The following is a 42,670-nucleotide window of genomic DNA, read 5'->3' on the forward strand; positions in this document are numbered from 1 at the left end:
CTAGCGTTCATCCTGAGCCAGGATCAAACTCTCCATTGTAAAATATCATTTTTACTTCTTGCCTCATTACTGAAGCAATCGGTGTTTGTTGTCTGTACTTAGGACGAATATCCTTTTCGTTTATTGAAGCTTAGTAAACCTGACTTGTCAATTGCTTGACGGTTCGTTTCTTTTACCCAGTCAACTTTCTTATTTCTAAGAAGTTAACCGCTTCTTGTACTACTTGTCTGTTTATGTAAAATCTTTCAAAGAACTCTTTCTTTATTGCTAAGAGAAAGTGCATTTCTCAAAAGCGAGTGCAAAAGTACTAACTATTTTCGAAACAGCCAAATATTTCTCGAAAAAAGTTGCTTTTTTAGCTGATTTTTAACATCTATAAAGACTTTAAGATACTTCAAGCATATAAACTCATTATTATATACATGCCCACCCAAGCCTGCGTGTGCGGGCGCACACCTACAAGCGCATTAATAATATTGTACTCATATCCCAAGAGCGAAAAAGCCAGGATTCAACCAATAAGTATTATGCGGAGAGTATATCTATCAAAGAAGAATATTACCATACGAAGAAGAATATTATCGAAGAAAAGGGAGAAACTCTAAAAAACATTTTGCCAATTAAAAAAAATATAGTACCTTTGCACAGGTTTTAACGGATAACAAGATTAATTACATATATTTTAAAACTTTCAAATGAAGGCATTAGCAATTAAGTCGAGTTTGTTTTCCTGTTTGAAGACATACAACAAGAAAACATTCATGTCTGACCTCATGGCAGGTATCATCGTTGGTATCGTAGCCCTGCCTCTGGCCATCGCATTCGGTATCGCTTCTGGCGTGACCCCTGAAAAGGGTATCATCACCGCCATTGTAGCAGGTCTCATCATCTCCATCTTCGGTGGAAGCAAAGTGCAGATTGGTGGTCCTACGGGAGCATTCATCGTTATCATCTATGGCATTATCCAGAAATATGGCATGGAAGGTTTGACGATAGCGACACTGATGGCTGGTCTGTTCCTGGTTCTCTTCGGACTTCTCCGTCTCGGAACCATCATCAAGTACATCCCTTACCCTATCGTTGTGGGATTTACCAGTGGTATCGCCGTAACCATCTTCACCACTCAAATCAAGGATCTCTTTGGATTGACATTGACTTCGAACCCATCTGATTTTCTGGAGAAATGGGGCGTCTACTTCCAAAGCTTTGACACCATAGACCCTTGGTGTGCTCTTATCGGAGTAGTAAGCGTAGTGGTTATCGCCATCACCCCAAAGTTCAGCAAGAAGATTCCGGGCTCTCTTATTGCCATCATCCTGATGACCGTTGTAGCCTTACTGCTCAAGCAGTTTGCCGGTGTAGAGAGTATCGAGACCATCGGCGACCGCTTTTCTATCAGCAATGAACTGCCTGCTGCTCAGGTACCAGTCATGAATTGGGAGACCATCAAGAGTCTTGTATCACCAGCTATTACCATCGCCATACTGGGAGCCATTGAGAGTTTGCTTTCAGCAACTGTTGCCGATGGTGTAATCAGCGACCATCACGACAGTAACACCGAGTTGGTAGCTCAGGGCTTGGCCAATATCGCCTCTCCCCTCTTTGGCGGTATTCCTGCAACAGGTGCCATTGCCCGCACAATGACCAATATCAATAATGGCGGTAAGACTCCTATTGCAGGTATCATCCACGCCATAGTTCTGCTGCTCATCTTCCTCTTCCTGATGCCTCTTGCCCAGTACATTCCTATGGCATGTCTTGCCGGTGTATTGGTAGTAGTATCTTACGGAATGAGCGGATGGAGAAGTTTCCTGGCATTGATGAAGAATCCGAAGAGCGATGTAACCGTACTTCTGATTACCTTCTTCCTCACCATCATCTTCGATTTGACTGTAGCCATCGAGGTGGGTCTGATTATCGCCTGTCTGCTCTTCATGAAGCGAATGAGCGAAACCACCGACGTGACAGCTATTACCGATGATGAGATTGACTTGAATAAGGAGTTTGACTTCCTCTCTACCAACCTGGAGCACTATACGATTCCGAAGGGCGTAGAGGTATACGAGATCAATGGTCCTTTCTTCTTCGGAGCCGGTAACAAGTTTGAGGAAGTGATGGCAGCTTTCGGTGATCGCCCTTTAGTACGCGTCATCCGTATGCGCAAGGTTCCATTTGTTGATTCAACCGGTATCCACAACCTCACCAACCTCTGCGAGATGAGCCAGAAGGAGGACATTCAGGTTGTACTCTCCGGTGTTTGCGAGAAGGTAAACGCTCAGTTGGAAAAGGCTGGTTTCTACAATATTCTTGGCAAGGATAATATCACAGATCACATCAGCAAGGCTCTAAAACGTGCTGAAGAGATTATTGAGAAGAAAACTGTTAATAGTTAATAGTTTACAGACTGTAGACCATCAAATAAAAAAGATGCATTGCTGAATATACCAGCAATGCATCTTTTTTTATTGTCATCAAGTAACCGTTAACTATAAACTGTTAACTATCAACTATTATAAAACTGTTAACTATAAACTGTTAACTATCAACTATTACAGAACCTTTCCCAGAAACTCCTGTAATCTTGGCGATTTTGGATGGTTGAATATTTGCTCAGGAGTTCCGTCTTCCGTGATATAGCCGTCACTGAAGAAAAGTACACGGTTTGCCACTTCTCTGGCAAATCCCATCTCGTGGGTCACCACCACCATGGTCATTCCTTCGGCAGCAACATCCTTCATCAGCTGCAGCACCTCGCCCACCATCTCCGGGTCGAGAGCCGAAGTCGGCTCATCGAAGAGGAGTACCTCTGGATTCATCGCCAAGGCACGGGCGATAGCTACGCGCTGCTTCTGTCCGCCCGAAAGACTGTCGGGATAACTGTCTGCCTTGTCCAGCAATCCGATGCGGGTCAGGAGTTCCGTTGCCTTCTCATCAGCCTCTTCCCTTGTCATCTTACCCAGTTCTACCGGAGCCAGCATGATGTTGCGGCGTATGGTCATATTAGGGAAGAGATTGAACTGCTGGAATACCATACCCACCCTCTGGCGCATCTTGTTGATGTCAACATCCCAGGAAGTAATATCCATACCGTCGATATAGATTTTTCCCTCGGTAGGTTCTTCCAGAAGGTTGATGGAACGCAGAAAAGTACTCTTTCCACAACCCGACGGACCGATGATGGCGACCACCTCACCCTGTCTGACTGAGGTGGTAATGCCTTTCAGCACCTCGTTGTCGCCGAAGCGTTTACGAAGTCCTTCTATCTTGATTATTTCGTTCATTTTATCCATTGTTTTAAAGCTTTTGCCCTTTCAGAATTCCTCATTTCCTTTCGCTCTTTCTCAGCCTCTTCTCCAGCCTTCTCACGCCTGCGTTCAGTCCGAGGACAAGAACGAGATAGAGGCAGGCAACTACGCCCAGCGGCATCATCGCTTCGTAGGTAATGCTTCGGATGATGTCGGAACCCTTGGTCAAATCTACCAGTCCGATATAACCGCTGATAGAGGTTTCCTTGAGCAGGGTGATAAGCTCGTTACCCATAGCCGGAAGCACATTCTTGAAGGCTTGCGGAAGGATGATGAGGCGCATCGTCTTGCCATACGAAAGGCCGAGACTTCTGCCCGCCTCCATCTGACCATTATCCACCGACATGATGCCCGACCGGATTACCTCGGCAATATAGGCAGCCGAGTTCAAGCCGAAGGCGATGACAGCCACCAATATCTTATTGACATCCGCAGATGCAAACACCACGTAATAGATGATGAGCAACTGCACCATGGTTGGCGTGCCTCGCATGATGGTAAGGTACAGCTGGCAGAGCATGTTCGGAATCTTCCAGTCGCCCTTACGTTCATGACGTGCTCTGACAATGGCTATCAGCGTTCCGAGTATCACGGAAAGGATGATGGCGAAGAAGGTGATGATGAGCGTATTGCCCAAACCCTGCAACAGATACTGGTAGCGGTTGTCATCTATGAAGCAGGATTTAAACTTATCTATCACTCCCGGCTGATTAGCAGTTGCTTTCACATCGCCGGAATTCACCATGATTACCTGTCGCACATCGGCATAGAAATCCGTAAATCCGATATTCTTCTCCCGTTCAGGAGTAACCGTGATGCCGGCAATACCAGCATCCGCCTTACCAGCCTGTACAGAGGTGATGATGGCATCAAACTCCATATCGAGAATCTCTACATCCACGCCCAGTACATCGCCAATGGCATTTGCCACATCCACGTCGATGCCCACAATCTTGCCATTCTGGTAATATTCGAAAGGCTCGAAGGTAGCGTTGGTGGCAAAGCGGAGACTCGTCTTCAAGCCGAGTTTCTGCAGCGCTTCCGGTCCCACCTTCTTCACGTCAGAAGTCTTTGGCGTATAAGCCACGGCTATGCCCCGTTCCAGATGGCGGTTGACGATGGAATCGATAACGCCATTCTCTTTCAGGATACGGATGGCATGATTGATGGACTGCTGCAACTCTGCATGATCCTTAGCCACGCAGATGGCGAAAGAAGACGCATCGAAGGTTTCGGGCAGGATACGGAGCGATGGGTTCACCCGTTGGAATGCCTTGGCTGGCGCCTCATCGGTCACCATGCAGTCTATCTTACCCTGAAGGAGTGCCTGGATGGCATCGGCTCCCTTGTTGTACCGTTCTACCTTGGTACCACCACCTTCCTTTTCCAGCTCCGTAGCAAGTCCGTCGCTAGTAGTACCGAGCTGCACACCAATCACAGCTCCCTTCAGATCAGCCTTGCTCTTGATGAGCCTGTCAGCATCTGACGCCCCCGAGCCACACGCCACGAAGAGCACACTCAGAAGTAAAGCCAAGAAACCAAGCTTAAACTTTCCCGTTTTCCTGTATTTCATCATTCCTGGCATCCGTTTATTGTTGTTTTAAATACTCAGCACACATCTCTGCACATCTTTCTCCGTCCACACCAGCCGATACGATTCCACCTGCATAGCCAGCACCTTCACCGCATGGGAAGAGTCCCTGGATGCGGACATGCTGCAGGGTTTCGCGGTCACGGACGATGCGGACAGGCGACGAAGTTCTCGTCTCCATCGCTATCAGCGTAGCCTCGTTGGTCAAGAACCCATGGGCATTCTTGCCGAAGGTCTTGAAGCCTTCCTGCAGACGTTTGCTCACGAAAGACGGCATCCAGAAATGCAACGGACTCGAAATCAAGCCTGGAGCATAGCTGCTCTTTGGCAGATCATAACTCAAGCGATTGTTCACGAAGTCTGCCATGCGCTGTGCCGGTGCAGTCTGCTTCATGTTGCCCTGCTGCCAGCATTGCTTTTCCACAATTTCCTGGAAGTACATCATTTGGAGTGAAGAGTGAGGAGTTAAGAGTGAAGAATTCTCCTGTGCCTTCATTTCCTGCTGTTCGATGACAGCCTGATGCTCCTTCACAAACTGCGCCACATCCTCGGGATGGGTTTCCACCACCATGCCCGAATTGCTCCAGGCAGTACCGCGGTTGCTCGGACTCATACCGTTCACCACTAACTGTTCCGGTCCGGTGGCTGCCGGAATCACAAAACCGCCCGGACACATACAGAAGCTATAGACACCTCTGCCATCTACCTGAGTAACGAAGCTATATTCGGCAGCAGGCAGATATTTTCCTCTACCACTCTTATTGTGATACTGAATCTGGTCGATGAGTTGGGAAGGATGTTCCAGACGCACACCTACGGCGATGCCTTTTGCCTCGATATCTATCTTTGCCGAAGCGAGATAGCGGTATACATCGCGGGCACTATGACCTGTTGCCAGGATAACCGGTCCGCGATAAGTTTCCTCAGCACCCGTAGCCAGATTCACGGCTTCTACGCCTATCACCCTATCGCCAGCTGCAGCATCAGGAGCCGTCAGCTTACCTTCACTCTCAAGGATCAGACGAATCATCTTGGTCTGGAAATGCACTTCGCCGCCACACTTGATGATGGTGTTGCGCATGTTTTCAATGACGCGTGGCAACTTGTCGGTACCGATATGCGGATGGGCATCTGCCAGGATATTGGTATTGGCACCATGCTGGCAGAATACGTTCAGAATCTTGTCTACACTTCCCCTTTTCTTGCTTCGGGTATAGAGTTTGCCGTCACTATAAGCACCGGCTCCACCTTCACCGAAACAGTAGTTGCTCTCCCCATCTACCTTCTGAGTCTTGGTAATGTTAGAGAGGTCCTTCTTGCGTTCGCGCACATCCTTGCCTCGCTCCAGCACGATAGGACGGTAACCCAGTTCTATCAGGCGCAGGGAAGCAAAGAGACCGCCAGGTCCCTCACCCACAACGATAACACGAGGTCTGCTGCTCACATCCGGATATTCGGTATGGACATACTGGTCGTCCTGCGGAAATTCGTTGATATAAGCACGCACCTTCAGATTGACGAAGATGGTGCGCTGACGGGCATCGATGCTTCTCTTCAAAACCCTCACCTGGTTGAGCGTTCTTACATCCAATCCCTTTTCTTTGGCGAGATAACGCTTGATGCCTTCCTCGCTTGCTGCCTGTTCGGGCAGAATTCTTATCTGATACTCTTGAATCATTATACTTTATACTTTGAGCTTTGAACTTTGAGCTTTGAACTTTATGATTAGTTTTATAAAAGTGACGAGTGACAAGTGACCGATTCCATATTACGGATTTCGCATTACATTCACAATTCACTTTTCACTTTCACTTTTTCATGCTTCCATTGTAGCCAGCACTTCGAACGTATCCAGCTGATACATGGTGAACTTACCATCTTCCAATGTTGCAAAGGTTGGCGGATTGCCACCCTTCGGGAAGGTGATGCTGCCGGTATTTACGATGGCCTGCCCCTTCTCGTTATGAGAGAGTTCCCAGAGATGGGAGTGCCCATAGATCATAGCCTCGTAAGGACCCTTCGGCATGTTTTCCTTATTGTATACATGTCCATGGGTCAGAAGATAGCGCTTTCCTCCGTCTACCAGCAAGGCATAGGTCTCCATGATAGGGAAATCGAGGAGCATCTGGTCTACTTCCGCATCGCAGTTGCCACGCACGGCGATAATCTTATCTGCCAGCGCATTCAGTCTTTCTACGATACCCTTAGGATCGATTCCTTCCGGAATGCGGTTGCGGGGACCATAATTGATGATATCCCCCATGATGCACATCATGTCACAATGTTCAGCCTCGAAAAAATCGAGGACCTTTTCCAGGGCTGGCAAACAGCCGTGGATATCTGAGAATAAAAGATATTTCATTCGTTCCTTCTTATGTTTGTTATGCTTATGTCTTTTATGCATTGAATTGCAAGCGCAAAATTAAGCAAATAATCCGAAACACCCAAACATTTCAACGTTTTTTATATATATAATAAGGTATAAGGAAGAGGAAGAGCCTGTAATTATCTACAGAAATAGCTTTTTTATCTACAATATGCTACTTTTTTGTTAAAATCCTTGGCAGTTTGACATATTATTCGTACTTTTGCCCTCAAGTTCTGCTTCGGCCCCGGTCGTTTCGGGGGAGGCATTACATTACCAACGTAAAATTCAAGAACATATGAAAGTATTAAAATTCGGCGGAACATCGGTTGGTTCCGTAAAAAGCATCCTCAGCTTGAAACGTATCGTTGAAAACGAGGCAAAGAAACAGAGTGTAGTGGTTGTCGTGAGCGCGCTTGGCGGTATCACGGACAAACTCTTGCAAACCTCTCAACTTGCCCTCAAGGGTGATGAACTGTGGAAAGAAGAATTCGAAGCCATGGTTGATCGCCACCACAAGATGATAGATACCATCATCACCGACCCAACAGACAGAGAAAACTTATTCAAATCGGTTGATGCCCTCTTCGAGCAGTTGAAGAGCATCTATTTTGGTGTGTACCTCATCCACGACCTCAGTGAGAAGACGCAGGATGCCATCGTGAGTTATGGTGAAAGACTCAGTTCCAAGATTGTTGCCACTTTGATTCGTGGAGCCAAATGGTTCGACTCCCGCAACTTCATCAAGACTGAGCGCAAGAACGGCAAAGGCAAGCATGTACTCGACAGCGAGCTGACCAACAAACTGGTAAAAGAAGCCTTTGCAGAAATTCCACGCATATCTCTCGTTCCGGGTTTTATCAGCCGTGACAAGAACACAGACCGCACCACCAACCTTGGCCGTGGCGGTAGCGACTACACAGCAGCCATCATAGCAGCTGCCCTCGATGCAGAAGTGCTCGAAATCTGGACTGATGTAGACGGTTTCATGACCGCCGACCCACGTGTCATCAAATCAGCTTATACCATCAACGAACTGAGTTACGTTGAGGCGATGGAGCTTTGCAACTTTGGTGCAAAGGTCATCTACCCTCCAACCATCTACCCGGTTTGTGTCAAGAATATTCCTATCAAGGTTAAGAACACCTTCAACCCAGATGCTCCGGGCACCATCATCAAGAACAAGATAGATGGCGACCAGAAGCCTATCAAGGGTATCTCTTCTATCAACGGTACAGCGCTCATCACCGTAACCGGTCTTTCCATGGTCGGCGTGATTGGTGTAAACCGCCGTATCTTCACCGCTCTTGCCAACGAGGGCATCTCTGTGTTCATGGTGTCACAGGCATCATCAGAGAACTCTACCTCTATCGGTGTGCGCGAGCAGGATGTAGAAGAGGCTGTAAGGGTATTGAACAATGAGTTCCACAATGAGATTGCCGATGGTGCCATGTTCCCAATGCACGCAGAGAAGGGCTTGGCTACTATCGCCATCGTGGGTGAAAACATGAAGCATGCAGCCGGTATCGCCGGTAAGCTCTTCGGAACCCTCGGTCGTAGCGGTATTTCCGTCATCGCCTGTGCACAGGGTGCTTCAGAGACCAACATCTCGTTCGTAGTGAAGAGCGATTATCTGAGAAAGTCACTCAACGTGCTCCACGACAATTTCTTCCTTTCAGAATACAAGGTTCTGAACCTCTTCATCTGCGGTGTGGGTACCGTGGGCGGAAAGCTCATCGAGCAGATCAAGAACCAGTATGCCGACCTCATGGAGCGCAGCAAACTGAAGCTCAACGTGGTGGGTATCGCTTCTTCCAAGAACGCCATCTTCAACCGCGATGGTATTGATCTCGAGAACTACAGCGAGGAACTGAAGTCTTCAGACCCAAGCACTCCAGAGGTTCTGCGCGATACCATCCTGGCGATGAACATCTTCAACAGCGTGTTTGTAGACTGTACAGCCAGCAAAGATGTAGCCGCTCTCTACCAGAGTCTGCTGGAGCACAACGTAAGCATTATCGCAGCCAACAAGATTGCTGCATCAAGCGAATATGAGAACTACGAGAAACTGAAGAAAACAGCCATCCAGCGTGGCGTAGTATTCCGTTTCGAGACCAACGTAGGTGCCGGCCTTCCTATCATCGGAACCATCAACGACCTCCGCAACTCAGGCGACAAAATCCTTAAGATTGAAGCAGTTCTCTCGGGTACGCTCAACTTTATCTTTAACGCCATCTCCAGTGTCGTTCCATTCTCTGAGACCGTGAGACTGGCTAAGGAGAAGGGCTACAGCGAGCCTGATCCACGTATCGACCTGAGCGGTATGGACGTGATTCGCAAGCTGGTGATTCTCTCCCGCGAGGCAGGTTACCGCGTAGAGCAGGAAGATGTAGAGAAGAACCTCTTCGTGCCAGACAAATACTTCAAGGGTTCGCTCGACAACTTCTGGAAGAAACTTCCTGAACTCGATGCCGATTTCGAGGCTAAGCGCAAGGCGCTCGATATAGAGCACAAACGCTGGCGCTTTGTTGCTACCCTGGATGGCGGCAAGACTAGCGTAGGTTTGCAGGCTGTGGGTCCTGAGCATCCTTTCTACAATCTGGAAGGTTCCAACAACATCGTGCTGCTCACCACCGAGCGTTATAAAGAATACCCTATGATGATTCAGGGCTATGGTGCCGGAGCCAGCGTAACTGCTGCCGGTGTATTCGCCAACATCATGAGTATCGCTAACATTTAACACTTAACAAGAGATGAAACATATTATCATTCTTGGCGACGGAATGGCAGACCACCCGGTAGAAAGACTGGGTGGAAAGACACTCCTGCAATACGCCAACAAACCCTATATGGATATGCTTGCCAAGAAGGGCAAGACAGGAAGACTCGTTACCGTGCCAGATGGATTCCATCCGGGTTCTGAGGTAGCTAACAGCTCTATCATGGGCTACGACCAGAACGAGGTTTACGAGGGACGCGGACCGCTGGAGGCTGCCAGCATAGGCTATGAGATGAGTCCTAACGACTTTGCCCTGCGCTGCAACATCATCAACGTGAACGATGGCATCATCGTGACACATAATGGCGGTAACTTGGAGACAGAAGACGCCGACGTGCTCATCAAGTACCTCAACGAGAAACTTGCCAGCCAGTATCCAGGCATCGTGAAGTTTATCACCGGCATCCAGTATCGCCACCTTCTGATTATCAAGGGCGGGAACAAGTATGTTGATTGCGCTCCTCCTCACGATCATCCTAACGAAGAGTGGAAACCGCTGCTGGTGAAGCCGATGGAAGGTGTTGACGAGGCTCTTCTTGCCGGCAACAGCGACAAGACTCCTGCCGAGGATGTGGCTGAAAACGGCGGTATCCTGAGCGATGAGTATCGCATGAGTGCCCAGCAGACAGCCGACCTTCTGAACGAACTGATTCTGAAGAGTCAGGAGATTCTGGAGAACCATCCTTTCAATGTAGCGCGCAAGGAGCGTGGAGAGCGCATGGCAAACATCATCTGGCCTTGGGGCGGCGGTTACCGTCCGCACATGCTCACCCTCTCCCAGATGTATCCGCAGATCAAGAAGGGTTCCGTGATTTCTGCCGTAGACCTGATTCGAGGCATCGGCCATTACGCCGGTCTGCGCAACATCATCGTTGAGGGCGCTACAGGTCTTGCCAATACCAACTACGAGGGCAAGGCTGCAGCAGCTATCCAGGCATTGAAGGATGGCGACGACTTCGTATATGTTCACGTAGAGGCAAGCGATGAGGCAGGTCATGATGGCGATCTGGAACTGAAGCTGAAGACCATCGAGAACCTCGACCAGCGACTCATCAAGCCTATCTTCGATGAGGTAAGCACCTGGGACGAGCCGGTATGCATCGCAGTTCTCCCAGACCATCCTACTCCGGTAGAGATCCGTACCCACGTAAAGGAGCCTGTACCTTTCATCATCTATTACCCTGGCATTGAGCCGGATAGCGTAGAGAAGTATGATGAGGTAAGCTGCGTGAGTGGCGGTTACGGCATGCTGCAGCTGCAAGAATTCATGAATGCCTTCATGGCGATCAATTAAAACCAACGGCTTCATGATAGCCCCCAAAGCTAATCATAAAGTTCAATGTTCAAATCTCAAAGTTCAAAGTAAAAAATGAAATATTATTCAACAAATAAGAAAGCACCCATCGCCGACCTTCACAAGGCGGTAGTTAAAGGTCTGGCAGAAGACCGTGGCCTCTATATGCCAGAAATCATCAAGAAGTTGCCACAGGATTTCTTCGACAACATCGAGAAACTGAGTTTCCAGGAGATTGCCTACAAGGTAGCAGATGCCTTCTTTGGCGAGGACGTTGATGCCGAGTCATTGAAGAAGATTGTATACGATACCCTGGCATTCGACTGCCCTGTAGTCGAGGTAGAGCCAAACATTTACTCTCTCGAACTGTTCCATGGTCCTACCCTCGCCTTCAAGGATGTGGGTGCGCGCTTCATGGCCCGTCTCCTGCAGTACTTCGTACGTCAGGAAGGCAAGGAAGAGGTAAATGTGCTCGTTGCTACATCGGGCGATACCGGTTCGGCTGTTGCCAACGGTTTCCTCGGCGTTGACGGAATCCATGTCTACGTGCTCTATCCTAAGGGCAAGGTGAGCAAGATTCAGGAGAGCCAGTTCACTACCCTCGGCCAGAACATCACAGCCCTCGAGGTAGACGGCGTGTTCGATGACTGCCAGGCGCTGGTAAAGTCAGCGTTCATGGATGAGGAGCTCAACAAGCACATGAAGCTTACCTCAGCCAACTCTATCAACGTGGCCCGCTTCCTGCCTCAGGCATTCTATTATTTCAATGCCTATGCCCGCATGAAGGAGAAGGGTCTCGCCGACAAGCTGGTTATCTGCGTGCCTAGCGGCAACTTCGGCAACATCACAGCCGGTCTCTTCGGTCATGAGATGGGATTGCCTATCCACCGCTTCATCGCAGCCAACAACGCCAACGACATCTTCTACGAATATCTGCAGACAGGCAAGTACAATCCACAGCCTAGCAAGCAGACCATCGCCAATGCCATGGACGTAGGCGACCCATCAAACTTTGCCCGCATCTACGACCTCTACAAGGGCGATCATGATGCCATCGCTGCCTACATCGGCGGTGCTACATACAAGGACGAGCAGATTGCTGAAACCATGAAGCAATGCTACAGCGAAACCAAGTATGTACTTGACCCTCACGGAGCTTGCGGCTACCGCGCCCTGAAGGAGCAGTTGAAACCAGGCGAGGTTGGTGTATTCCTCGAGACTGCTCATCCAGCCAAGTTCAAGGAGAAGGTAGACAGCATCCTTGACAGCGACATTGAGATTCCTGCACGCCTCGCAGAATTCATGAAGGGTGAGAAGAAGAGCATCCAGATGACCAAGGACTTCGCATCATTCAAGAACTACTTGATGAACGAATAAACCATACATACGGAAAAGCCTTTCTCTTTTTCAGGGGGGAAGGCTTTTCTTGTTAAGATAACTCAGGCTCAGATTTGCCAGGGACAAACTGGTCTTGATTTTTACAACAACAGAAAACGGGAAAAATTTATGAAGATTGTTATTTTAGACGGCTATGCCGCAAACCCGGGAGATTTGGATTATCATCTTCTGGAGAAACTGGGCGAGGTGGTAGTTTATCCTCGCACATCAGATGCAGAGAAAGTGGAACGTGCCAAGGATGCCGACATCATCCTTCTGAACAAGGTGCAGATGGATGCAGAGACGTTGGCGCAGCTTCCTAAACTGAAATACATCGGTATACAGGCTACAGGTTTCAACGTGGTAGACATCGAGGCTGCCAGGAAACAGGGCATCACCGTAACCAATATTCCTGCCTACAGCACGGATAGCGTGGCGCAGATGACCTTCGCCCTCATCCTTGCCGTAACCAACCGTGTAGAGCATTACACCCAGGAGAACCGCAACGAACGCTGGGCTTACAACAAGGATTTCTGTTATTGGGATACCCCACTGATGGAGCTTGCCGGCAAGACCTTCGGTATCATGGGACTGGGCAATATCGGCATGAAGGTTGCCAACATCGCCCGCCAGTTTGGCATGAACATCTGTGCCTGCACCAGCAAGAATTCGAGCAATCTGCCTGAATGGATCCAGAAGGTGAGCAAGGAGGGTTTGCTTGCCACGAGCGATATTCTCTCGCTCCATTGTCCGCTCTCTGATGACACCTATCATTTCATCAACAAGGAGAGTCTGGAGAAGATGAAGGATACCGCCATCCTGGTAAATACGGGTCGCGGTCCGCTGGTAGATGAGGAAGCCGTAGCCGCCGCGCTTCACGAAGGCAGTCTGGGTGCCTACTGTGCCGATGTGATGGCTCAGGAGCCACCATCAAAGGAGAATCCGCTCTTTGGAGAGCCTAATGCTTACCTCACCCCTCATATTGCCTGGGCCACCTACGAGGCTCGCGAGCGCCTGAACAAGCAGGTAGCCGCCAACGTAAAGGCATTTCTCGAGGGCAATCCGATTAATGTCGTGAATAAGTAACAGAACTTCCGCAAGTAAGCTCCACACGCCCTGAAAGGGCAGAAGCTCCTAGCCCAGGGCAACGCCCTGGGTAATCATGGACGCAAACAAGTCGCCCTGTAAGGGCAAAAGCTTTACAAATCATCTGGTATTTTAAAGCTTTTGCCCTTACAGGGCGTTTTTTATAACTAACACATACCCAGGGCGTTGCCCTGGGCTAGGAGCTTCTGCCCTTTCAGGGCGTGCGGGGCAAAACTTGCAAAAGTTCAGTAAGGTAGCCCCCTATCTTCTCTTCACCAAAACATAGATGATGACGGGGGCACCGAACAGCGGGGTGACGGCATTCAGGGGGATGATGCCTCCATCCGACGGAAGGGTGCAGAAGAGATTGCAGAGAAGGGCAATGGATGCACCCATCAGCATCGCAACGGGCAACAGTCGGCGATGATTCTCCGTGCCGATGATGAGGCGGGCGATATGCGGCGTTGCCAGACCGATGAAGGCGATGGGACCGCAGAAGGCGGTAACCACTGCCGTAAGAAGACCGGTGATGATGAGCAGAACGATGCGCAGGCGCCTGATGTTGAAACCCAGATTCTCGGCATACTGTTCGCCTAACAGCATGGCGTTCAGCGGTTTTACAAGGAGCAGAGACGCAGCCAGGGCAATGAGGGCCAACGGGATGAAGAACATCATCTGCTGGCTCGAAACATTGCCAAAGCTGCCCATGCCCCAAACCATATACGATTTCACGCCCTCTGCCGTACTGAAGAAATTGAGCAATGAGATGGCGCTGCTTGCCAGATAACCCACCATCAGTCCGATGATGAGCAGTACCGTATGGCTGCGCACAATGGCAGAAAAGAAGGTGATGATACCCATCACCACCATAGCCCCTATAAAGGCTGCGATGAGGACAGCCAGGAAACCGCCGATGGCATAGTTGCCGGCATCGCCCAGAAAACCTACCCCTAAATCATCCAGGGCAATATTGCCGCCAAAGGCAAGCATCACGATGGCTACCGCCAGTCCGGCTCCGCTGCTTATTCCGAATACGTCAGGACCCGCCAGAGGATTGCGGAAGGCTGTCTGCAGGAGCAAGCCGCTCGTGGCGAGGGCTGCGCCCGAAAGCAAGGCGGTAATGGCCGCCGGCAGTCGCGATTCCAACAGAATATAGCGGTAGGTTTCGTCTGTCTGAGAACCCGAAATAATCGCCCCCACGTCCTGCCACGGGATGTTTACACTCCCCCATGCCAGGTTGGCGAAAAACAGTATGATAATGGCGATTGCCCCTAAAACGATGGTTTTCATTCACTAAAACTATTTCTTGTAAAATCTCTGATTAAATCCCTATTTCTTATAGAATCTCAATTTGCCGAACCGCTCGCCATGAGCCAGGATGATGAACTCTCTGAGCAGCAGTTCGGGATGGAAACTCGTAAGTTCGAAATAAGGTACCGTAGAGGTATCCACCTGATAGATATTACCCCGGTTGAAGGCAGCAAGAGCCTTGTAGCCGTCATATTCCTGAAGCAGTTGAGCCTGCGACAGAGGAGCACCACCGAAATACTTGAATGCCCATACATCCACCTGCTTTCCCTTCGCCAAGATTTGCTCCGGACTCATCGCCAGACTTCCGCTGTGCTGATCGTCCTCGAAGATATAACGGGCGTTGGCATCCTTCAGCAGAATACCGATAGTACTCTGACCACCAGGCACATACCATACATTGCCCGTTTTTCTTTCGGTCAGGATGGAGAGACCCTTCCGATACCCGGCTGCCTGCGCCTTAAGCGAAAGATATTCCTTTTCTATCTTCGCAAAGAGCGAATCTGCCTTTGGTTCGCAAGAGCCCGATATTCCGTTACTTTTTCCCTCTTCATTTCCAAAGAGCATGCCGTAGAATTTCATCCATTCCGCCCTGCCCAGTGGCGAAGACTCCATATAGTCGGCAGCTTCGATGATGGGGATATGCAGCTTGTCGAGCTTGCCATATCCACCGCTGTTTTCGAAAGGCGAAAGAAGGATAGCTTCGGGGTTCAGGGCGATGATGCGCTCGATGTCGGGTGCCATGCTCGAACCGCAATCCACAATAGGATTCTGAGCAGAAGTATTCCCGGAAAGAGCAGCCCTCTTCTTAACATCCGGAATATTGATGTAATTAAGGTCGCAGACGCCACGGATGGCCTGCGGACAACCCAGTTCGTACATCAGCTGACAATGGGGAGCGATGAAAACGGCACTCCTCTCCACCGGCGTGCGCACGGTATCAGTAGTGCATCTCGCCCCCGTGCTGCGCCTTTTGGCAAGCATCGCCACCGTCTTATCCCCCTCCTCTCCCTTCGGAATAAGAATATAACGATGCAGCATCGTTCCCGCCTTCCAGGGGTTGGCAACGAGAGCCTCAGCATACTGATAATCAATGCCTTCTGCAGCATTGGAAGACTCTTCCCCATCGCCATGTTTCACGATGGTGAGCAACTTGGCGTACTTCATCTCCAGGGTATCGCCAGCCTCCGCATCAGCAGCAGCCGTCTTTCCTCCCTGGCATGCCGCCATCAGCAGGGCCACCGTTGCCCCACACAAAAGAATATACTGTTTCTTCATAATCTTACAAAATATGTGTGCAAAGATACGAAGAAATCTTCATTTTCCGTTTGTTTTCTCGAATATTCTTTGTACTTTTGCCCTCAAATTTAACTAACGCTACAATTTAATAAGTCAAAATGAAGAAAATTATCTGGGGCATAGCCCTTTTATTCTGTACATCGCTGACTGCAAATGCGCAGAACGGCTGTAAGAATTCTGCACAGAAAAGCTGCTGTAAGAGAGGTTATTACACACAGTATTACGGCGATAAGCCCGAACTCATAAAAGAGGCAAAGGCTTGGGCAGAGAGCGGCATCTGGCGCAATGGTTTCGACAAGGCGAAGCCACATTCCAGCGTAAACCTCGTAGATTTCTATCTGCAGTATCAGAAGAATCCGCAGCAATGGCAGGCGCTCTTCGATTATCTTGCCAAGACCGATCTGCTGAGCATTCCGAAGGGAAAGCACAAGATTCCGGGTTCCGACCTCGTGGTAAGTGTAGAGGACAGCAGGAACGAGCCGCTGGAAAAGCGCCGCAGCGAGAGTCATAACAAGCACATCGATTTTCAGTTTGTAGTGAAGGGCACAGAGCGTTTTGGCGTCATCGACCATTACACCAGCACCCCCAACTGCAAGTATCGTCCCGACGTGATACATTATGATTACGCCCCTCAGAAGGCCCGTTTCTATGACAGCAATCCTGGCGAATTCTTCATCTTCTTCCCGAGGGATTGGCACATCGCCAAGGTGGCAACAGATGGTGAAGACCAGACCATCCGCGTTATCGTGATCAAGGTAGATTATAAGGACTAAGAATAATTGAAAACAATATGATAGTTTAACTTCCCCAAGTTTGCCCCACACGCCCTGAAAGGGCAGAAGCTCCTAGCCCAGGGCATCGCCCTGGGTAAATACGGACGCAAACCTGTCGCCCTGTAAGGGCAAAAGCTTTCAAATACTGGAAATATACAAAGCTTTTGCCCTTATAGGGCGCCTTGCTGTTTGCCATTATACCCAGGGCGATGCCCTGGGCTAGGAGCTTTTGGGCCTTCAGCCCGTTCTTGAACCACATGCAAAAGTTCAGCACCTTGATATTGAAGTGAATTATATCGAAGGAGATGATGTTACTCAAGATGTTACTCAAGATGAGTCTCAAGGTGAATCTCAAGATGTTACCCAAGACAGCACCTGCATATCATCCGCTCCTTGCTATTTTACCCGATGAAGGTTTTCAAAGCCACTCTCAGCATAGACATGTCCATCACTACCTTTATAATAAGTACGTTGTGCCAAAACAGAAAGGGCGAAGATACCGGCTATGACCATCAGCACCTGAAGGATAATCTTCAGAAGCACGATGATAACACCCCAGGCTGCTATCAAAAGTCCGACGAGATAAATAACGGTAAAGATGGTGACTATCAAGCCCTTGCCTGCGCCCGAAGTACGCTGCTGAGCGAGTCACGTCACCGCTTAGCGATCATCTGCTACAAAAGTATAAAGAATCCCAGAGATGGCAAAGTGGCAAATCCCCAAAAGATGATGGGGAAAAATCAAATACATTCATGAGAACCCATGCAACATTTTGCGGATTTCGGCAAAATAAGGTTAAAACATTTTGCGGATTTCGGCAAAAGTTGTATCTTTGCACGCATAATCAACTAATAATTAGACAAATATACATACCTCTTTGGACAAATTCTCAGAAAAATATTCATCGAGAATCGCCCACAAATATCTAGTTTATACCAAAGATTTGAAGAAGGATGGCGATACGCTTTGCGTACCTATTTATATGGTACCACTACTGCCCTAAACCTATCCTTTCCTCTATTTCGTTCCACAAGTCACACTAACTTCCCCGAGATGACATACGCCTCAACACATATAGAATACCAAATCAAGCAAAGAGCATAATGTGATCCACTTGATTTGGCATTCTTACATAAAGAGAGGCAAGTTGTTGATAAGTGCCACTCTTCTCCCCAACCTACTCTATCTTGATGACCACTTCGCCCCCACGGGCAATGACCTTCTTGATGCGGTCGAAGAGCTGGAGGAAGCGTTCCTGACTCTTGAGTACGAACCCGGGCGCATGGGCCTCGCCGATGAGGATGCCACCCTGGCGCAGACGGAACGGACCATTGCCCGGCTGCATCATGGGACAAGGAAGGGCATAAAGCTCTTCCAGACACCCGAACTCATGACTCTTGCGCTCCATGCGGCAAAGCTTGCAGGTTTCGGGAAGAGGAAGAGAGGAAGATGAAGAAGAATCATCCCTTACCGGTTCGAGGAAAAGCATCTGGCGGGCGAAGCATTTGCATTTAGCCACCATGATGTGATATTCAGCCGGCTCCAGACAGCCACCCTCGCGCTCCATCGTATCACAAATGTACTGATGGCCTGCAACGATACCCTGGCGATTAACTACTTCCTGACTAAGGCGACCAACAATGGCGCCATGATCTCTACGAAAACGATTTAAAAACAACTTCATCATAACACGCAAAAACTTAAAAACAACAATAGAAAAACATTTGAAATTCACATTCACTTTCACATTTTCTGAACGTAAAACGACTGGTAATAATCAGACAAATCCTTGCAACCTTCCGGCAACTGATGGTACACCAGCTGAGGGAACATTTCCTTCAGTTTCATATAAAGACCGATACCCGGTTTGTCCTGATCAGGCCACATGTGAAGATTCCTTCCCGCTAAAAGATTGCGACATTCTTCATTACAAAGCGTAGCACTCGGGATGGCTATTGCCCTGTAACCCATAGACATAGCACTCCAGCAGTCGGTACATCCCTCGGTAATAACCAATGGCTCTTTTTCTGCCACCTGCGGCAAGATCTGCATCCCATATACCATCGGCTTGCTACCTGGTGCAAACTTAAACCGCGGTTTTTCTTCAGTCTTATCTCCCAAATATCTGCTCTGAACCGTCAGCAGATTGCCATGAACGTCATAATAGGGAATCAACAGGGAAGGACCATCAAAAAACTTTCCACCAAAGCGATAGCCAGCAATGGAGAAATCTGTGCTCACCACTCTACACCAATAGATATATTCCGGGCGCAATTTTCTCTGATAGAACAGGAAATCCCTGGCTTTATCTGTCAGTTTCTTACCCATGAGCATACGCATCAGATAATCTACGTCAGGCTTATGCTGAAACTCGCCTCTGAGATTGAGTCTGTCCGTATCACATTCAGATTTTCTATGCTCAGCAACAGCTTTATCCCGATGAAGCACATCCTTACGGTTTCCCGCAGAATGATTACCGGCGCTGATATTGAATCTTCTGCACAGCCATTGGCAAGCCTCCGAAAAAGAGAGATTCTCCCGTTTCATCACCAGGTCGATATTATCTCCACCCCACCCGCATGCAAAGCAATGACAAGTGTTGGTGGATGTCCAGAAATGCAAACTCGGATTGGTATCATTATGACTGATACAAAGGGCATTATGATACCGCAAACCCATTCCCAATTCATCAGCAACCTCCAGGATGCTGATAGCTCTAAGTTTAGAGAGCGTATTTGAATCAATATATTCTGCCATCTTCTAATTGTCTTTTTTAATATTACCATCACCAATAGTGCCTTTCTGCTGCGTCTTTCTAAGCACCTTTCTATCCTCGCCCTTTGCTGGTTTTTCGAGCCATCCCCATCTGCGCCAGTTGCACACCATGTTGCGGGCAGGCGTCTTGAGCTCCTTCTGCTTCAGAAATTCCTCCAGGAACTGATAAGAGAATTCCTGCGGCAACTCGCTGAAATAGTCTACAGTATGATAAGGCTCTCCTTCGCCCTCGGCAGAAATCTGCTCGAAAGCCTTGCCCCACCGCTGCAACATATTCTGCAAGATGCGGTCGGCACAAGCCAGATAGGTCTGCCTAACCAGTTTCCGGATTTCCTTCTCGCTCTTCTTCCCTTCCACTTTGTAAAGCACTTGCATGAGGGCAGCGATGCGGAAGGCTGAAACCGAACTGCGCTTGTAGAAGACATCCATCGACTTGGACATGGTTTTCACCACCTGCTGGCGGCAGTCGTTACACCATTTTACCACCGTCTTGTAGAGCCAGCTCATATCTTCCTCTATCTCCTGATGGAATTTTCCATCTTCCTCATAGCACAACCCGAAGAGCTTGTCCAATGTATTCTCCAGCTCATTACGCTGCGTATCGGTCAACGCCTGAAACTGTGGCGGATTGTCGCCCAGATGACTGATGAGCGGGCATAAGATGGTTCGGGTTACAGCACCGCCCTCAATGGCAGCCTTGTTCATATATCTGCTCACCGCACTCTGGGTGCCGCAGAAAACGAACGACAGCAAGGCATCTACCATGGCACTATAGCTGGATTCGCTCATGAAATCCTGACCATATACGCTGCCCAGATCGTATGCCGTCTTGATAACCTGCGAGAGGTCGGCAAACTGGCGCTTGGCAGAATGCACGATGGCAGAAATCTCATCGGCAAATTCGAAGAGCGTCTTCGGAGCACCATAGAGCTTGACGGCTGCATCGCATCGCTTGATAAACATGGTGAGCGATACGGTTTCGGGCAGGATGGTGATGTCGGTTTTCGGTTCGGGTGGCAGCTTGCCATCCTTCTTGCCCTGGCGTCGCTTCAGGGCAGCATACTCCTGCTCCTTGGCTCTCATTTCGCTGTCGCGCTCGATGAAAGGTTTCATCAGGGTACGCATGATGTATCTGGCAAACGATTTTCCGCTCGACTGCTCGCCCTCTACGATGACCTGCAACACGATGGCCGATTTTTCTCCCTGATTATCATACACATACTGTATTCTGACACGTGTAAGATAAACGCTGAGCATGGCAGCAGCCACCACCAGCGTAGGATACTTGAGGTCAGAAGGCGAAGTGATCATCCATTCTCTGATGCCCGACGGATAATCCTTATCGGCAATCAGGTGATGCATGGGCATCTCTTCATTCTCTTCAGCCTGTTCAGCCAGCTTTTTTCCTATCAACCCAGATGATACCTTGTTATTGATTCCGCCCTTGGTATCCTCAGGCTTTGCCACTGGATTAGTCCGAGACGCTTCCTGTGGAGTTATTTTCTTTCCTTTTTCCATAATCCCAATCATTGATTATTTCTGAATGCAAAAGTAAGGAAAAAAAGCCTCCCCGGCAATAGGCGTCCTGCCGGTTCGCCTCCTACTAAGCCTCATCGCCGGCAACTAAGCCTTCCGCTAAGCCTCCAGCTCATCTGAAGGCATAAATTCCCCTAAACCTCCAGCTCATCTGAAGGCACAAAAAAAGCACTTTCTGCTTGCAAACGAAGCAAAAAGTGCTGATACTATATTATTTCTAACTGAACTTTCGCAAGTTTTGCCCACACGCCCTGAAAGGGCAGAAGCTCCTAGCCCAGGGCATCGCCCTGGGTATAATAGCAATCAACAAGACGCCCTGTAAGGGCAAAAGCTTTATGTTTTGTCTGGAGTTTTAAAGCTTTTGCCCTTACAGGGCGACGGGGTTGCGTTTATAATTACCCAGGGCGATGCCCTGGGCTAGGAGCTTCTGCCCTTTCAGGGCGTATTGCGTAATTTCAACCATACAGGTCGAAAATCTTCTGTTCAGATATGTTCCTATTCTTTTATATTATCACCCCCACTGACATAAGAAAGAACCAAACGGCGAACCACGGCATGAATATCTTCATTAGGGAACTTCTGGCGATATTTCTCCGTAAGGTCTTCGCAGAAACACATCTTGCTATGAACCATAGAAGAAGGAATATGTTGCTGTATAAACACATCGTATGTTGCAACAGGCTTGCCATCCTTTGTGTCGACAGGCACAATATTCTCCTTATACCAACCTTGTCCAGATGCGGTAGGGAACAATCTATAATTGTCCTTATACTCCACTTTACCAGCGATGTCCAGTATATATCCGTCAGCAGACTTATCGTCCTCAGGATTCACCGCATATAGCATATATAAAGGAGAAAGCGTCGGGTGACTTTTTATGATAAACTGATATTTCTTGCTTCCTCCAAAAGGAGGGTTTGCCTTCAAATCCTGCTCTATATCCTCACGAATTTGTGGCGCATCCACCACAAACTCTACTTCGCCAGTATAATTGACGACAGTTTTCCATGACTGTGGATTTGGCTGAATAACTTCACCATTGTCATTGCTGTTGTCACACGCACAAAAAGCCAAGACTACCAACAGTAGTAAGACTGATTTTTTTACTAAATACTTCATATCCTAATTTATCTATTAAACCTATTCTATTGTTAAACGTAAAATATGCCTAAAACTTGCTCTATTTTACGTTTTTAACATTCTATCTAAAACTTGCCAACACTCACAAGAAGCAATCATTTCCCCGCTTCCTACTGCCCCTTACGGTAGATGGAAACAAAACGTTTGGCGATATTGATGAGTTTCTGCCGGGCATTAGGATCACTTACATCATCAAAACTCCAGTTGGGAAATTCGCCACGCATTTTGGAGAAACGCTTGGAGATGACACTGGCATTGGTCAGGTCGGAAGGCATGTCCAGCTGCTCTGTAAGATACTTACAGAAAGATGCGCCATTATCAAATTTGCCTTCAAAATCGTTGATATCAGAGAGCGCCACCATAATCAGGGCATAGTCTTTCTTCAAAGGAATAGCCTTCTCGTCTATCATCTTCTGCAAGGCCCGCTTTACTCTTTCTTCCTGGCTCAAGTCGCCCCATTCCTTCTCATTATCTTCTTCCGTTTTTTCCTGCCCGCCGTTTTCCTGATGCTCATCGTCTGTCACTTCCAATTCCAATGTCCTCTTCTGTTCAGGCTCGAATCCGTGCAGATAATCTTCATCATTGTTCTGGCGCATCAGTTCATTAATCTGAGATGAAACGAAGAAACCATCCTCGCCATAATAACCGATATTGGCTGCCAGCCGCTCAACCACATCCCGGTTCTTCACGACTGCTCCGAGGCACCGCTGAGAAAACTCCTGAGTTACGTAGCCTCTCCATTGCCCCATAATCATTGAGCAAAATTGAAACACTTTCGTCTCCAAAGGCATCATCTGAAGTATCACAGCTGCCATATACAGGATGACAAATACGATTCTCTGCCGCTCTTCCTGAGCTGTAGCATACTCATCCTCGTCAACATAGTTTTTTTCATATTGCCCTATTCCTTCCACAAAGGCAAGGCGGCTCTCCGTATCGGTATGCGAAAACATCATTTTGTCTACGATGCAGAATACCTCATAAAAAACATCCTCGCATGAACATCTGGACGTAGGAAACCACGTCTTATCATTGAAGATATCATGGGTGATGGCTCTGAAAAACTGATAAATCATGTGTTGCGAGAAAGATTTATCTACCATCTGTCTGGTCTTCATCTTAAATAACCTCATCGTCGTAACCATTTAAATCATCAAGAATCACATCAAGAGAATTGATCAAAGCAAACCGAGAATCTCCATGACAATCGCAACAGACAGCATCTCCATTAACCAGAGCAACAATCTCAACATCGGAGATTTTCACCTTGGTTCGTTTCAGCGAACGGGAAGAGGTGCACGGACCTTTCCAATAATATACCTTGATGCCGTAATCTTCCTTGCTGCACAGGTTCACCATCAAGGCAATGTCTCGGTTTGCCTTGTCTAAGTGCAACTGCTTACCTTTATCTGTACCAAATTTTACCTCATACATACTGGCATTGAGACACTCCATTAATGACTGCTGCATCTGTAATTGCATGACAAAGGAATATGGCGCATCGCTGAGAGACTGATGGCGAGGAAAAGAAAACACCACAGCCCTTGGCCTGCAGCCAGCCTTGATTCTTTCAGCCACGGCATCAAAGAAATCACCAGGTGGCAACTTGGCAGAAATCACCATATTCCAGCCATATTGATTCGCCACCCTGTTGATATTATCACGCAGAAGAGCCACCACCTTGTCCTGTCCCCTTTTGCCGCCGAAGATTCTAGATTCTTCCACAAAAAGGAAACCTCTGTTGGGGCGATTATCAATGATTACCTTACAGAAAGGCTGGTTATGAATTTCATTCTCCTTAAAGTTACTCCAATAAAATTCTTTTTTGTCTGCGCATACATCCAGCACAGCCACACCTTTGCGAAATCCCAATATTCGGTTGTCGTGAATAACGTCTTCCTCATTCTTCCGTGATTCCACCAAAGTCATTTTCTTGCTTTTCAGCAAACTGTCCATTACCTTCTCGAAACCAGTCTGACATTCCTGATATTTTTCAGGCGATGACATTTCGAGAAAATCCAAGGGTAGAGTACCCTCGATACTTGAAAGATTCCGGCTTTTGCAGAAATCATACTTGAAGACAACAAAAGAAGTCTTTTCTGTGCTGTTTTTAGTTCGTCCAGTCATTAGCTTCTGGTTTAAATTATACCATGAAAGTTATTTTCCATAGCAACTACAAAAGTAACACTTTTTCCCCGAATAAACAAATAAATTCTAAATTATTTTTACCAAATTGTCTTTTTTCATAAAACCATCGAAACAAAATGTGAATGTGAATGTGAATTTGAAATGTAAATCAATGTATCGGGTTGTTCCATCCATTCCTTTTATTGGATATTGTGAATGAAATTCAGTCCTCGCGCGCGTACCTTATTATATATATAATATGAACCTATTATAATGGCTACTATTACTTAAACACGATTATACGCTTCTCCTTCAGGTAACATTGAAAAACATTTCAAATTCACATTCACATTCACATTTTTGCCTTTCCTCCTATCCACCAGCTAACCCACATAGCAAGTTACTGTGCGCCCGATGCCCCCAAAACTGCGTGGCGACGCACCACCAGCCACGTCCCGACGCAGATGGCGCTACGTCGGGACGTAGCGCCGACTGCATCGGGACGCAGTGGGAAAGGCAAAACATGCTATATAATGTTAACGGATTTAACATTTAATTTAATGGCCATTAAATTAATGGCGGTTAAATTAGGCGGAAGAGAATGGGATATGAGGGAGGAATGCACGTGATTCGGGACAAGGATGCACGACATTCGGGACAACTATTGTTTTTCAGAGAAAAATGTTGTATCTTTGCACTGTCATTCATAAAGAACGGCAAATGGGAAATTAACCACTAGAAAACGGAGGGGAAAACGACAGGGGTGCACACCTGCCCAATCTCTTTCTAAATGTTGAACCATTAAAAAAAAGAAAGGAAAAAAGAAAATGAAAAAGGAAGTTTGGAAAACTATCTTGCAGGTGATTATCGCTGTACTTACTGCCGTAGGCACCACGCTCGGCGTTACCAGCTGCATGTAAACTGATTTGTTTAACCATTAAAAAAACGATTTGAATTATGGGTATTAAAGTAAAAGCAATTGAGCGCAACGTAGCGTTCGAAAAAGGTAAGCAAAAGTGGGCATTCGTGATGCAGGCTGAACTCTACAGCCAGCTCAACGCCACGAAGGTGATAGAAGAAGCTGCCGTTCGCAGCGGATTGCCTAAGGCGGTAATCAACGCCGGATGGTCGGCCATCGGCGAAGTGATTGCTGCATGGGCCACCGAGGGCCACAGCGTGGCTGTGCCAGGATTGGGCAGCCTCCGATTCGGTCTTAACTCTACCGCCGTAGAGGATGTGAACAAGGTGAGCGCCAACCTCATCACCCGCCGATACATCATCTTCGTGCCTAACACCGACATCAAGAAGGAACTCGAAGAGACTTCCGTCAACATCACCTGCTACGACCGAAACGGCAAGGTGGTGAAGCAGGTAACCTCTACCGATACGCCTCCTACTACCCCATCCGGAGGCGATAATCCATCCGGAGGCGATAATCCGTCAGGCGGCGATTCGGCTGGCGGAACCGGAAGCGAAAGCGGCGGCGATGGACTTGAATAAAAGGTGCTGAGCCTGAAAAAGTAAAACCCTCCCCAGGTCTTAAAAAGTCCTAGGGAGGGTAAACTTTGTCTGGCAATTTAGATAGAAGTCAATTTGCCAGACGTCCCGAACACAACATGCTAACCCACACATAACCCCTTCGAAATCAGCATGTCGCTAACAATCCTTTGTGCCTCAAATAAATAATACTTTTTTTCAAACCAAATCAACAGCCTAGCCTCACGGCTAAAACGTATATAATGTTCTTACCTTATTTCAAAACATGATGGTAACATATTCTGCAGCTATATCAACCAGCTTCTTGCGGCGGGCTACACCTATTATATAATGAGCCTCCTTCGCCGAACAGTGGAAGTATTTCTTCACAGCTGTTACCAGTTCTTCCTTGCTTATCGAGCCTATACCCTTAGGATAAGCCTTGCGGATAGCCTTCTCGATGTCTGCCATCTTATATTCATGGTGGCGCTTGTGGAAGTACTGCGATACAATGATAGAGAGAACTATCACGAGCAGGATGATAATAAATACTACAGACTTGTTCATTTCCTTATCTCCTTTTAATTGATTAGACATATCAGGTTCGCTGAATCACCCTTCCGGGTGCTCCAAGTTTTCGGCATCACCGATAGCCGTTATCGGTAAATCCTCTGCAAATATAGCATTTTTTCTTGAAACAACAACATTTTTCGGCATTTTTTTCACTATTTCTGCAAAAAAACTTGCTAAATACAAAAAAAACACGTATTTTTGCAAGAAAATAATCCTTAAGACAGAAAGATAATGCAAGAAACTGTAAAGAAAGTATTGAATGGCGATTTTAATCGCAAGAAAGCATTGCTGTTTCTTATAACGGCTCTGCTTACCGTTATCGTCTGGAACCTGCCCATCGACAGCTTCGGCATCGAAGGGCTCACCATCGTACAGCAGCGCGTCATCGCCATCTTCGTCATGGCCGTGATGCTCTGGCTCACCGAGGCCATACCGGCATGGGCTACCAGCGTAGTAATCATCTTCGTGCTGCTGTTCTTCGTCAGCGACTCCGCCTTTAAGATCATGCAAGGCTCGGAGGCAGAGATGGGCAAGCTGCTCGACTATCAGGGTGTGATGGCGTGCTTCGCCGACCCTACCATCATCCTCTTCCTGGGCGGTTTCGTACTCGCCATAGCCGCTACCAAGAGCGGACTCGACGTGATGATGGCAAAGGCCCTGATTGCGCCATTCGGCAAGCGTTCTGAGAACGTGCTGCTGGGTTTCATGCTCATCACCGGCATCTTCTCGATGTTCATCTCAAATACAGCCACCGCCGCCATGATGCTCACCTTCCTCACACCGGTGTTCAAATCATTGCCGCCTTCGGGCAAGGGCCGCGTGGCGCTCACCATGGCCATACCTATCGGAGCCAATCTGGGCGGTATGGGAACCCCTATCGGAACCCCGCCTAACGCCTTCGCCTTCAAGGTTTTGAACGACCCTGCAGGACTCAACCTGGGTCTCAGCTTCGGCGACTGGATGCTCATCATGGCCCCTATGGTGCTCATCATGCTCGTGATGGCATGGATCATCATCCGCAAGATGTTCCCGTTCTCTGCCCCGACCATCGAGCTCAACATCGAGGGCAACATGCAGCACAACTGGCGCACCATGGTAGTGGCGGTCACCTTCCTGGCAACCATCGTGCTCTGGGTATTCGGCAAGCAGCTGGGCATCAACGCCAACACCGTGGCCATGCTCCCTATCGCCATATTCGCCCTTACGGGAGTGGTTACAGCCAAGGACCTGAAGGAGATTGACTGGGCTGTCATCTGGATGGTGGCAGGCGGATTCGCCCTCGGATTGGCGATGAACGGCACCGGTCTGGCCGAGGCAGCCGTAAAGAGCATTCCGTTTGCAGAATTCAATCCGCTAGTCATCATGATTGTATCCGGACTGGTATGCTTCATCCTGAGTAACTTCATCTCCAACACCGCCACCGCCGCCCTGCTCATCCCTATCCTCACGGTGGTATGCGCCGGCATGGGCGACAAGCTCAACACCATCGGCGGCACCTCTACCATCCTCATCGGAGTAGCGGTTTCGGCCAGCTGCGCCATGTCGCTGCCTATCTCAACCCCTCCTAACGCCATCGCCTACTCTACCGGCCTCATCCAGCAGACCGACATGGTGAAGGCAGGACTCACGGTGGGCATCCTGAGCATGATAGTGGGCTACGCCGTGCTCATCACCTTCTGCAAGATGGGCGTGCTCTAAAGGGGCATCATCTGCGAGAATACACATTATTATATATATAAAGGAATGAAAAAGATTGTTATAGGAATCGACGTAGGCATCTCTACGACCAAGATTGTGGGTATCGATGAAAGCGGCGTGGTGGTTAGCCCCATCCGCATCAAGGCCACCGACCCTATCACCTCGCTCTACGGAGCCTTCGGCAAGTATCTTCACGACAACAAGATTGCGCTGAGCGATGTAGAACAGGTGATGCTAACAGGAGTAGGATCAGCCTATATCGACGAGCCCATCTACGGACTGCCTACCTCGAAGAGCGAGGAGTTCGTGGCCGACGGACTGGGCGCCCGATACGAGAGCAAGCTCGACCGCATGATCGTGGTGAGCATGGGAACCGGTACATCGCTCGTAAAATGCGATGACAACGAGATAAGGCACATCGGAGGCATCGGCATAGGCGGCGGAACCCTGGCAGGACTGAGCCGCATCATGCTCAAGACCGACGACATCAAGCAGATTATCAACCTCGCCAAGGACGGCGACGTGAGCAAGATAAACCTGCTGATAGGCGACATCAGCGCCAAGCCTCTGCCCGGACTCCCGATGAACGCCACCGCATCACTCTTCAGCAACGCCAAGGCCAACGCTTCGCGCGAAGACATCGCCATGGGACTCATCTGGATGGTGCTGCAGTCGATAGGTTCGGCTACCATCCTCTCATCGCTCGAATCGGGCATCAAGGATTTCGTGCTCATCGGCAACCTCACCCTGCTGCCACAATGCCGCGAGGTGTTCCCAGCCATGGAGAAACTCTACGGAGTAAGGTTCAGAATACCGAAATACTCGGAATTCTGCACCGCCATCGGAGCTGCGCTCGACTATAAGCGACAAGCAAAATAATCACCCCCGAATCGCCGCAATGCCCTATACACGGGCGTTGCGGCGATTTTCTTTTCCACCCCCTGCCACGGCACACAGACAACAAGGGAAAAACGCACACAAGCGCACAAAATGCGCAACACGCTGATAGATAACAACTTAAACGTTTCGGGAAACGGAAATTTGTCAAAGTTTTCCAAAACTCTTTCGTTTCCTCCTGATTATCAGCGACTTAATATTTTTTAACGATAAAAAAGTTGTCCAAAAGTAATTACTTTCAGAAATATTTTATATCTTTGCAATGTCAAAAGGAGGTACATATCTACCTCTTCAAGTCATAATGACTTAATACTAAGTAATTTAAACATCAATCGTAAAAGTAATACTAAAATGATCCAGACAGTAGTAAAGCGTGACGGACGCATCGTTGGATTCAACGAACAGAAAATCATGGCAGCCATTCGCAAGGCCATGTTGCATACCGACAAGGGTGAAGATACCACTCTTATCGAGCAGATAACCGACCACATCTCTTATCGCGGCAAGAGCCAGATGAGCGTTGAGGCCATTCAGGACGCCATCGAGATGGAGCTCATGAAGAGTGCCCGCAAAGATGTTGCCCAGAAGTATATCGCATACCGTAACCAGCGTAACATCGCCCGCAAGGCGAAGACACGCGACGTATTCATGAGCATCGTCAATGCCAAGAACAACGACATCACCCGTGAAAACGCCAACATGAATGCCGACACACCAGCCGGCATGATGATGAAGTTCGCTTCAGAAACCACTAAACCATTCGTCGACGACTACCTCCTCTCAGAGGATGTACGCGACGCCGTCATGCACAACTATATACATATTCACGATAAGGACTATTACCCAACCAAGAGTCTCACCTGCGTGCAGCATCCGCTCGACGTGATTCTGAACCACGGATTCACAGCCGGTCACGGTTCAAGCCGTCCTGCCAAGCGCATCGAGACCGCAGCCGTGCTGGCTTGTATCTCTCTCGAAACCTGCCAGAACGAGATGCACGGCGGCCAGGCCATCCCAGCCTTCGACTTCTATCTGGCTCCATACGTACGCATGTCGTACCAGGAAGAGGTGAAGAACCTGGAGAAGCTGACAGGCGAAGACCTGAGCAACCTCTATGATGCGCCTATCGACGACTACATAGAGAAGCCGCTCGACGGACTGCAGGGTCGCGAACGCCTGGAGCAGCACGCCATCAACAAGACCGTGAACCGCGTGCATCAGGCGATGGAGGCATTCATCCACAACATGAATACCATCCACAGCCGCGGCGGTAACCAGGTAGTATTCTCAAGCATCAACTACGGTACCGATACCAGCGCCGAGGGCCGCTGCATCATGCGCGAAATCCTGCAGAGCACCTATCAGGGCGTAGGCAATGGCGAAACTGCCATCTTCCCTATCCAGATATGGAAGAAGAAGAGAGGCGTAAACTATCTGCCTGAGGACAGAAACTACGACCTCTACAAGCTGGCGTGCAAGGTAACAGCCCGCCGTTTCTTCCCTAACTTCCTGAACCTCGACGCCACCTTCAACCAGAACGAGAAGTGGCGTGCTGATGATCCGGAGCGCTACAAGTGGGAGATTGCAACCATGGGCTGCCGCACCCGCGTGTTCGAAGACCGCTGGGGCGAGAAGACCAGCATCGCCCGCGGTAACCTGAGCTTCTCTACCATCAACATCGTGAAGCTCGCCATCGAGTGCATGGGCATCGAAAACGAAAAGCAGCGCATCGACATGTTCTTTGCCAAGCTCGACAATATCCTCGACATCACAGCCAAGCAGCTCGACGAGCGCTTCCAGTTCCAGAAGACGGCGATGGCCAAGCAGTTCCCTCTGCTCATGAAGTATCTCTGGGTAGGCGCAGAAAACCTGAAGCCGGAAGAGACCATCGAGAGCGTCATCAACCACGGAACCCTGGGTATCGGCTTCATCGGATTGGCAGAATGCCTGGTTGCCCTCATCGGCAAGCACCACGGCGAGAGCGAGAAGGCACAGGAGCTGGGACTGAAGATTGTTACCTACATGCGCGACCGTGCCAACGAGTTCAGCGAGCAGTATCATCACAACTACTCTATCCTGGCTACTCCAGCCGAGGGATTGAGCGGTAAGTTCACAAAGAAGGACAGAAAGCAGTTTGGCATCATCCCTGGCGTTACAGACCGCGACTATTATACCAACTCTAACCACGTGCCTGTATACTATAAGTGTACAGCCCTGAAGAAGGCACAGGTCGAGGCTCCATACCACGACCTGACCCGTGGCGGCCACATCTTCTATGTAGAGATTGACGGCGATGCTACCCACAACCCTTCAGTTATCGAGAGCGTGGTAGACATGATGGATAAGTACAACATGGGTTACGGCTCAGTAAACCACAACCGCAACCGCTGTCTCGACTGCGGCTACGAGAATGCTGACGCCCACCTCGAGGTTTGTCCTAAGTGCGGCAGCCACCACATCGACAAGCTGCAGCGCATCACCGGTTATCTGGTAGGTACTACAGACCGCTGGAACAGCGGCAAGCTTGCCGAGCTCCACGACCGAGTAACCCATATCGGAGGAGAAAAGTAAAAATGATTAGCGTATTAAGCATCGTACATGATACGATGGTAGACGGTCCGGGCTTCCGCACATCCATTTATTGTGCGGGATGCCCCAACCATTGTCCGGGCTGCCATAATCCGCAGTCGTGGGACATCAGCCACGGCACGATGACCTCTACCGACGAGCTGATGAAGGAAATCATGAGCGACCCCTTCGCCAACGTCACCTTCTCGGGCGGCGACCCTATGTTTCAGGCAAAGGGCTTTGCCGAGCTGGCGCGCGCCATCAGGGAGCAGAGCAGCAAGAGCATCTGGTGCTTTACGGGCTATCTCTTCGAAAACCTCGTGAAGAATCCCGAGCAGCTGGAACTCCTCCGCCAAATCGATGTATTGGTAGACGGCCCCTTCGTACAGGCATTGCGCGATGAAGACCTCTTCTTCAGGGGCAGCAGCAACCAGCGCATCATCAACGTGCAGAAGTCGCTGAAAGAAGGAAGAGTGATAGAACTCAATCTTACAACAGAAAACCCGAATCCGGTATTGTAAATCTACATACCAGATTCGGGTTTCCCGTTTATTTTTTCATGCACGGATTACACGGATTTTCTTATCTTAAATATTTCCTATCCCTCTTAGCATCCTTCTCTTCGAGGTAGCTGATAGAACTCTGAATATAATCACGCTCCCACTCGCTCTCGTGCAATTTCTCATCGCCATAGAGCAGAAGGTCGAGATCCAGCGGAACATCTACCTTACGATAAGGACCACGGATTCTGCGTCCGCATCTCTGCTCCACACTCCGCAGCGCGGCAAGCACAGACTTCTTAGAGCAGATGGTCTCCCCCAACATCACCTGATTCAGAAACTTGTCTGAATTCTCCAGTCCGATAGGCTCAGTCCACATGCGCGGACCAAAAAGGCTGTTCCTGAACATACAACTCAGATGTTCATGCGCCTTCAACACATTCTCCTCCTGATTTCTGTTAGAGCCGATAGCTATAATTACTTTTGTACGAGTTTTCATTATTAAAATCATTATTTCTACAAAACAAGTCAGTTTCTCTCAGAAGAGACAGATAGCCCCTGCATTTGTATGTCATATTTTGTGCAAAGATATTAAAAATTTTGTAATAAACCGCGATTTATCCGTTTTTTTTTATATTTTTGCAGAATGAATCATCTAAAAGCAAACATTTTAGGGCTCGCTCTGCTCTGCTGCCTCCCGATGGGCGCACAGCTGAAGTGGAACCAGGCCTATCAGACATATATCAACCAGTATAAGGATCTTGCCATCGAGCAGATGCTCCGTTACCGCATTCCAGCCAGCATCACCCTAGCACAGGGACTGTTTGAGAGTGCGGCAGGAAGGAGCGACCTCGTACGCCAGGGCAACAACCACTTCGGCATAAAATGTCACAACTGGACGGGACCAACCCAGTACCACGACGATGATGCCCGGGGCGAATGCTTCCGCGTATACCAGGACGCAAGAGACAGCTACGAAGACCACAGCAAGTTTCTGGCGCGCCAGCCACGCTACGCACGCCTCTTCGAACTCTCGCAGCACGACTACAAGGGATGGGCTCGCGGACTGAAAGCCTGCGGCTACGCCACCAACCCGCAGTATGCCAGCAAGCTGATACAGATCATAGAGCTCTACAAGCTCAACCAGTATGACAAGGCCAAGCGCTACGACCGCTTCATGGCTACCCACAGCGGTACCGACCAGCCTGTAAACGCCGAAGGATTGCTGCACCCTATCCATATCTTCAACAAGAATTACTATCTCTATGCCCGCGAAGGCGACACCTTCAAGAGCATAGGCAAGGAGGTGGGCATCAGCTGGCGCAAACTGGCTCGCTACAACGAGCGCAACAAGCACGCCGTGCTGCATAAGGGCGACATCATCTATCTGAAGAAGAAACGCTCCAAGGCACCTAAGCAGTATAAGAAGCGCCCTCACGTGATACAGCCGGGCGAAAGCATGTACACCATCTCGCAGAAGTATGGCATCCGACTGGAGAAACTCTACAAGATGAACCATCTCGACCCTAACATCCCGGTAAGCGTAGGAACAAGGCTGAGGGTGAGATAAGGGATGAGTGATTAGTGATTCGGTCACTTGGTGATTCGGTGAGAAATGTGAATAAAATGTGAATGTGAATGTGAATTTTAAATGAAAATACAATGAAGAGAATGATATTATCCCTCGCCACCATGGCGATGCTGATGGCGCCCGGCACAATAAAGGCGCAAAACTTTGACGACTATTTCACAGACAAGACGCTGCGGGTAGACTATACCTTTGCCGGCAACCAGAAGCAGCAGATGATAGCCGTAGACGAACTCAACGTAATGCCACGCTGGTACGGCAAACGGCAGCGACTGGCCGAACTCCCGGTAGAGGGCAACGGACAGATAACCGTACGCGACCACCGCTCGGGCAAAATCATCTACCGCAACTCCTTCTCCACCCTCTTCCAGGAATGGCTCTCCTATCCAGAGGCAGAGAAGAACACGCAGAGTTTCGAGAACGTATTCCTCGTTCCGATGCCGAAAGATACCGTAGACATCACCCTCGACCTGCGCAACAACCGCCGCGAGATAACCACCACGCTCACCCACCAGGTAGCGCCGAAAGACATTCTGATTCATCAGAAAGGCAACAAACCTACACCATACGTCACCCTGCAGCAGGCTGCCGACACCACCCGATGCATCCACATCGCATACGTGGCTGAAGGCTATACCGATGCAGAGATGCCTGTCTTCCTGAAAGATGCGCAGGAGGCTACAGAGGCCATCTTCGCCCACGAACCCTTCAAGAGCATGAGAGACCGCTTCAACATCGTAGCCGTAAAGTCGCCATCCAAGCAGAGCGGGCCTAGCATCCCAGCCCAGGGCATCTGGCACGAGACCGCCCTCAGCTCTCATTTCGACACCTTCTACAGCGACCGCTACCTTACCACCCTGCATCTCAAAGACCTGCACAACTGGCTGGCAGGTACCCCTTACGAGCACATCATCGTGCTGGTAAATTCGGATAAGTACGGCGGTGGCGGCATCCTCAATTCATACAATCTCACCACCTGCCACCAGAAATGGTTCAAGCCGGTAGTGGTGCATGAGTTTGGCCATTCCTTTGCCGGACTTGCCGATGAATATGCCTACGAGCAGGAGCAGATACCGATGTATCCTCACGATGTAGAGCCTTGGGAGAAGAACATCACTACCCTTGCCGATTTCCACGGAAAATGGGAGAACATGATAGACAAGAAGACCAAGATTCCTACTCCGCTCTCAAAGAAAGAGAAGGTGGCGGTGAGCAAGGTGGGTGTCTTCGAAGGTGCCGGATACAGCGTGAAGGGCGTTTACCGCGGTGTGCAGGACTGCCGTATGCGCATCAACGAAACGCCGGAATTCTGCGCAGTATGCAAGAAGGCGCTGCAGGACATCATCGACTTCTACACGAAATAAAGAAATCATAAAAACATTATATCTATGAAAGAGCAAACCCTAAACATCAGATACATGGTGGCTCAGCTCTCAGAGTTGAGCCAGCAGGAGCAGGAACTCGTAAACAGGGCGAAGGCTGCCACCAGCAATGCGTATGCTAACTACAGCCACTTCTATGTGGGAGCAGCCCTGCTCTTGGGCGACGGCAGAATAGTGATTGGAGCCAACCAGGAGAACGCCGCCTTCCCATCGGGACTCTGTGCCGAGCGCAGCGCCATCTTCGGTGCCCAGAGCAACTATCCCGACCAGCCTATCCTGACGCTCGCCATAGCAGCGAGAAACGGGAATGGTTTCCTCAAGTCGCCTATCTCGCCATGCGGAGCCTGCCGCCAGGTGATACTGGAGATGGAAGACCGCTACCAGCGCCCCGTACGCATCCTGCTCTATGGCGAGAACGGCATCTACTGCTTCGACAGCATCAAAGACCTTCTCCCATTCTGCTTCGTAGATTCGAACATGAAGGAATAAGATTACAGAGCCCACTTAAAAAAAGGGGCTCAGGATATAAGAAAAAGCCCTACAGGAAGTTTGCATCATGCAGACTTTCCTGTAGGGCTTTCTTCTTATTCCTCCTTATACTCATTATTCCTCCCTATATTCAAAGCATCCTGCGGCAGACTGCTCTTTCTTTCTCGGCAAACCATCACGGTCGGTTGCAGGCAGGGTTTCGGCATCTGCCTTACCTATTGCTGCCGACTCCTTGCGCAGATGGAAATCATACTTCAGATTGTCGGTGTCGAAAAGGCGGAAATGCTTCTCGGCAAACACCGTCGTATCCTTGATGTCCTCATAAACCACATGGGTGAACTTCAGACTGTCGTCCGTCTCCAACTTCTCCGTGCGCAACACACAATGGTCGAAGAGGAAATTGAAGGCATCCTCCTCTTTCGGAGCCTCCCAAACCACCTCATCATCATGATAGCCCGTTACGAGCGAATTTCTTACCTCGAAACGAGGCAGCGGAGAGGCAAAACCGATGGCAGACTCGCGGCGCCCGTCAAACGGATAGAACTGGGCTATGGTGCAGCCGTTTACCTCAACATCGCCACCCTCAACATAGAGCGGATGGTTCAGACAATTGGTTATCTGCGAGTTATAAATCTGCACCTTGGCAGAATCAATCCTCACACCGTAGCCCTGACTGTTATGAATCGTAGCATTCTCGATGAGCAGTTTCTGCTTCGTAGCATCGCCCGCTTCTATCATCACAGCATCGTAGGCACTATGAATATCAGCAAACGAAATTCTGCAGTCATGAGCCGAAGACATCAGTCTGATTCCCTGCCACTGTCCCGGTGTGCGGTCATAAGGCAGATAATCGAACATGTGGTCCAGTCGGTCGCCTCGCATCACCACTTCCCTGTCCTTTTCGCCCTCAATCTTCAGCGACCCGAACACCTGCAAACCCGCATTCTCGTGGAAATAGAGTTGGGTGCCCGGAGCAATGGTCAGCGTAGCAGCCGAATCAACCCTGATGCCGCCATAAACCACTACCGGCAGCGTGCTCTCCAGCAGCTGGTCCTGCTTCACCTCGAGCGAATTGAGTTTCATCGCATCCCATGAAAACGCCCTCAGGTTCACCTTCTGCTCCACGCCACTTTCCAGCGCAAACACCAGGTTGTCGCTCACCAGCTGCGGCTCTTCGCTGTTCTGCATCGCCGAAGTCAGTTCTACGAACACACGTATGCTGTCACCCTTCCTGATCTCCACATTCTGCGTCTGGAATCCCGCTTCGCTGCCCAGGTAAGAGCCGTCAACATTCACCCGGTAGCCCTTCTGGTTACCGTTTTCCAGACGCACCGACTGGCAGCGCAGAGCCTTGCCCGTACGGTTGTAAACCCAGAAGCTTCGGGTAGGCGTAGGCACATTCGAGAAGGTGGTGTCCATCTTCAGCGTATCTACCGAAAACGAGAGCACATCTCCCCTCGACGTTGAGAAACTCTCATCGTCGGCACAACTGGCAAGCAGGGCGCTCATCGCCATCCCTACACCCATTATATACAAAAATCCCTTTTTCCGTTTCATATCTATAAAAACGGAAAAAGGGAAATATTATTGTATCTGCCTCTACATAAACAGAGCAAAGATGGATGAGCCAATAACCGTCATCACACCGCAAACCACGATGCTCAGACTGCTCATGGCTCCCTCTATGGTACCCATTTCCATCGCCTTTGCCGTACCCAGCGCATGGGAAGAACAGCCGATGGCGATACCTTTGGCAATAGGCTCTTTGATGGAGAGAAGCTTCAGGAACTTCTCGGCAAAGATGTTGCCCAGCACACCCGTTACGATGATGACAACCACCGAAACCGAAACATGACCGCCCAACTCCTCAGAAACGCCGATACCGATGGCGGTAGTGATGCTCTTAGGCAGGAAGGTAACGTAGGACGCATGGTCGAAATGGAAGATGAGGGCGAGAATGAGCACGGAGCAGAGACTCGCCAGCACGCCCGAAACAATGCCGATCAGCACAGCCCGATAATTCTTCTTCAGAAGCTCAACCTGCTGATAAAGTGGCACAGCCAGACAGATGGTGGCTGGTGTGAGCAGATAGCTGATGCTGTTGGCGCCTGCCGAATAGGTCTTGTAATCTACGCCAGTCAGCAGGAGCGTGATGATGACGAGGATGATGGAGATGAGCAGCGGGTTCATCAGCGACCATCCCGTCTTCAGCTTCAGCAGCATGCCTATGCCGTAGGCTGCCAGACTGATGAGAACGCCGAAGAAGACAGAATCCTGGAACAAGTGGTTCATTTCTTCGCCTCCTTTCCTTTTCTGATTACCAACTGCGTAATCCAGCCCGAAGCACCCATCACGACGAAGGTGCTGACCACCGTAACTACGATATACTGGAACCATGCATTGCCGATATCCTGATAAGAATCAATGAGTCCTACGGCAGCCGGAATAAACATCACGGGCATGATGGCAATGAGGAAACTGCTGGTTTCGCGGATATGCTTCACCTTGATCAGTTTTGTTTCCAGCGCAAGGAAGAGCAGAATGATGCCATAGATGCTTGCCGGAATAGGCAATGGCAGCAAAAAATGAAGCAATTCCCCCGCAAAGGAGAAAGCTATGATTATCAAAAATTGAATTAAAAACTTCATGTTGAATTACTTTAAACCTTAAACCTTAAACCTTGGAACTTTGAACCTTTGAATCTAAATCAAGCTAACGTACTGCTCAATGAGGCTTGCCGTCTCTTCTACGCCCAGGCGCACAGTATCCAGGCAGATGTCGTAATCATCGGCATTTCCCCAGGTAAGGCCTGTATAATACTTATGATAAGCCACTCTGCAATCCTCGGTGTGCTCTACAAACTCCTCAGCTTCCTCATACGAAAAGCCCTTCTCCTCCTGAATCTCCTTGATGCGAGCCTCCAGATTGCCGCTCAGGAAAACAGAAATCAGGTCTTTGCGCTCGCGGAAGATATAGTTTCCGCAACGGCCGATGATGATACAGTCTTCATCGCCTATCATATCGGCAAGTGTATGGAGCGGTTTTTCTGTCAGCGCCCTCTGCGTTTCGCCAAGCGACGACATCGAGAAGAGCAGTTCATCTACCGGCCGCTCATCGAAGAAAGCCTCCATCTCGTCGAGCACTCCTCTCTGTTCAGCCATTTCCATCATATTTTTACGGGTATAAAAAGGAATACCATACTTTTCGGCGAGCAGCTTGCCCACGCGAATAGCGCCACATCCACACTGGCGCGCTATCGTTATAATCATGATTCTATAAAATTAAAACGTATATAATAATTACTCAGTTCCGTTATCCCCCTCCAGCCCATCCAGGGCGGGAGTTTTATATAGCAAAAAAGCTAAGAAGATTTGACTCTTCTTAGCTTTCTTGTGTCGGGGCGACAGGATTCGAACCTGCGACCACCTGTTCCCAAAACAGGAGCGCTACCGGGCTGCGCTACACCCCGCTTGTGCTTTGCTAAAGGTTTGAGTGAGAGAAAAATAGAGTCGGGGCGACAGGATTCGAACCTGCGACCACCTGTTCCCAAAACAGGAGCGCTACCGGGCTGCGCTACACCCCGCTTGTGCTTTGCTAAAGGTTTGAGTGAGAGAAAAATAGAGTCGGGGCGACAGGATTCGAACCTGCGACCACCTGTTCCCAAAACAGGAGCGCTACCGGGCTGCGCTACACCCCGCTTACTCATCTCTACGACACCTCTTAAGCATTGCTTTAAGCATCATTTCTGAATTGCGAGTGCAAAGGTACTACATTTTTTCGATTCCACCAAATTTTTCCCTAACTTTTTTCAAAAAAATATGCATTTTAATGCAAAATGGCTGGGAAACAGGCAAAAAATAAGGGCAACCCCTATCCGGAATTGCCCTTATACCTTATTATATATAGTGGCGGAAAAGAACCGCAACCATACTTGCTGAACTTCTAAATCAGAAACCGACTGCCCGAATCTGTCAAACCGAGAAGACCGGCAAATCTGATTTCAGACCGGCAAATCTGATTTTACTTGATGATTCCCTCTTCTACGAAAATCTTCTTCAAGATCTGGACAGCCTGCTCAACCTGCTCTCTTGTATGAGTAGCCATGAGTGCGAAACGTACCAATGTATCCTGAGGAGCACAAGCTGGAGGAATAACAGGGTTGATGAACACACCTGCATCGTAAGCCATCTTGGTAACAACGAATGTCTTCTCAGCATCGCGTACGTAAAGAGGAATGATAGGACTCTCTGTCTCGCCAATCTCGAAACCTTCCTCGCGGAAACGCTTCAAGGCATAGTTGGTTACATCCCAGAGATTCTCGAAACGCTCTGGCTCATTCTGAATGATGTGGAGAGCCTCGAGAGCTGCTGCTGTGGCAGCTGGAGTGTTAGAGGCGCTGAAGATGTATGTACGGCAGTTGTGACGGAGGAAGTTGATTGTATCCTTGTCTGATGCGATGAAACCGCCGATAGAAGCCAGACTCTTAGAGAATGTACCCATGATGAGGTCTACCTCGTCGGTCAGACCGAAGTGGTCGCATACACCACGACCCTGCTTGCCGAATACGCCAAGACCATGAGCCTCGTCTACCATGATAGAGCAGTTGTACTTATGCTTGAGCTTTACAATCTCAGGCAAGTTAGCCAGGTCGCCCTCCATAGAGAACACACCGTCAACAACAATGAGCTTGATAGCCTCCTCAGGGAGCTTAGAGAGCACGCGCTCCAAATCTTCCATATCGTTGTGCTTGTAGTGAAGCTGGGTAGCGAATGAGAGGCGGCGGCCATCTACGATACTTGCGTGGTCGCGGTCATCGCAGATAATATAGTCGTTACGACCTACTACGCAAGCCAAGACACCCTGGTTTACAGAGAATCCTGTAGAGAAACACAATGTTTCATCCTTGCCCATAAACTCAGCAAGCTCCTTTTCGAGCTGCACGTGCAAATCGAGCGTACCATTGAGGAAACGGCTTCCTGCACAACCAGAACCATACTTGTCGAGCGCAGCCTTAGCTGCATCAATAACACGCTGGTCATTAGTCAAACCCTGATAAGCATTAGAACCGAACATCAGGATTTTATGACCATCGATGTCGGTTACCTCTGTCATCTGCTTACTTGTGATCTCGCGGAAATATGGATACACACCGGCAGCCATATACTTCTGAGGTTCACGATAATTCTTGTATCTTTCTTGTAATTGTCCCATTATTAATAGGTGTACTTTATAATCTTTTTTATACTTTTCTAAGTTTCAGGGTGCAAAGATACAAAAAAGAACTCAATAAACGGCTTTTTTTATAAGAAAGTTTACTTTTATAGTTTTTTTAATCGATATTTCTTGTTATTTTGGGTATTTTTATTACTTTTGCAGCCTAAATTTTACAAACTCTTGACTATATAATGAAGAAAAAGATACTTTTCATCATGAATCCGATTTCAGGAACAGCCAGCAAGGCGGCAGTTCCGAGTCTGATAGATTCTGTTTTGGACAAAGAGCTTTTTGAGTACGAGATAAAAATGACTGAAAGAGCCGGGCACGCTTCGGAAATTGCTACCGAAGCGAAGAACAACCATGTAGATGTGGTTGTGGCAGTTGGCGGTGACGGCACCGTCAACGAGGTGGCCCGCTCACTGGTTCACTCCGATACAGCCCTCGGCATTCTGCCTTGCGGTTCGGGCAACGGACTGGCGAGACATCTGCTGCTCCCGATGAACCTGAAGAAATGCATCGAGGTCATCAACCAATGCCAGATTAGAGATTTGGATTATGGTGTCATCAACGACCACCCGTTCTTCTGCACCTGCGGCATGGGCTTTGACGCTTTCGTCAGCATGAAGTTTGCAGAGAGCGGCAAGCGCGGACCTATCACTTATGCCGAAAACATCCTGCGCGAGGGATTGAAGTATAAGCCTGAGACTTACACGCTGGAGGACGAGACGGGCACCAAGCAGTATAAGGCGTTCCTCATTTCCTGCGCCAACGCATCGCAATATGGCAACAATGCTTATATTGCCCCTCAAGCATCCATGAGCGACGGTCTGATGGATGTCGTCATCATGGAACCGTTTGATGTAATCGAGGCGCCTCAGGTGAGTTTCGACATGTTCAACAAGACGCTGGACAAGAACTCGAAAATCAAGTCGTTCCGCTGCAAGAAACTTCATATCACCCGCAGTCAGCCAGGCGTAATCCATTATGATGGCGACCCTATAATGACGGGTGCAGAGATTGATGTTCACCTGGAAGAAAAGGGCATCAAGATGCTGGTGAACCCGTTTGCGAACAAGAACGACCGCAAGCCGAACATGATCCAGTCTGCCTTTGCCGATTTCTTCAACGACTTCAATGCCGTGCGCGATGATATCCATAAAGACATCCAGCGCCAGAGTAAAAGAGTAGAAGCCATCAGCAAACTGGTGCAGAAGAAGCTGAACCTTTAGATAGTGATTAGTGAGTAGTGATTAGTGAGGGTGTGTCATAAGCCACACCCCATACGCCCTGAAAGGGCAGAAGCTCCTAGCCCAGGGCAGCGCCCTGGGTATAATGGCAATCAGTAAGACGCCCTGTAAGGGCAAAAGCTTTGTACATTGCCCTGTATTTTGAAGCTTTTGCCCTTACAGGGCGACAAGTTTGTGTCCATAATTACCCAGGGCGCTGCCCAGGGAGGGCACTGAAAAAGGTACCCAATTTTAAGTTGCATAGCTTGTTTTTGAACTTTAATTCTTGTCCAAGAAGCAT

At 49.0% G+C, this 42,670-nt stretch carries 37 protein-coding genes and 3 tRNA genes; 16 read left to right on the forward strand and 24 right to left on the reverse strand.

Going from position 1 to position 42,670, the window contains the following annotated elements:
• Positions 1-695: 695 nt before the first annotated feature.
• On the forward strand, positions 696-2,393 hold the full coding sequence (locus KSW37_RS09930) for a SulP family inorganic anion transporter (RefSeq protein WP_006848728.1): 1,698 nt from the start codon (positions 696-698) through the stop codon (positions 2,391-2,393).
• A 156-nt stretch (positions 2,394-2,549) separates the two neighbouring features.
• Here KSW37_RS09930 and KSW37_RS09935 read toward each other — a convergent pair whose 3' ends face one another.
• From KSW37_RS09935 to yfcE, 4 genes are all read right to left on the reverse strand, one after another.
• Entirely contained in the window at positions 2,550-3,290 is a 741-nt protein-coding gene (locus KSW37_RS09935) for an amino acid ABC transporter ATP-binding protein (RefSeq protein WP_217314818.1), read from the reverse strand.
• Positions 3,291-3,321: 31 nt separating this feature from the next.
• The gene (locus KSW37_RS09940) at positions 3,322-4,878 is read right to left on the reverse strand and encodes an ABC transporter permease subunit (protein ID WP_254881138.1); all 1,557 of its coding nucleotides are present in this window, start codon (positions 4,876-4,878) and stop codon (positions 3,322-3,324) included.
• 16 nt (positions 4,879-4,894) lie between these two features.
• Complete coding sequence (locus tag KSW37_RS09945; protein WP_217314820.1) at positions 4,895-6,574, reverse strand: NAD(P)/FAD-dependent oxidoreductase; 1,680 nt, start codon at positions 6,572-6,574, stop codon at positions 4,895-4,897.
• 138 nt (positions 6,575-6,712) lie between these two features.
• Positions 6,713-7,258 (reverse strand): phosphodiesterase, encoded by a 546-nt coding sequence (yfcE, locus tag KSW37_RS09950; RefSeq protein ID WP_217314821.1) that lies wholly within the window; start codon positions 7,256-7,258, stop codon positions 6,713-6,715.
• A 301-nt stretch (positions 7,259-7,559) separates the two neighbouring features.
• Between yfcE and thrA the strand changes: the two genes are divergently transcribed.
• From thrA to KSW37_RS09970, 4 genes are all read left to right on the forward strand, one after another.
• Positions 7,560-10,001 carry a bifunctional aspartate kinase/homoserine dehydrogenase I gene (gene thrA / locus KSW37_RS09955; RefSeq protein WP_217314822.1) on the forward strand — a complete coding sequence of 814 codons (2,442 nt, stop codon included), beginning with the start codon at positions 7,560-7,562 and terminating at the stop codon, positions 9,999-10,001.
• A gap of 13 nt (positions 10,002-10,014) precedes the next feature.
• Entirely contained in the window at positions 10,015-11,334 is a 1,320-nt protein-coding gene (locus KSW37_RS09960; RefSeq protein ID WP_217314823.1) for a cofactor-independent phosphoglycerate mutase, read from the forward strand.
• 75 nt (positions 11,335-11,409) lie between these two features.
• Positions 11,410-12,711 carry a threonine synthase gene (thrC, locus tag KSW37_RS09965; protein ID WP_217314824.1) on the forward strand — a complete coding sequence of 434 codons (1,302 nt, stop codon included), beginning with the start codon at positions 11,410-11,412 and terminating at the stop codon, positions 12,709-12,711.
• A gap of 129 nt (positions 12,712-12,840) precedes the next feature.
• Entirely contained in the window at positions 12,841-13,797 is a 957-nt protein-coding gene (locus tag KSW37_RS09970; RefSeq protein ID WP_217314825.1) for a D-2-hydroxyacid dehydrogenase, read from the forward strand.
• 261 nt (positions 13,798-14,058) lie between these two features.
• On the opposite strand, the gene KSW37_RS09975 is transcribed toward KSW37_RS09970, so the two are convergent.
• On the reverse strand, positions 14,059-15,087 hold the full coding sequence (locus KSW37_RS09975; protein ID WP_217314826.1) for an iron ABC transporter permease: 1,029 nt from the start codon (positions 15,085-15,087) through the stop codon (positions 14,059-14,061).
• Positions 15,088-15,126: 39 nt separating this feature from the next.
• Complete coding sequence (locus KSW37_RS09980) at positions 15,127-16,383, reverse strand: ABC transporter substrate-binding protein (protein ID WP_217314827.1); 1,257 nt, start codon at positions 16,381-16,383, stop codon at positions 15,127-15,129.
• A gap of 119 nt (positions 16,384-16,502) precedes the next feature.
• Between KSW37_RS09980 and KSW37_RS09985 the strand changes: the two genes are divergently transcribed.
• Positions 16,503-17,177, forward strand: a complete 675-nt coding sequence (locus tag KSW37_RS09985) for a YhcH/YjgK/YiaL family protein (protein ID WP_217314828.1) — start codon at positions 16,503-16,505, stop codon at positions 17,175-17,177.
• Positions 17,178-17,573: 396 nt separating this feature from the next.
• Here the strand turns inward: KSW37_RS09985 and KSW37_RS09990 are convergent, their stop codons facing one another.
• The 7 genes from KSW37_RS09990 to KSW37_RS10020 all read right to left on the reverse strand — a co-directional run bounded on the left by KSW37_RS09990 (position 17,574) and on the right by KSW37_RS10020 (position 24,755).
• Positions 17,574-17,789, reverse strand: a complete 216-nt coding sequence (locus tag KSW37_RS09990; RefSeq protein ID WP_217314644.1) for a hypothetical protein — start codon at positions 17,787-17,789, stop codon at positions 17,574-17,576.
• Positions 17,790-18,354: 565 nt separating this feature from the next.
• Positions 18,355-18,864 (reverse strand): hypothetical protein, encoded by a 510-nt coding sequence (locus KSW37_RS09995; protein WP_217314645.1) that lies wholly within the window; start codon positions 18,862-18,864, stop codon positions 18,355-18,357.
• A 56-nt stretch (positions 18,865-18,920) separates the two neighbouring features.
• The gene (locus KSW37_RS10000; protein ID WP_217314646.1) at positions 18,921-19,934 is read right to left on the reverse strand and encodes a CHC2 zinc finger domain-containing protein; all 1,014 of its coding nucleotides are present in this window, start codon (positions 19,932-19,934) and stop codon (positions 18,921-18,923) included.
• A 3-nt stretch (positions 19,935-19,937) separates the two neighbouring features.
• Positions 19,938-21,470 carry a hypothetical protein gene (locus KSW37_RS10005; protein ID WP_217314647.1) on the reverse strand — a complete coding sequence of 511 codons (1,533 nt, stop codon included), beginning with the start codon at positions 21,468-21,470 and terminating at the stop codon, positions 19,938-19,940.
• A gap of 513 nt (positions 21,471-21,983) precedes the next feature.
• Positions 21,984-22,607 (reverse strand): hypothetical protein, encoded by a 624-nt coding sequence (locus KSW37_RS10010; protein ID WP_217314648.1) that lies wholly within the window; start codon positions 22,605-22,607, stop codon positions 21,984-21,986.
• Between the two features lie 131 nt (positions 22,608-22,738).
• The gene (locus KSW37_RS10015) at positions 22,739-23,761 is read right to left on the reverse strand and encodes a hypothetical protein (RefSeq protein ID WP_217314649.1); all 1,023 of its coding nucleotides are present in this window, start codon (positions 23,759-23,761) and stop codon (positions 22,739-22,741) included.
• The gene (locus tag KSW37_RS10020) at positions 23,748-24,755 is read right to left on the reverse strand and encodes a hypothetical protein (protein ID WP_217314650.1); all 1,008 of its coding nucleotides are present in this window, start codon (positions 24,753-24,755) and stop codon (positions 23,748-23,750) included. Before KSW37_RS10020 ends, KSW37_RS10015 begins: the two co-directional genes overlap by 14 nt.
• Positions 24,756-25,582: 827 nt before the next feature.
• Here KSW37_RS10020 and KSW37_RS10025 point away from each other — a divergent pair.
• Positions 25,583-25,675, forward strand: a complete 93-nt coding sequence (locus tag KSW37_RS10025; protein ID WP_022121332.1) for a smalltalk protein — start codon at positions 25,583-25,585, stop codon at positions 25,673-25,675.
• A gap of 37 nt (positions 25,676-25,712) precedes the next feature.
• Entirely contained in the window at positions 25,713-26,255 is a 543-nt protein-coding gene (locus KSW37_RS10030; RefSeq protein ID WP_217314651.1) for a DNA-binding protein, read from the forward strand.
• A 255-nt stretch (positions 26,256-26,510) separates the two neighbouring features.
• Here KSW37_RS10030 and KSW37_RS10035 read toward each other — a convergent pair whose 3' ends face one another.
• Together KSW37_RS10035 and KSW37_RS10040 are read right to left on the reverse strand one after the other, a co-directional pair.
• Complete coding sequence (locus KSW37_RS10035; RefSeq protein ID WP_118254120.1) at positions 26,511-26,798, reverse strand: hypothetical protein; 288 nt, start codon at positions 26,796-26,798, stop codon at positions 26,511-26,513.
• A 45-nt stretch (positions 26,799-26,843) separates the two neighbouring features.
• Complete coding sequence (locus KSW37_RS10040) at positions 26,844-26,987, reverse strand: hypothetical protein (RefSeq protein ID WP_153098535.1); 144 nt, start codon at positions 26,985-26,987, stop codon at positions 26,844-26,846.
• A 48-nt stretch (positions 26,988-27,035) separates the two neighbouring features.
• On the opposite strand from KSW37_RS10040, the gene KSW37_RS10045 reads away from it, so the two are divergent.
• From KSW37_RS10045 to nrdG, 4 genes are all read left to right on the forward strand, one after another.
• Complete coding sequence (locus tag KSW37_RS10045; protein ID WP_217314652.1) at positions 27,036-28,502, forward strand: SLC13 family permease; 1,467 nt, start codon at positions 27,036-27,038, stop codon at positions 28,500-28,502.
• A gap of 45 nt (positions 28,503-28,547) precedes the next feature.
• Positions 28,548-29,381 (forward strand): type II pantothenate kinase, encoded by an 834-nt coding sequence (gene coaW / locus KSW37_RS10050; protein ID WP_022121336.1) that lies wholly within the window; start codon positions 28,548-28,550, stop codon positions 29,379-29,381.
• A 369-nt stretch (positions 29,382-29,750) separates the two neighbouring features.
• Positions 29,751-31,970 (forward strand): anaerobic ribonucleoside triphosphate reductase, encoded by a 2,220-nt coding sequence (locus tag KSW37_RS10055; RefSeq protein ID WP_217314653.1) that lies wholly within the window; start codon positions 29,751-29,753, stop codon positions 31,968-31,970.
• A 2-nt stretch (positions 31,971-31,972) separates the two neighbouring features.
• Positions 31,973-32,488: an anaerobic ribonucleoside-triphosphate reductase activating protein gene (gene nrdG / locus KSW37_RS10060; protein WP_022121338.1), complete on the forward strand. Its 516-nt coding sequence runs from the start codon at positions 31,973-31,975 to the stop codon at positions 32,486-32,488.
• Between the two features lie 61 nt (positions 32,489-32,549).
• Here the strand turns inward: nrdG and KSW37_RS10065 are convergent, their stop codons facing one another.
• A complete protein-coding gene (locus tag KSW37_RS10065; protein WP_050758648.1) occupies positions 32,550-32,966 on the reverse strand; it encodes a 2-amino-4-hydroxy-6-hydroxymethyldihydropteridine diphosphokinase in 417 nt (138 codons plus the stop codon).
• A 147-nt stretch (positions 32,967-33,113) separates the two neighbouring features.
• On the opposite strand from KSW37_RS10065, the gene KSW37_RS10070 reads away from it, so the two are divergent.
• The 3 genes from KSW37_RS10070 (at position 33,114) to KSW37_RS10080 (ending at position 35,926) form a co-directional block, all read left to right on the forward strand.
• Positions 33,114-34,037 carry a glucosaminidase domain-containing protein gene (locus tag KSW37_RS10070; RefSeq protein WP_117695220.1) on the forward strand — a complete coding sequence of 308 codons (924 nt, stop codon included), beginning with the start codon at positions 33,114-33,116 and terminating at the stop codon, positions 34,035-34,037.
• Between the two features lie 92 nt (positions 34,038-34,129).
• The gene (locus KSW37_RS10075; RefSeq protein ID WP_217314654.1) at positions 34,130-35,419 is read left to right on the forward strand and encodes a M64 family metallopeptidase; all 1,290 of its coding nucleotides are present in this window, start codon (positions 34,130-34,132) and stop codon (positions 35,417-35,419) included.
• A 24-nt stretch (positions 35,420-35,443) separates the two neighbouring features.
• Positions 35,444-35,926 (forward strand): cytidine deaminase, encoded by a 483-nt coding sequence (locus KSW37_RS10080; protein WP_153138430.1) that lies wholly within the window; start codon positions 35,444-35,446, stop codon positions 35,924-35,926.
• A 114-nt stretch (positions 35,927-36,040) separates the two neighbouring features.
• Here the strand turns inward: KSW37_RS10080 and KSW37_RS10085 are convergent, their stop codons facing one another.
• The 8 genes from KSW37_RS10085 to spt all read right to left on the reverse strand — a co-directional run bounded on the left by KSW37_RS10085 (position 36,041) and on the right by spt (position 41,137).
• On the reverse strand, positions 36,041-37,483 hold the full coding sequence (locus KSW37_RS10085) for a right-handed parallel beta-helix repeat-containing protein (RefSeq protein WP_217314655.1): 1,443 nt from the start codon (positions 37,481-37,483) through the stop codon (positions 36,041-36,043).
• A gap of 42 nt (positions 37,484-37,525) precedes the next feature.
• On the reverse strand, positions 37,526-38,218 hold the full coding sequence (locus tag KSW37_RS10090) for an LrgB family protein (protein WP_217314656.1): 693 nt from the start codon (positions 38,216-38,218) through the stop codon (positions 37,526-37,528).
• Positions 38,215-38,520: a CidA/LrgA family protein gene (locus KSW37_RS10095; protein WP_233338974.1), complete on the reverse strand. Its 306-nt coding sequence runs from the start codon at positions 38,518-38,520 to the stop codon at positions 38,215-38,217. The genes KSW37_RS10090 and KSW37_RS10095 overlap by 4 nt, the downstream gene beginning before the upstream one ends.
• 108 nt (positions 38,521-38,628) lie before the next feature.
• Complete coding sequence (locus KSW37_RS10100; protein WP_118254105.1) at positions 38,629-39,195, reverse strand: AAA family ATPase; 567 nt, start codon at positions 39,193-39,195, stop codon at positions 38,629-38,631.
• 126 nt (positions 39,196-39,321) lie between these two features.
• Positions 39,322-39,395: transfer RNA gene (locus KSW37_RS10105), tRNA-Pro, on the reverse strand.
• Between the two features lie 40 nt (positions 39,396-39,435).
• A tRNA-Pro gene (locus KSW37_RS10110) sits at positions 39,436-39,509 on the reverse strand.
• A gap of 40 nt (positions 39,510-39,549) precedes the next feature.
• A tRNA-Pro gene (locus tag KSW37_RS10115) sits at positions 39,550-39,623 on the reverse strand.
• Positions 39,624-39,946: 323 nt separating this feature from the next.
• A complete protein-coding gene (gene spt, locus KSW37_RS10120; protein WP_006849118.1) occupies positions 39,947-41,137 on the reverse strand; it encodes a serine palmitoyltransferase in 1,191 nt (396 codons plus the stop codon).
• A gap of 194 nt (positions 41,138-41,331) precedes the next feature.
• On the opposite strand from spt, the gene KSW37_RS10125 reads away from it, so the two are divergent.
• A complete protein-coding gene (locus KSW37_RS10125) occupies positions 41,332-42,372 on the forward strand; it encodes a diacylglycerol/lipid kinase family protein (RefSeq protein ID WP_217314657.1) in 1,041 nt (346 codons plus the stop codon).
• The last annotated feature ends 298 nt before the right edge of the window (positions 42,373-42,670 follow it).

Source organism: Segatella copri, from assembly GCF_019127135.1.
Lineage (GTDB): Bacteria > Bacteroidota > Bacteroidia > Bacteroidales > Bacteroidaceae > Prevotella.

What these genes read in the sequence shown, in the direction of transcription:
- yfcE (WP_217314821.1), bottom strand. Translation starts at nt 7,258, where the DNA reads ATGAAATATCTTTTATTCTCAGATATCCACGGCTGTTTGCCAGCCCTG.
- KSW37_RS10010 (WP_217314648.1), bottom strand. Translation starts at nt 22,607, where the DNA reads ATGAAGTATTTAGTAAAAAAATCAGTCTTACTACTGTTGGTAGTCTTG.
- nrdG (WP_022121338.1), top strand. Translation starts at nt 31,973, where the DNA reads ATGATTAGCGTATTAAGCATCGTACATGATACGATGGTAGACGGTCCG.
- coaW (WP_022121336.1), top strand. Translation starts at nt 28,548, where the DNA reads ATGAAAAAGATTGTTATAGGAATCGACGTAGGCATCTCTACGACCAAG.
- KSW37_RS10005 (WP_217314647.1), bottom strand. Translation starts at nt 21,470, where the DNA reads ATGGAAAAAGGAAAGAAAATAACTCCACAGGAAGCGTCTCGGACTAAT.
- KSW37_RS10075 (WP_217314654.1), top strand. Translation starts at nt 34,130, where the DNA reads ATGAAGAGAATGATATTATCCCTCGCCACCATGGCGATGCTGATGGCG.
- KSW37_RS10055 (WP_217314653.1), top strand. Translation starts at nt 29,751, where the DNA reads ATGATCCAGACAGTAGTAAAGCGTGACGGACGCATCGTTGGATTCAAC.
- KSW37_RS10100 (WP_118254105.1), bottom strand. Translation starts at nt 39,195, where the DNA reads ATGATTATAACGATAGCGCGCCAGTGTGGATGTGGCGCTATTCGCGTG.
- KSW37_RS10080 (WP_153138430.1), top strand. Translation starts at nt 35,444, where the DNA reads ATGAAAGAGCAAACCCTAAACATCAGATACATGGTGGCTCAGCTCTCA.
- KSW37_RS09995 (WP_217314645.1), bottom strand. Translation starts at nt 18,864, where the DNA reads ATGATGAAGTTGTTTTTAAATCGTTTTCGTAGAGATCATGGCGCCATT.
- KSW37_RS09970 (WP_217314825.1), top strand. Translation starts at nt 12,841, where the DNA reads ATGAAGATTGTTATTTTAGACGGCTATGCCGCAAACCCGGGAGATTTG.
- thrA (WP_217314822.1), top strand. Translation starts at nt 7,560, where the DNA reads ATGAAAGTATTAAAATTCGGCGGAACATCGGTTGGTTCCGTAAAAAGC.
- KSW37_RS09940 (WP_254881138.1), bottom strand. Translation starts at nt 4,878, where the DNA reads ATGAAATACAGGAAAACGGGAAAGTTTAAGCTTGGTTTCTTGGCTTTA.
- KSW37_RS10035 (WP_118254120.1), bottom strand. Translation starts at nt 26,798, where the DNA reads ATGAACAAGTCTGTAGTATTTATTATCATCCTGCTCGTGATAGTTCTC.
- thrC (WP_217314824.1), top strand. Translation starts at nt 11,410, where the DNA reads ATGAAATATTATTCAACAAATAAGAAAGCACCCATCGCCGACCTTCAC.
- KSW37_RS10085 (WP_217314655.1), bottom strand. Translation starts at nt 37,483, where the DNA reads ATGAAACGGAAAAAGGGATTTTTGTATATAATGGGTGTAGGGATGGCG.
- KSW37_RS10030 (WP_217314651.1), top strand. Translation starts at nt 25,713, where the DNA reads ATGGGTATTAAAGTAAAAGCAATTGAGCGCAACGTAGCGTTCGAAAAA.
- KSW37_RS09945 (WP_217314820.1), bottom strand. Translation starts at nt 6,574, where the DNA reads ATGATTCAAGAGTATCAGATAAGAATTCTGCCCGAACAGGCAGCAAGC.
- KSW37_RS10070 (WP_117695220.1), top strand. Translation starts at nt 33,114, where the DNA reads ATGAATCATCTAAAAGCAAACATTTTAGGGCTCGCTCTGCTCTGCTGC.
- KSW37_RS09980 (WP_217314827.1), bottom strand. Translation starts at nt 16,383, where the DNA reads ATGAAGAAACAGTATATTCTTTTGTGTGGGGCAACGGTGGCCCTGCTG.
- KSW37_RS10065 (WP_050758648.1), bottom strand. Translation starts at nt 32,966, where the DNA reads ATGAAAACTCGTACAAAAGTAATTATAGCTATCGGCTCTAACAGAAAT.
- KSW37_RS10125 (WP_217314657.1), top strand. Translation starts at nt 41,332, where the DNA reads ATGAAGAAAAAGATACTTTTCATCATGAATCCGATTTCAGGAACAGCC.
- KSW37_RS10015 (WP_217314649.1), bottom strand. Translation starts at nt 23,761, where the DNA reads ATGAGGTTATTTAAGATGAAGACCAGACAGATGGTAGATAAATCTTTC.
- KSW37_RS10020 (WP_217314650.1), bottom strand. Translation starts at nt 24,755, where the DNA reads ATGACTGGACGAACTAAAAACAGCACAGAAAAGACTTCTTTTGTTGTC.
- KSW37_RS09985 (WP_217314828.1), top strand. Translation starts at nt 16,503, where the DNA reads ATGAAGAAAATTATCTGGGGCATAGCCCTTTTATTCTGTACATCGCTG.
- KSW37_RS09960 (WP_217314823.1), top strand. Translation starts at nt 10,015, where the DNA reads ATGAAACATATTATCATTCTTGGCGACGGAATGGCAGACCACCCGGTA.
- KSW37_RS09975 (WP_217314826.1), bottom strand. Translation starts at nt 15,087, where the DNA reads ATGAAAACCATCGTTTTAGGGGCAATCGCCATTATCATACTGTTTTTC.
- KSW37_RS10000 (WP_217314646.1), bottom strand. Translation starts at nt 19,934, where the DNA reads ATGGCAGAATATATTGATTCAAATACGCTCTCTAAACTTAGAGCTATC.
- KSW37_RS10090 (WP_217314656.1), bottom strand. Translation starts at nt 38,218, where the DNA reads ATGAACCACTTGTTCCAGGATTCTGTCTTCTTCGGCGTTCTCATCAGT.
- KSW37_RS09935 (WP_217314818.1), bottom strand. Translation starts at nt 3,290, where the DNA reads ATGGATAAAATGAACGAAATAATCAAGATAGAAGGACTTCGTAAACGC.
- KSW37_RS09930 (WP_006848728.1), top strand. Translation starts at nt 696, where the DNA reads ATGAAGGCATTAGCAATTAAGTCGAGTTTGTTTTCCTGTTTGAAGACA.
- KSW37_RS10025 (WP_022121332.1), top strand. Translation starts at nt 25,583, where the DNA reads ATGAAAAAGGAAGTTTGGAAAACTATCTTGCAGGTGATTATCGCTGTA.
- spt (WP_006849118.1), bottom strand. Translation starts at nt 41,137, where the DNA reads ATGGGACAATTACAAGAAAGATACAAGAATTATCGTGAACCTCAGAAG.
- KSW37_RS10045 (WP_217314652.1), top strand. Translation starts at nt 27,036, where the DNA reads ATGCAAGAAACTGTAAAGAAAGTATTGAATGGCGATTTTAATCGCAAG.